Source organism: Streptomyces sp. NPDC015032 (genome assembly GCF_043080425.1).
In the GTDB taxonomy this organism is placed as follows: Bacteria; Actinomycetota; Actinomycetes; order Streptomycetales; family Streptomycetaceae; genus Streptomyces.
In genome coordinates this window covers 1-56196 of the sequence record NZ_JBIBVN010000026.1, presented here as the reverse complement: position 1 = coordinate 56196, position 56196 = coordinate 1, and the positions used below count along the sequence as shown (strand labels likewise).

Here is a 56196-nt window from a genome sequence, read left to right as displayed (position 1 = left end):
CCTGGCGTCAAATTCTGGAATCTGCCGACTGGATCGCGCATCGCCTATGTCCACGCCTCCGCCGCCGGTAAGGCCAGGCCGACGCCGGTGATCTTCCTGCACGGCGGGCCGGGCACGCCCGGCGAGGGCATCCCCACCGGCGGCCGTGAACTCGCGGCGGACGGCTTCGACGTCTACTCCTACGACCAGCTCGGCGGCGGCCGGTCCACCAGGCTGCGGGACATTACCGGGTACACCGTCGCCCGCCAGGTCGCCGATCTCGAAGCAATCCGGCGCACGCTCGACGCTGACCGGATCATCCTCGTCGGCCAGTCATGGGGAGGATCACTTGCCGCCCAGTACCTGGCGGCCCACAGCAAGCACGTGGCCAAAGCAGTGTTCACCTCACCAGGCGCACTGTGGGGCCGCGAATACCCCGGCTCCACAGCCGGGGAACCCTGGAACCGGCTCGCTCCGGCCCAAAAAGCACAGCTCGACCGGCTGAACAGCACACCCCGGCTGCTCGCGGCGAGCTTGCTGCTTCAGGTCAACCCCGGCGCAGCACACGCACTGGTCGGCGACCGCGAGGCCGACCACTGGCTGCACGAAGTCGCCCTGCAGGGAAAGGACAGCGCCTCGTGCAAGGGCGCGCTGCCCGCCAAGGAGCACAACAATCCCCAGGGCTTCTACAGCAACCAGATGACCCGCAAGGACTTTGAGCAGCTTTCCGACCCTCGGCCGAGTCTGCGCACCGCGCACGTCCCCTCTCTGATCACGCGAGGGGAATGCGACTTCATCAAACCCGTCGTGACCGCTGAGTACCAGCGCGCCCTCCCGGACTCCAAGCTCGTGACCGTCAAGCGAGCCGGTCACTCCATCTCACGCGGGCAGCCACGTCTCTACACTGCGTTGCTGCGATCCTTCCTTCTGGGCAAACCACTGCCGGTGGGCAGCGACGTGAGGACCTCGGAAAGGGGGTGAGCCTCCACTAGTTCGCTGATCTGGGCCTCCATGGCCCGCCGTTGTTCGTGGACGGCCGTGAGCGAGCGGGCCGGGGACAGGATGACCACATATCTTCCACGTTCCATCAGCTGACCAGCGGCGATGCCGTTGATAGACCGTCTCTCACGGCCCATGGAGCCATCCTGCCCCCAACACCCCGCCCACGTCCGGGGAGCCGAGAAACAGTGCCTGGGTGGCAGGGTTGGTGCGGGGCTGCGGCCGATGGCGCGCGACTGAGACTGCGGGCCCCGGAGCCGATGCTTCGGGGCCCGCAGTCCGACACCGTCGCTCTCAGCCGATTGGAGTGCTGTTTCTTCCTGCACCCACAGCAGCTCATATGCCATATTCCGCCTATACCCCCGAAGAAAGGCATGGCATGAGGTTCGCAGTCATCGGCGGCACCGGGCTGATCGGGTCACAGGTCGTCAAGAATCTGAACGCCGACGGGCACGAGGCGGTACCGCACTCGCAGTCCACCGGAGTCGACGTCATCAGCGGCCAAGGGCTGGACGATGCGGTGGCGGGAGCCGATACCGTCATCAACCTGACGAATTCCCCGACCTTCGACGAAGCCTCCCGGGCCTTCTTCCAGACCTCGATGGACAACCTTCTGGCCGCAGCCCACAAGGGCGGCGCCGGTCACTTCGTCATCCTCTCGATCGTCGGTGCGGACCAGGTGCCGGAGCTGGACTACTACCGCGCCAAGGTCCTCCAGGAAGACATCCTCGCGGCCGGGCCGATCCCCTACTCGATCGTCCGAGCGACACAGTTCATGGAGTTCATGGACGCCGTCCTGTCCTGGACCGCCGACGGCGACACCGTCCGGCTGCCCGCCACCCCGATCCAGCCGATCGCCTCCAAAGACGTGGCCAGCGCGGTTGCGAAGGTCGCCGCGGGCGCCCCGCTGAACGGCATTCACAACATCGCCGGACCCGAGATCTTCTCCCTGGACGAGCTGGGCCGGGCCACCCTGTCCCGCAAGGGTGACAACCGTGCCGTCGTCACCGACCCCACTGCCGGCATGTTCGCCGTTGTCAAGGGAGATGTCCTCACCGACAAGGACGCCCACCTCGCCCCCACCCGTTACACCGACTGGCTCTCCTGACTCGCTCACACCCTTTCCAACGCGCAGACCGCAAGGAGCGGGCGGCCGGCCCGTTGTGGGAGATGACAAGAACTCAGCAGGGCGGTCGACGCCTGCGCAGGACACCCGACCCGCGCTCTTCACTCAACCCGTCCGCACCATGGTCCGGGAAACGCCTGCGCCGGTTGCGGACCGAGTCCGGAACAGTCCCCGGACGGCTCGACTTTTCCGCGATTGCGTGCCCCTCGGCACGCTCTCACACGATCCGCGACCGCAAGGCCGGCGCCAGATCCGCACACCGCCGACGGGTCCACCCCTCAAGCAGTGAAGCGCTGCGGGATCGGTGGAGTGAAGAGGTCCTGGGCCCGGCCCACTCCCGAACACCAGCTGATCGCGTTCCTCCCCGACCCGGTGGACGACGCCCACAGAGGCGTTGCCGGCAATCGCCGACCTGCCGGAGAAGGCTCGGGAGAAGAGGGCCGCTCCTGCCGCTACTCATCGGTGCTGTCGGCAGAAGGTGAAACGGCCTTGGATGCGCCGCGGAACTGGTCGGTGGCATGCTCGTCCGGCTGTTTGTCAGGAGGTGTTGAGCCCGGTGGGCGCGGGAGACGGATGGGGCGCCCGTGCGTTGGTGATCCGGGGAGGCCCCTGGCCGGGCTCACCGGCCAGGGGCCTGCGGCATCATCCACACAGCACTCCGAATGCCTGCAGGGCACGTTGACACGCCCCGTCCTTCCTGTTCGTCAGCCGGTCAGTGGCTCGCCACGGCGAAAGGGCCGCCACCGAAGGCGAAGTGGGCGAACCGTTCGCCGATGCGCTGGTGGGTCGCGGAGTCCGGGTGCAGGCCGTCGGGCAGCGGCAGCTCGACGTGGTCGGCCTCGCCATAGAGGTCGAGACCATGGAGGTAGTGCAGGTTCGGATCGGTGGCGGCACGCTGCTGGACGATGCGGGCCAGCTCATCCCTGATCACGGTGAGGGTCAGTTTCCCGGCGGCGATCTGCGCGGGATCGCCTGCTGCCACGAACCGCAGCCGCCCCTCACTCATCGCGCTGAGGTCCGGAGCGCTGGGCCCGGGCGTGTTCTCGTGGATAGCGCAGTAGATGGGCGAGACGACCAGCAACGGGGTGGTGGGGTGGCCGTCGCGGATGGTGTCGAGGAAACCGTGGACGGCCGGACCGAACGCGCGCAGCCGCATCAGATCGGCGTTGACGACGTTGATGCCGATCTTGACGCTGATCATGTCGGCGGGGGTGTCGCGCATGGTGCGGGCGGTGAACGGGTCGAGCAGAGCGCTGCCGCCGAATCCCATGTTGACCAGCTCCACCTTGCCCAGAGCGGCGGCCAGGGCGGGCCAGATCCCGGTTGGGGTGGCAGCGTTGGAGCCGTGACTGATCGAACTTCCGTGGTGCAGCCAGACCTTGCGCCCGCTGGGCGGTGGTGTGTGGACAGGGGCGTTGGTGCGCAGGACGGCCAGCTGGGTGGTCTCGTCGTGCGGCAGCCAGATCTCGACGTCCTTCTCGTCGTCCGGAAGGTCGGTGAAACGCAGGGTCTCCACCGGCCCGGGAAGGGATTGCGCGGTTCCGGAGGCCATGTCGATGGTGAGCGTGTCACCCTCGGCCGCACTGGCCTGGCCCGCGATCCGCCCATCGACGAGGAGCTCGTACACCCCGTCGGGGCGTCGTGGTGCTCCGACGTAGACCCGTTTGGTGGCCACGACGTCCAGCTCGACGGCGGTGGCCCGGGTACGGAAGGCCAGCCGCACTCCGGAGGGCTGCGACTCCGCCATGGCCAGCTGGCCGTCGGGGATCTGCTGCCGGGCGCGCGCGGGCAACCGGTGGGGCAGTACACCGCGTTCGGTGCGCTCCACGTCGAGGGCGCCACGCAGGAGGCCGGCGGTGATGGGAGTGGTGGTCCAGTCGTGTTCGGTGTTCATCTCGTCGGTCTCTTCGATCAGGAGGGTCAGTTGGCAGAGGCAGCCGGAAGGGTTGGTCAGGAGGCGGTGGGCCAGGTGCGCAGCAGGGCGTCGAGCGAGTTGAGGATCTCGTTCCAACTCTCCTGCGAGTCAGGACTGCTGTGGTTGAAACCACCGGCGGCCTCCAGGCCGACGTAGCCGCTGAAGACACTGCCCAGCAGCCGCACCGCGTGCGTCTGGTGCGGTTCGGCCAGGTTGTATTCGCGCAGGATCGCCCTGGTCATCTGGGCGTGCCGAACACCGGCGCTGGCGGCCGCTGTCTGCGGGTCGAGCCGGAACTGGGCTGCGGCGAAGCGTCCTGGGTGCTTGAGCACGTAGTCACGGTAGACGTTCGCGAAAGCGGTCAGGGCGTCTCTACCGGCCCGTCCGGCCACCGCGGCGGAAACCTGGTCGGCGAGCTCCTCCAAGGCGAGCAGAGCGATCTTGGTCTTGAGGTCGTGGGCGTTCTTCACGTGCGAGTACAGGCTCGCGGTCTTGACACCGAACCGCCGGGCAAGTTCCGCGGGGGTCGCCTGCTCGAAGCCGACCTCGTCGGCCAGCTCCGCCCCTGCCCGGACCAGGCGCTCCGTAGTCAGTCCTACCCGTCCGACCCGTGCCATACCCATCCTCCGAATCGCTCCTCATTCTTGGCATCAATGATTGTGCACTTACCTAATCATGTTAGGCAAATTAGCGTGTCAGTCGTGAAGCCACTGACCGAGCAAGAGATTCGTACCGCGTTTGTGAACTGCACCAGGGGCGAGGCCGAGCGGCTGTCTGTTCCCCGTGACCTGACCGAGCACCCCTGGGACGACGTGGACTTCCTGGGCTGGCGAGATCCCCAGGCTCCCGACCGGGCCTACCTCATGACTGAGCTGGACGGCCGCCCGGTCGCCGTCCGGCTGCGCCCCTCCGGGGCGCCTCGTGGCAGATGCGGCGCAGCATGTAAGTCCTCAAGCACCCCGTTGTCGTCATGGTCGAGGCCGTGGGCACCCGGGTTGCGCAGCGGGCACAGGCCCTCGGGGGCGGAGACGATGACGGTGTGGCCGCCCAGGCCGGCGCCCAGGCCTCCTGCCGGGAGAGTGCCAGGGCGGCGGCCAGACCCAGGCCCCGATGCAGGTACAGGTACAGGACGGTGATGCCCGGCACCACAGCCAGTCGCTCCGCCATACCTGGCCGCACGCGATCGGCTGCGACGAGGACGCGGGCAGCGGCGCCGTGAAAGTCGTCTCGGCGCCCATATGGCACGGGAGCACGCCCATGAGCAGCCCGAGGACGAGGCGGCGTAGCCAGTGTCCGGACCGTCGCAGATATCCCGACTGGACAGACTCCGGGTCGCCCGGGAGTACCTCGCGTACCAGCTGCAGCGGATGGACCAGGCCGTCCGGAACCTGGAGGCCGAAGAAAAAACAGGAGCGGCACCGTGCCGAGCAGGCACGCATCGACAAGGGATGGAAGATCCAGCCCAACCGGGCCGCGGCACCACCGGTCCTCCACCATGGTGGCTGCGCCGCCTACCGGGCCAAGAAACTCGACAGGACCGACACCGTCCCCCGCCGGCCCAGGAAGACCACGAACACAAACCCCTGACCGCACTTTGCGACCGGTGGCAGGGCCAGGAGTCCAGGGCCGAGATCCCCGCGGGTTCGGGGAGACCGAAGGCCCTTCAGCGCGAACCCTCGAGTCCACCTGTGCACGTCGGACCTGAGTATCCGCGGGTTCGGGTGGCACACGAGGATGCTGGGCGATCCGACAGGCTTCGGCGGTGACGTCGGCCCGGGCAGCCTCGGATCACGACGGCCGTCCGCCGAACTGCCAGCTGTGCACCTCGATGTCGGCGTACCCGTCCGGGGTCAGGACAGCGCGTGCTGCGTCCTGGTTCGGCGCCCGGACCAACGCCGCCGTGCCCAGCCAGGCCGCGCCGTCATCGGACAGCAGCGGTCCATAGGCGATCAGCTCATCCCGGTCGGGCGGTACCGTGAGGTCGGCAGCCTGTCCCGTGCCGAGGCCAATCACCAGGTACCGGTTGCCGCCGGTCCGGCCGCCGGGGAATTCCCACATGGTGCGCCCCAGCAGGTTGTGCCACCGTCGCACCAGCACGTCCCGGTACACGCCGGCCTGGTAGCCGGGCTCGTCGAAGGCGAATGCGCGGGCGGCGACGGGATCGGGCAGGTCGACGATGTGACGCTGCCGGTGGGGGTACCGTCGGCGAGGGTCGGACCCCGGGCAATCATCTCCTTCGTGTACCGGTCCATGTAGGACCAATGCTCTTCCAGTAGCTCGTCGCGCAGCGCTACGGAGCCGGGCCGGTCGCGGTGATAGCAGAAAAACTCCATGCCCATCGGATCTCTTCAACGAAGTATCCAAGTCGACCGGGTTTACTGTGATGGCCGCTCGGCAGCCTCGCGCACACAAGCGTCCTCCCGTCCCGCATCGGCACACCGAACGCGTCGACCGACGCCGTCACAGCCCTGAAGCGGCGGTAGATCACCACATGGTTACGGCGCATTCCCGGAACCGGAGAGGAACACGCACTGACCTGCGCCCTCGCCGAGTCGGAGTTCGACGCCAGCGGTTCAGCCTCGGGCAGGTTCGAGGGCCACCCACCCGGGCCGGCCCAGGCCGCCGGCGTTCGGGCAGGCGCACCGACACCTTGAGCGGGTCCTGGTGGAGCGCCTCCTGTGTCTCAGCGACTCCCGACGGGAGCTCTACCGAACCGTGGCCGGGGCGGCTAGTCTCCTTCCGCCCATGCACCGAAGGACCAACAGGAGGGGACAGCATGTCCATTCGCTCTCGGGTCGCAGCCGTAACCACATCTGTCGCACTGGCCGGCGCGGGGATGCTCGGCCTCGCGTCGCCGGCCTCGGCCGGCACCACAGCGCTCATCTGCCCGAGCTATCCACAACTCATCGACGGCAGCGGTGGTCACAAAGGGGCGAGAATCTCCTGCACCGGCGGAACGTCGTTCTTCCTTGCCATCAGATGCGAGACACTGGACGCCAGGCAGTACAGGTATTGGCACTACGGCAACTGGGCTTCTTCCGGCGGCACTTCAACGGTGTGGTGCGACCGCGACGCAAAGATCATCAAAGTTGAGCCTCGCACGGCATGAGCCTTCCTCCGGAGCACCCACCGCAGCCGAGCCACGCGGCTGGTGCTTGCCTGCCCCTTCGTTCTGCCCATCGTCCGGGACGTCTCCGCTGTCGAACGACGTGGTGGAGCTGGTCACACGCCTGACGCGCACCGGGTGGCGCGCCCACGTGGCCAGGGCGTAGGGGCGGCGGTGCAGTGGTCGGCGCATTCCTCGATGGGCACCGCAACAGGCCATGGGTGCAACGCTGTACTACGGATCCGAGCAGCTGGCCCGTGCCGTGGTCGATGTCTTCACCGGCCGCCCACTCGTTCTGCCTCACCAGTGGGTGCAAGACCTGTGGGCCCCGCCCGCCCATGCCGGAATGGGTGCCGGCCCGTTGAACACCCGCCCCGCACAGTCGGTTTCGACGGGCCGCTCCTCGGACTCGTGCGAGCCGGGAACGCTCGGCCGCTCGATAGTGCCTCGGCGTGCCAGTCGGAGGCGTACGAGCACCAGGCGGAGGTTGCCGGCGGCAGCCACGGGGACGGAGCCTCATCGACCTCGCTCCTGTTCGTCTTCGGGGTGACGGCGACGAGGCTTCGCTCGCTGCCCGGGTCGTCGGCGTACCGTTCCGGCCGCCCGGCCGTCCACTTCGAGGACCCGCCGCCCCATGCCTCGGCCGACGAGGCCATATCGTCGGTGTCGGTCTTGCGAGCCTCGGTGACACCGGCCTCTTCGTAGTACAACGGTCCGGGAGCATCTACGCAGCCCAGGAGTGTGAGGTCACGCTCGCCTGACCGCAGTAGTCCGGCGCGCGCAGCGAACCTCCCGCCGCAAAGCTGTGGGCATACGCGCTCCCGACGCTGTGCCGGCGAAAGACGAAGAAGGTTTTCCCTGTGCGTTTGTTCCGATTAGCGCTGTGGGTCGCGGCCCCCGTGGCGGTGTCCCTCATCGCGGCTCCACCCGGGCTGGCGAAGGCCGGTGCCGTCGACGCGACGGCGCCGCCAAGTCCGCCATCCGTGTGGCCGGCCGAATCGGTTCCGGGGCCGGCTGCCGATTCCGCACGGCCGTTCCCGGCGCTGGGAGCAACCTCAGTGGCTATTCCCCGTGGAGCGCCTCGGCCCGCCATCGTGCCGCGTACGCAGTGGCGGGCCGACGAGACCAGGCGTGACCCTCATGCCCACTACGCGGAAAGGGTGACCGCGGTCTTCATTCATCACACCGACACCCCCAACGGCTACGACTGCACGAATGTCCCACGTACCCTGCGCAATCTCTATACGGGCCAGATTCGTGACCTCAAGTGGGGAGACCTCGGCTACAACTTCCTCGTCGACACATGCGGCACCATCTACGAGGGCCGCGCCGGCGGTGCCGACCGCCCCGTCATCGGTTCCCACACCCTCGGCTTCAACCGCAGCACCACCGGGATCGCAGCGATCGGCACCTTCGGACGAGGCACACCCGTACCGCCGGCCATGGAACACGCGATCGCGGCTCTCGCCGCCTGGAAGCTAGGCCTGAGCGGCATCGACCCTGTCGGCAAGGTGCGGCTCACCTCAACGAACGACAAGAGCCGCTACACCAAAGGGACTTCAGCCGAGTTCGACGCCATCTCCGGCCATCGCGACGGCTATACCACCACCTGCCCGGGCGAAGCACTCCTCTCACGGCTCCCCGCAATCCGGCGCCTGGCTGCCGGCCTCCAAGCCCAGTCCTCACAACCGCCCATAGGCATTCGCCTTCCCACCGGCCTGCAGAACCTGGGGTACACCAGCCATTGACCGCCCACCAGGACATGACGCTCCTGACGGTGTGCATACTCCGACGGCCCTGTGTTGAGAGCAGGCGTACGACTGCAGCAGGTTGATTCAAGCCCGCCCGGGTCGCTCGTGGACTTGATCCGCCGGGGTCCACTTCCTCGCACCACAGCCGCGCCCGCCGCCTGCAGACGGACCCGAAGCAGTGAGTTCTGCGGATCTCCCCGGCAGCAGCGTCCTTTCCCACGCCGGACGGTATGAGGATGGCCTCGGAAGCCAGATCTCGGAGAGCTGCGTGGCAGGCAGGGTCGGAGGAGTGGTCATCTGACTCAATGGCACCTTCGGTGCGGGCAGGACCACTACCGCGAAAGAACCGACCTCTCGCGACTCGTGCGGCTTGGGCTCATCCGGCCCGGGCATACGCACAAGCGAGAGAGCAGGGTTCATTGGGACCGCCGACGGACACACAGCGGGCAGCCCTTCGGCGCGTCATGAAAGAGCGGGACCACCCTCCCGGAGAGACTTTCATCATGACCAACACGACGAAAGCCGCCCTTGAGGGCGGCCCCGACGATCTCCCCGAGCGGATCGTCTCCGTCCCCGCACCTGGTGCCGACCTCAAGATCCCGTTCCGAGGCGGGTACGAGCACTTCAAGATCACCACGCGGCACCAGGAAACCCCCGAAGGCTCATTGCCTGTCTACGAATGGTGGGAACGCACGGAAATCCCGGGTTGAGCACCAGTCAGAGGATCAAGCCGATCGCTCCGTCCTGGGCGATGAGATGCGCCATCGTTCCACCCCATTCAGGCGTGACCTGACGGAAGGCCCCCGGATCGGCCGACGTGATCCAGGGGCTTCTGCCCAGTGGCTGACGCCGTACGGACGGAACGCAAGCAGCCGAGCCTCCGGCAGGAGAACACCCCGGGCGCTCCGTCCCGGCACAACCACCGGTCACACTGGAATACCCCGAACAGGCAGACAGCGTGCCGCGGAAGGGCCATCTGCAACGCCGGGCCATGCCGGTCCCGGCACAAGTGCCGAATCCGTCCTGCTGCCCTGCGTGACGGACACTCCGGATCGGGGTCCACGGCGGGGCCTGGCGGGGTTCAGCATGCAGCAGTGGCCAGGAGTTCGGGCAGTTCGCGCATGTCGTTGAACAGGGTGGTGTGCGGTCCTTCGAGGCGCGAGGCCGGCGTGAGACCGCCGCAGTAGCCAAAGGCCGGCATTCCGGCGGCACGGGCCGCCTGAACTCCGTACGCGCTGTCTTCAACCACTACGCACCGCCCCGGGTCCACGCCCATGGAGCGGGCAGCATGCAGGAAGAGGTCGGGGGCGGGCTTGCCTCGGGAGACATCGTCTGCGCTGAAGATGCGTCCCTGGAAGTGGTCGCTCAGCGCGACAATCTCCAGGTTTCGCCCAATGCCTGGGCGGTCGCCGTTCGATGCGACACAGACGGGGGTGGTGATGCCCTTCAGGGCTTCCGTGATGCCGTCGACCGCAGTCAGTTCCGCGTCGAAGGCCGCCCGGTACAGATGCTCGTACTGCTTTTGCCAGCCCTTCTCCAACCGCCGCCCAAGCCGTTCCTCCACAGCAGCCGTGTAGATCTCGGCGGACGAACCCACGAACCGCTCGATGATCTCCGCCTCGGTGAAGGGGCATCCCAAGTCGGCCGTGATCGCCGCGTCTACTTTGACACATATGCGCTCGCTGTCCACCAGCACGCCGTCGCAGTCGAAGATCACCAGTTCAATGGGGTTCGAAGTCATGATCCGCAGCGTAGAGGACCGGCCGGTCGACCCCATGCCACGTCCGGCATGAGCGGGCCGGTGACTGGCGCTCGGCATGAAGACCCCCCTGTTGCCCTATGGTTCGCCCCCACAAAGGTATGGGTGCGGGAGGTGTGGCGGTGCTCTGTCGAAAAACTGTTGGGGCACGGAACCCCGGCCCGATTCCGGCGGGCCGGGGTTCTGCGTCAGGCGGATGACTCGGTCACCGGCCCTCGCCGCCCTCGAAGTTGTGCTTGATCACCCGGAAGCTGCCCACCACTCCGTTCTTGACGAACACGCCGCCCCGGACGTGGCCGGGGAAGACGCCATCGCTGGAGCTGCGCGGGCCGACGGTGGCGATGGGGGCGCCGTTGTCGCAGGTGGCACCGCGGAAGACCTCCACGGTGCGGCGGCTGTCGTTGCGGATGTTGAGGCTCTTGGCGCCCAGGCCGCTGACGACGGTGATGCAGCCGCCCGGCCTGGCGGAGTAGGTCCGCTCGTTGATGTGGATACGGCCCTCCTCGCGGTGCCCGCGCTCCTTCTCGAAGCCCCTCTCGTTGCCCTCGCCCTCATTGCCCCCGCCCTCGTAACCCCCGCCCTCATTTCCCTTGCCCTCATTTCCCTTGCCCTCGTTGCCCTTGCCGGCGTCGCCGCCGTTGAGGGCCGAGTCGGCGGCGGGAGCCTGCTGGACGACGGGGGCGGGAGCCGGCTGGACGACGGGTGCGGGAGCCTGCTGGACGACGGGGGCGGCCTGGGGGGGCTCGGAGGTGGCGGCCGAGGCGTAGGTGATGCCGGTGGCGGCCAGGGCCGCGGCGGCCGCGACAGCGGCCGTAACAACGGTGGAACGGGTAGCCATGTCACTTCTCCTGTCTCAGAGAGGCCGGCCGAGCAGCCGACCCGTGATTGAACGTACTGACGGTCCCCATACCTGTCATATCGGACGCATTGGGTGCAGGTACCGGACCACCGATCGAGGTACAGAAGGTACGCCATATGCCATTTCCATATAATCGTAAGAAAAGTCAACTAGCCCTGAAAATGGGCATCTTGAAATCCGGTTAGCCTGTCCAGGCGACTTCCTGAAACCCGCTCACCCCGACGCCAGCGTGTCGTTCATTGACACACCCCGAGCCCCCATCCTGCTCATCGCACGGAGACGACGTCGGAGGTCACCGCACCGATGGACGCTGGCGAGCGGCCCAGTACTCGGCAGCGGTTATACCGAGCAGCACAACGTTGTGGTAGCTGCCGGCGAAGAATTCATGCTGCCGAAGCCGTCCTTCCTCTACAAAGCCCAGCTTGCGGTAGAGGGCGAGGGAGGCGTCGTTGAACGCGTAGACCTCTACTTCACATTTGTTGTAGCGCTGCTCGGCGAACATATAGGTGAGGACCAGTTCGGTGGCCTCGGCCGCATACCCTCTGCGGCGGTGATCGCGGGTGATCTCGATGCCCGTCTTGAATCGCCCGGCTCTGCCGTCGGTCTCTCCGACCGTCACAGCTCCTGCAAACGCGCGGTCGGCCAGCACCTCGATCACCAGACGGAATGCTTCACCTCCTGGCGAACGCCCAGCACGCTCAGCAGTCCAGGAACGAAAACTCTCGTCCGAGCGCGGAAGCTCGACCAGGTCCGCGTTGCGGACGTCGACGGTGTTCTGAGCCAGGTCTCGAAAGCCCTCCCAGTCCTCCGGCTCGACACCCCGCAGACGTATCTGCTCACCGGTCCACATGTCACTCATCGTGCCCACCCCTTCAGTCGGTTGCAGGCACTGTCGGCCATGCACGTCAAACACCACACGCTATCGGCACACGTTGCCGCACCGCGAAGATCCGGAACAACAGCTTGGCGCCCTTCTTGTCCAGGTTCAGGTAGCCGCACTCGTCCGGACGCAGAAGGTCGGCCTTGCTGTAGGGGACAATCGCACTGGACAGACGCTCGGCGGAATCTGCCGCCACCAACTCGTTCACCAAGGACGAAGCGCTCGCGCAACGACGGTCGGGCCCGCTTCGGCCATCACCGTACCGACGCCGACAAGCAGGTGGCCCTTACAGGTGTCGGAGTCGCCCTGCCTTCCTGTACTCAGGAGGGGTTCTTCAGTTCCCCGGCGGCATTCATGGATCGGCAGCCTGTTCCCCGACGTCACGATGACCGGATGCCTCGCGACGGGAGCGCGCATCGTCCCTTGTCCGGGCTGCGCGCCCATCCCGGCCGCCGCGTCCTGATCTGCCGCCAGCCTCCACAGCATGAGCCGTTGCGACGTCCACCTCGTCGCCTTCGGGTTCATCAAGGTCGAAGACGGCCCGCGCGGCATCGACTTCCACCGCCTCGGCCCCGGAGCGTTCCCTCGGGTCGGCGCACGCCGAGAACCGGCGCTCCGGGAAACGTGCCCCACGACTCGGGCCGGACGGCGAGGTGCCGACGGTGCTGTCCTCGGCGAGGTCGCCTCGGCCCATGTCATTCCGCACGCAGGGCGACCAGTACGCCGACTGCCGGCGCTTCCCATGGACGCATGTGGCGCACCTCGATGGCCCCGTCGGCACACCCGCCGCCCTCGGACCCGGCCCTCGAACCCCGTCCACCCGGACGGGCCTGTCGCACGAGAGCGGTGCAACCCTCGTCACAACAGGCCCTCCGCGTTGGACCCGGCCGGAGAGCCGGCCCGGCCGCCCGCGTACCGTCAAGCCGTGTGCAGGGTCAGTCCGTAGCGGTTCAGGATCTCGTTGATCGGCTGGTGCCAGGTTTCGCCGCCGCTGCTGCAATTGCCCCAGCCGCCCGACGTGACGCCCTGGGCCTGGTCGCCGCTGATGAAGGAGCCGCCCGAGTCACCGGGCTCGGCGCAGACACTCGTCTTGGTCATCTGGTGGACGGCGCCCTGGCTGTAGTTCACGGTCTCGTTCGTGGCCAGCACGTTGCCGCAATGCCAGTGGGACGTGGATCCCGAGCGGCAGACGGAGGCACCGACAGGCGCCTCCGCGGAGCCCCGGACCAACTGGTCGGAGACCGTGCCCCAGCCGAGGACCACGGGCACGGTCCACCAGCCGTTACCGACACTGACCCAGGCGTAGTCGTCACCCGGGAAGGACGATCCCTGGAAGTTGCCGATGGCCGAGCCGTCCCATCCGCTGACCGCCGCGCCCGCCTGACCACAGTGTCCTGCCGTGACGAAGCCACCATGGACGGAGAAGCCTATGGAGCATCGGACGTTGCCCGTGTAGTACGGGTCGCCGCCCACGGTCCCGGCGGAGAAAGTGCGGGGCGCCTCGGGTGTCTGCTTGACCACTACGGGGCCGGTCTTACGGGCTCGTTCCACGAACGTGCGGACATCGTTGTCATCTTCTGCCGAGGCGACGACGTTCACGACGACCCGATTGGCCTTCGGGTCGATGTGCCAGCTGCTGATGCCGTCCGGCGCCGGCAACCTGTCGATCCGTGCCTTGGTCGCGTCGAGCTGCCGCGCGCTGTGCTCCACCAGGCGGACGGTCGCACCGAACGCCTCTACGACGTCGGCCTTCTCGACATCGGTGACAGCCACAATGAGTCTGCCCGCGGCCGGGTCGAACCATGAGCCGGCATATGAAGTCCCGGCCGCCTGTCGCGCCTTGTCCTGCACGGACGCTGCCGACTTCTCCGCGGCCAGGCGGGCCCTGGCCTGGCCTTCCGTCAGGCCGAGATCTCTCCGCATGGCGGAGAGCAGACCGGACGAAGCCGGCGCTTCGGCGATATCGGCGCGGGACGCAGTGGACGGTGAGTCCACGGCGCGTACGGAGGCGGCGGCCGAGGCAAGACCTGCAGTCGCCCACGCTCCGACGACCAGAGCGGCTGCCAGGCTCGCATGTAAGGCTGTCATGCGTCTCAAGGGAATGGCCTTTCTATTGTTCCGACATCGCGGGGAGGAACAGCAGGCATCCGAGAGGTCCCATCTGAGAGCGCTCTCAGAATGTGCCGCAACGGACTGTAGCCCAGGGCGTCGATCAGGTCCATGCCAATGAACTCCGGAGCTCTGCCCAGGAGTAGGATCTCGGCCTACGTCCACCCCGAAACCGGCCCGCCGGCGCGTCGCGAACGGTCCGTGCGGCGGGCGTCTCACTCTGGGTGGCAGTGTGCTGATGGCCGCTCTGGTTCGGGGAAGCAGCTCGTGACCCGGACCATCTGGACTTCCTCGTCGCGCCCGAGGACTGGGCTGCGGGACGCCCTCACCCTCAGCGGTACCGAGGAACTGCGGCCCGCCCGTACCTGTGGCCCGACGAGTAGATCGTGGAGACCGGCGGAGTCACTTCTCGGCCGAACACCCTGGGTCTCGGCGAGCACTTCCATGGCGACCCGGTTCAGCCTGCCTGATCGATTGCGCTGCGGAGCATGGAGATCGTCGTAGCCGCGCGCTCAGCTCCGTCCTCCGTGGCACGCACCCGCTCTTCCAGGAGCACCGCGGCGGCCTGGAGAACTCCCACCCGGACCGGAACGCTCTGCATCGCCGCCTGTACGGCCGCCGCCTGTTCAGCCGGAGTCGCGGTGGCGGTCTGCGGAATGAGCGTGGTGATTCCGCACCCGAGCACGCGGTCACGAGGCGGCTGAGCCGCGGCTGCGGTCACCCCGGAAGCCTGCCGCACCGGACCCGGGGAGTTGCTCAGCAACCTGGCCTCGACTCTTCGAGCTCATCCTGGACGTGAGCATGGACACGCCTCAACAGCGCGGCCAGCTGCGCCCGCTCGGAGCGGGACAGGGGGGCGAGCAGCTGCTTCTGCACGGCCAGCGCCTCGCCCTGCAGCTCCATCAACATCGCGCGGCCCGCCTGGGTGGGCGTAACAGTCACCCGCCTGCGGTCCGCAATGTCGCGAGCGCGGTCCACGAGGCCGGCCACCGCGAGATCGTCCAGGATCTTGACCAGGTCGCTCCGGTCGATCCCGAGCCGTGAGGCCAGCTCCCGCTGCACATGGGGGCCGAAATCGATCAGCGCCGACAACACGGCCATATGCCAGAGCTTCAGATCGCGCTCGGCCAGGCGCGCTGCCAGTCGACTGCGGGCAGCCTTGCCGGTCTTGGACAGCAGATAGGTCGTGAGTCCCAGGAGGCTGGGCGGGGTCTCGCTCATCGACGATATCTTAGGGTGCCACCAACAATGGGCCTTCACCCACTAATTCGATCGGAGCACGTCATGGATGCCCTGCACCCCCGCCTGCTGGTCGGCAGGTTCGCCGAGTGCTTCCGCTTCTACGACGCGGTGCTGCCCGCCCTGATCGGGGCCACCCGGGCCAGTGGCAGCGAGACCGGCCCGTACGCCCACTGGGACGTGGACGGTCAAGCGGCGCTGGTGCTCTTCGACCGCGGCGCGATGTCAGCTGTCATCGGGACCATGGACCTGCCGACCGAGACGCCTCCCGGCCAGGATCGTGCGATGTTCGTCTGCCGGGTCCCCGATGTCGACTCCGCGCTTGCACGCTGCCTCCGGCACGGTGCTGCAGCTGCCGCCGCCGCGTGCGACCGGCCGGACTGGGGCCCCACGCTCCGCACTGCCCATGTACGCGATCCCGAGGGCCACCTCATCGAGCTGCAGTCATACTGAGCGATGGGTGCGGCACCGGACCGCGCCCGGCCGGGGTGGCGACTCGGCACGGCCAAGGCACCCGCAATCGACGACAGGCACCACGGCCCTCCGGAGCACGTGCCGTTCAGCGCATGTCGAAGACCAGGCGGCCCGGCACCTGGCCCTTCAGCGTCTCCCAGCCGGAGACGGAGTGGACGCAGTGTCCGCACGCCTCCCCGAGCCAGGGGATGGCCACCCGGTCCCCCAACGACAGGTGGGCGACCTGCACGCCGACCGCTTCGACGACGCCGATGCCCTCGCGCCCGGTACGAACGGAGGGCTGGGCCTGACCGGCCGGTCGCCCCGCGCGGCGTGGATATCGGTGCGGCACAGCCCGGAGGTCTTCATCCGTACGAGGACCTGGTGTCCGGCCGGCTCCGGAACCGGCCTGTCCTCGACCACCAGCTGCTCGGTGAAGCTGCGCACAACAGCGGCGTTCATGGGTCCTCCTCCGCTTCGATCGGGCACGTCCGGCTGGTCGGCCACCGTACGACAGCACAGGCGACATAAGCCTCGGAACAGACCATTTCGCTTGACCCGACTTCGCTTCTCCGTGGATGCGAAGCACTGTGCCCCGTACCCGAAGTCCTTGGGCGCCCCATGCCCAGCGTGCCCAGCGCCCCGGGCCCGATCGCCGGCCTCGCGGCCCGCCAGGGACTACGGGACAGCCTTTAGCCGCGTGCCCAGTCGCGCATGGCGGTCCGCGAGGAGAAGGCGGCGACGTCCTTGTCGAGCGGCTGGTCGGTGTACTGATGGATGCGCCAGGACGCCTTGATCCTGGGCTTTCCCGCGGTCACGTAGTCGGCTATCCACAGGCCGTCCCCGGCATACGACGTGGTGTCGTGATGCAGCCAGAAGTACCGGTTGCAGTACAGCAGAACTCTGTGATGGGGTCTCAGGCGCTTGACCTCACGGATGAAGCGGTCCTTTTCGGCATTGCTCGCCCGGGTGCCCTCGCCATTCTCCTCCCAGTCCACGGCGAGCAGATCGCCCGCCTTCTCCGGAGCCTTGCTCACGAAGTACTGTGCCTGGTCCGTGATGTCGCCCGGCCAGAGAAAGTGGTAGAAGCCGACAACGCACTCCGCGTCCCTGGCACGTTTGACCTGCGAGGTCAGATGCGGATTGACGTAGGAACGGCCTTCGGTGGCCTTGATGAGGACGAAGTCCAGTCCGTCCGTGTCAACGGACGGCTGATACGCGCTGACGTCGACGCCGTGCAGCATGAGCACCGCCTCCAAGTGGGCTGGGAAATTCCGGTTCTCTCCCTGCTCGTGCCCGCAGTCGCTCCGTCCCATCCTTCCGGTGAACGGGCGAATCGTTTTGCCATTTCCCGGAACAAGGAACAACAGCAGGTAGTTGGTGAAGCGGCGAGACCACATCACGTACCGCAGGCACCATCGGAGGGACGGATCCATGAAGATCGGCATCATCGGAGCGGGCAACATCGGCGGTAACCTCACCCGGCGGCTCACCGCGCTGGGTCATGATGTCTCCGTCGCCAACTCGCGCGGTCCGCAGACGCTCACCGCGCTCGCCGAGGAGACCGGAGCCACCCCGGTCGCGGCCTCCGAGGCCGCTCGGGAAGCCCACGTCGTTGTCGTCACCATCCCGCTCAAGGCAGTCCCCCGGCTGCCCTCCGGCTTCCTCGACGGTGCAGCGCAGGGGGCCGTGGTCATCGACACGGGCAATTACTACCCGCAGCAGCGCGACGGCCGCATCGCCGCGATCGAGGACGGCCTGCCGGAGAGCCGGTGGACCGAGCAGCAGATCGGCCACCCCGTGATCAAGGCGTTCAACGGGACGTACGCGCAGGACATTCTCGACAACGGCCGCCCGAAGGGCAGTCCCGGCCGCCAGGCGCTGCCGGTGGCCGGTGACGACCCGGCGGCCAAGCAGGTCGTACGCGGCCTCATCAACGAGTTGGGCTTCGACACCGTGGACGCCGGCGGCCTCGACGAATCCTGGCGCCAGCAGCCCGGCACGCCCGTCTACGGTCACCAGGGCGATGCCGAGGCCGTTGCCGAGGCGCTCGCCGAAGCGTCCCCGGAGCGCACTGCGGAATGGCGCGCCTGACCGGACGAGGCGCCGGGCAGGTTCGCTTCGTGGGGCCGCGGCGGCCCTGGCGGGCTCGCTGTCCCGCCTGCCTTCCGAACTGGGCAGGCACTCGCCCGGGCAGGGCCGGCCCTCTCCTCGCGCCCGGGGATCGCGGCGGTCCAGCGGGGAGCCCCGCCCCCGGCGAACCGGGCGGAGCGAACCTACGCCCGGCCCGGCCCCCACCACTCGTGGGCGCTGCTGACCGATGTGGAGCCGCTGCGCACCACGATCGCCGGGGTCTCCGGGCGGACCATGTCCCGGCGCGGAGTTTCGCCCGGATCCTGCGCGAACCCGCTGCCCGCCCGGGCGGTACCCAGAGACCGACTCGGTGTCACTGAACGTCGTCCGGACGGGCCGGAAGACTGTCCATGAACGAGCTGACGGAGAAGACGGCACGTCCCGGCCCGGGCGGGCCGTAGCCGGGGGGCGAGCTGAGCCCGTACTCCTCCATGGTCGCGCGGTAGGCGTCCAGCAGGCGGATGTGGTACTCGAGCGGCGCTCCGTCCGGGTTGGTCTTTCCGAGGGGAGTGGTGGGCTCCGGGCACCAGGTGGTGAAGCGCGGCGTGATCCCGTGCGACATGAAGAACCGCAGGCCTTCGGTGGTCGATTCGATGGCTTCCTTCACCGTGGTGAAGCCGAAGGGTTCGGCCATCTCGACGCCCGCCACGAAGTTGGGGATGACATTGCGGGGGCCGAAGACCTCGGCGGAGTCCAGAATGCGGCGGTGCCACTCGTCGCGGCCCACGTAGCGCTCCTTGCCAGGGCAGTAGAGCTCGAACAGCCGACGGTCCCACACCTCGTAGTTGGGGTGGTAGATCTGGACGCCGTAGTCGTGGAAGCGCTGCACATCGGCCTTGGGGAGGGCCTGAGCGACAACCTTGCCGATCCAGCGGCCGGGGAAGCGTTCCTCGATGGCCTTCGCGTACTGCCCGTAAAAGTCCGCCTCGTCGCGGCCGCCGATGTGGGACGTGATGGCGCCCCCGGTGAGTGTGTAGGCGGTGGACGTCTTCGCCGTGTCGTACTTGTCGATGATGGCCAGGGCCTCCAGGACCTCTTCGACCGGCTTCACACCGGTGTACGGACGTCCCGCCGCCTTGTGCTGGCGCCAGTTGTGGTTGATGTCGCAGTACTGGCACTCCTCCTTCGCCCCGAAGTACTGGCAGACCCGGAAGACCGTCAGATAGACGAGGTAGCCCCACTGGATGGTGGGCGCGACCTCCATCACGGACTTGCCGTTCTCAAGGGTGTGCCGGTAATAATCCGGCATCGGGGGCAGGCCCACGTCCGAGATCCGCCGGCCGTCGAGGTACAGCCCGAGCACGCCGCCCTCGTCGGCCGCGACGCGGTACGGGGACGCCGGGTTGACCCGTACCGACACCACCGTCCTGCGCAGGTCGTACGGGCCGCCGGTGAGCACGATCTCCTCCGGCGGGCGGCGGAGGGCGGCCGCGCCGAGCTCGGGGAGGGTTCCGTGGTCGAACGAGAAGATGAAGTACGACTTCGGTTTGACATCGCCGCCCTCGTTGTCGCTCAGGGCTGACTCGTCGAACGCCACGCCGCCACGCAGGAGGTCCTCCTTGATGACGGCTTCCCGGGGCACGTGGGGGAATTGCTCCATGAGCCGCTCAATCAAGCGGGTGCGGTTCCCGTCGGCACCACTTCGATCGGTGCGGCTGCGGTCGGTACTACTCGGCATGTGCGCGACTCCTCGGTCCGGTCGTCGGAGGCGTTCCGGGTACGCCACAGTGTGCAACGAACCACGGGCGTCCGCGGTGCCCGGCCACACCGGCCCATGCGTCGAGTGCGGCACAGATGTCTTTCGGGCCGTTGGCGCCGCGGCCCGAGCCGCGAATTCACCGGCCCCAGTGAGCGGGGCGGTCGAGCGAGGGCGGGAGTCTTGTCGCCGCGTCACCCCTGGCCGCGTTGAGCTGCGCCTGGGTGAGGAAGAGACTTCCGGTGAGGTCGGCGCCGGACAGTTGGGCGTCGCGGAAGTCGGCACCGATCAGATCGGCCAGCCGCAGATCGGCACCTGTCAGGTCCGCCGCGATGAGGTAGGCGCCTCGCAGGTCGGCACCTCGCAGGTCGGCGCCCTTGAGCCTGGCTCCGACGAGGTCGGCACCGCGGTGGTCGCGCTGCTTCCTGCGGGGCACCGTGGCGCGTACGAGTTCGCTGGTGCGGAGCAGGAGGGCGGCGACGTGGTCACGATGGGTGGCCACGTCCAGGTCCGTGAGCGTGTCCGCCGGGAGGTGGGTGAGGCGTTCCGTCGCGTCGAGGGCACCCCGGATCTCGCCCTGGAGAGAACACGCCGCTTGCAGGGACAGCGCTTCTGTGAGGTACCAGAGGAGTTCGTGGAGCTGCCGCATGACCGGGAACACCTGGAACATCTGCTGGGCCGTCTGCGGGGCCCGACGCCAGTCATGCCCGTCGAAGGTCTCGCGGGAGACCCTCTGGCCGGCCCCGAAGCAGTCGTAGACGGTGCATCCGGGGAAGCCCTGGGTCCGCAGTTCGGCGTGAATGCCGCAGCGGAAGTCCTCCTGCAGATTACGGCAGGGCTTCCCGGCATCCTTACTGATCGCGAAGTCCGCGGACCGGGTCAGGGTCAGGGCCACGCAGCACAGCCCGAAACAGTTGGCACAGTCGGCGCGCAGGGCGGCACGGCCGGCGCCGGGGCGTGGGATGTTGTCGGGCACAGTGCGTGGATCCTCTGGGATGCGGAGCTGTCGGACGGCCGACCCTATCGGGATCCGTCGCCCGTACACAGCGATTTCATGATCATCACCATGGAGACGATCACCAGGTGCCACTTTCGGTGCCCAGCACGCGCAGCGGACCAGGAAGCTCCGCTCCGGGCAGGAACCCGTGCGCGCCATCCATGTGGTGGTTATTACATCTTTGCCGGAGGTGACCGCAGACGTGGCGAACGCGTCGGCGGACATCATCCGGGCCCAGCGGGTACTCACGTTTCCGGCCGGCCTTGTCCGGTACCAGTACGTCGAGGCCGAATGGGCCCGTCACGGCACGCCCCTCGCTGTCAGTACGGCGTGCCACGCGACTGTGTGATCGCTCCGGAGGTGGTCAACGAGCTCGGTGCGCTCGTCCCGCTCGGCCGACGCACCCGACGTCCTCGACGATGCCATGACGTTCGGGGACCGTGACGGGCGAGCACGGTGCCGGTCTGCTGAAGATGCGCGGCATGAACAAAGGAGCTGGGTTCCGCGGTACTGAGCATGCATCACGCGGTGTAGGCCGCACCGGACCCGTACGGCATTCTCCCTGCGGGCCGGATGCTCGGCGGGGGCGGTACGTCGTCGTCCGGCGAGAAAAACACGCCGCCCGCGTAGCGGAGCCGGCGGCTGGGCTTGCCGACGGCGTCGGCAACCGGGATGGCCCGCGCCCCGCGCCGGAGCCGTTGTCAGTGGGGCGACGCACACTGGCAGTACGCCAAGGGCCAAAGGGGGACGCAGATGGGCATCGAGCGCGAAACCGGTTTCGAACCCGCAACCGGGGACGGCCCGCCGACTTCGGCACCGGACGGGAATCGGGCCTCTTCGGTGCGGGCGGCGTTCGAGGGCATGCTGCAGATCCGACGGCTGACGAACACCGGACACGCGGCCCCGGAGGGCGTACCCGCACAGTGGGAGACGCACCGGCCGATACGGGCCGTCGCCCTGGCTCTGGAGGCATCGGGGCTGGCCGCCTCGGCCGTCGACGGGTCGGGCGTGCGTACTGCAACCGGGTATCGCCTGGTGCACGGCGAGCCTCCGGGCAGCGTCAGGGTCGAGTGGCTGGGTCCGCCCGGCAGCGGAGCCGCACATGCCGAGGAGGCCGAGCTGGGGCGGTGCGCTGCCGTGCTGCGGGAGCTGGGCTGGACGGCGTTGCTGTACCGCGGGCCGCGGCGCCGAAGATTCCTGGAGGTCGAACCGCCCTCCGGTGTCCGACGGCCGAACGGCGGTTAGCAGACGGCCTCGGGCCGCCGCGGAAGGTCATTGTCAGACCCATGGGGGATGCTGGTGGGTCCGACACCTCTGACCGGGAGATGCTGAGATGCGCAATGACGAACTCGCCGCGGCCCAGGCGTATGTCCGACTGCTGGAGGCCGCTCGAGCCGCGCTCGCGGAGCCTGACGAAGGTCCTTTGTACGTGCCCTTGCTCGCCTCGCCGATCGCGGAGGCGGATGTCGCCCTGGAGCGCGCAGGACTCTGCGGCAATGAGTCCAGGTTCTTCGATCTCGTGCGCTCGCTTCAGCCGAGCATGTCCGGCGGCGCTCGCTGACCTGACTCGTCGAACGGCACCGTACGGCCGCTTGAGCAGGCCCGCCGGAGAACACCGTGCGGTCGCCGAACGGACCCGGCGAATGGCACTGCGGCCGCTGAACGGCCCCGCGCGTTCGCCGGGCACTGCGCCGTCGGCCGGGCGGGGGCGGGCCCGCCCGGCCGTGGACCCGCGGCGTCGACCCGCGGGCCGGCGGATCGACGGTCGTTGCTGCCCCTTTTGCGCCCTCGCTCTTCACCTCGCCGCCCCGATGCGCCACCATGCTCTCCATGAGCCGGCGGACCGGGCACTCTCGGGCCCGCCCCGCGGTCACTCGCCGACTGCCGGTCCGCACCGAATCGCCCGCGCCGCGGACCCTTCCTCTCCCACACGCGTCTCCCCTTGCCCACGATGAATTGATTCAGGCACCAAGAACAACAGCTCGTCACTTGACCGGAGGCTTGCGGCAAATCCAGCGTTCGGTTCAGATGAAACGATTCATGCACAGTTCAAACAACCACCGACCGCCGGATGATTCCTCTTGCGAGGTGTTCATGTCTGATGTGTCAGCCGTCAAGGCAGCTCTGAAGTCCCAGGTGATCGAGACACCGTCGTGGGGGTACGGGAACTCGGGGACCCGGTTCAAGGTGTTCGCGCAGCCCGGCGTTCCGCGCGACCCGTTCGAAAAGCTGGAGGACGCGGCGCAGGTGAACGCGTTTACGGGCGTGGCACCGAAGGTGTCATTGCACATCCCGTGGGACAAGGTCGAGGACTACTCCGCGCTCGCCCGGCATGCCACGGATCTCGGGCTGCGGATCGGCGCGGTCAACTCCAATGTCTTCCAGGACGACGACTTCAAGCTGGGTTCGGTCACCCACCCCGACCCGAAGGTCCGCCGCAAGGCGACCGACCATCTGCTGGAGTGCGTCGACATCATGGACCGGACGGAGTCCTGCGATCTCAAGCTCTGGTTCTCCGACGGCACGAACTACCCCGGGCAGGACGATGTCGTGGCCCGTCAGGACCGACTCGCCGAGGCACTGGCCGAGGTGTACGGGCGTCTGGGCGGCGACCAGCGGATGCTGCTGGAGTACAAGCTCTTCGAACCCGCCTTCTACACGACGGATGTGCCGGACTGGGGCACGGCCTACGCACACTGTCTCGGGCTCGGCCCGAAGGCCCAGGTGGTCGTGGACACCGGGCACCACGCGCCGGGCACCAACATCGAGTTCATCGTGGCGCTCCTGCTGCGTGCGGGAAGGCTCGGTGCGTTCGACTTCAACTCACGGTTCTACGCCGACGACGACCTGATGGTCGGTGCCGCCGACCCGTTCCAGTTGTTCCGGATCATGCACGAGGTGGTCAAGAACGGCGGTCTGAAGGCCGAGACGAACGTCAACTTCATGCTCGACCAGTGCCACAACATCGAGGCGAAGATCCCCGCGGTGATCCGGTCGGTCACCAATGTGCAGGAAGCGACCGCCAAGGCGTTGCTGATCGACATGGATGCGCTGGGCGCCGCGCAGCGGACTGGCGATGTACTCGCCGCGAACGGTGTCCTGATGGACGCGTACAACACCGACGTTCGTCCACTGCTCGCCGAGGTGCGTGAGGAACTCGGTCTGGCCGGGGATCCGTTCGCCGCATATCTGGCCTCGGGCAATCAGGAGCGGATCGCCGCCGTCCGGGTCGGCGGCGAGCAGGCCGGCTGGGGCGCCTGAGCCGCCTCCCCTCCCCCGCGCACCCGTGCACCTGTCCGACCGTTTCGGCCCGGCCCGACCCGAAGGAATCTCATGACGTCTGCGACGCACGCCGAAGTCGCTGCCCTCCTGGAGCGCGCCCACCGAATCGGCTCCGACACCCGCAACACCAACTACGCAGGTGGCAATGTGTCGGTGAAAGCCACAGCCACCGACCCGGTCACAGGTGCCGAGACCGAGCTGCTGTGGGTCAAGGGGTCCGGTGGTGATCTCGGCACCCTGACCGAGGCCGGACTCGCCGTACTGCGTCTGGACCGGGTACGTGCGCTCGGGAACGTGTATCCCGGGGTGGAACGTGAGAACGAGATGGTGCCGGCGTTCGACTTCTGCCTGCATGGCAGGGGCGGCGCCGCCCCCTCCATCGACACGGCGATGCACGCCCTGGTCGAGGCCGCGCACGTCGATCATCTGCACCCGGACTCGGGGATCGCGCTGGCGTGCTCCGTCGACGGGGAGAAGCTCACGGCGGAGTGTTTCGGCAACAAGGTGGCCTGGGTGGGCTGGCGCCGGCCCGGGTTCCAGCTGGGTCTGGACATCGCCGCGGTCAAGGAGGCCAATCCGCAGGCCGTCGGCGTGATCCTCGGCGGTCATGGCATCACGGCGTGGGGCGAGACGTCCGAGGAGTGCGAGCACAACGCTCTCTGGATGATCCGCACGGCCGAGGCCTTCCTCCAGGAGCGGGGGAAGGCAGAGCCGTTCGGGCCTGTGTGGGCGGGCCGAGAGCCCCTTGCCGAGGAGCGGCGGCTGGAACGCGCTGCCGCGCTCGCCCCCGTGATCCGCGGTCTGGTTTCCACCGGCCGTCCGCAGGTGGGTCACTTCACCGACGCAGAGCCCGTCCTGGACTTCCTCGCCCGTGCCGAACACCCGCGGCTCGCCTCGCTCGGCACCTCGTGCCCGGACCATTTCCTTCGTACGAAGGTCAGGCCGTTGGTCCTCGATCTGCCCGCGGACGCCCCGCTGGAGGAGGCCCAGGCCCGCCTGAAGGAGCTGCACGAGGAGTACCGGGAGGCGTATCGCACCTACTACGAGCGTCACGCCACGCCCGACTCCCCCCCGATGCGCGGCGCGGATCCTGCGATCGTGCTGGTACCCGGCGTCGGCATGTTCTCCTTCGGCAAGGACAAGCAGACCGCCCGGGTCGCCGGGGAGTTCTACCTCAATGCCGTCCATGTGATGCGTGGCGCCGAGGCGGTCTCCTCGTACGCTCCGATCGAGGAATCCGAGAAGTTCCGGATCGAGTACTGGGAGCTGGAGGAGGCCAAACTGCGCCGGATGCCGGAGCCCAGGCCGCTGGCCACCCGGGTGGCGCTGGTCACGGGTGCGGGGTCCGGTATCGGCAAGGCCATCGCGCAGCGACTGGTCGTGGAGGGGGCGTGCGTCGTCGTCGCGGACCTGGACGCGGAGAGCGCCGCCTTGGTGGCGCGGGATCTCGGGGGGCCCGACAAGGCTGTCGCGGTGACGGTCGATGTGACCAGTGAGGAACAGATCGCCGGGGCGTTCAAGGCCGCCGTGCTGGCGTTCGGCGGTGTGGATCTCGTCGTGAACAATGCGGGGATCTCGATCTCCAAGCCGCTTCTCGAAACCACGGCCCGGGACTGGGATCTCCAGCACGCCATCATGGCGCGCGGTTCGTTCCTCGTATCGAGAGAAGCCGCGCGGGTGATGCGGTCGCAGAACCTCGGTGGCGACATCGTCTACATCGCGTCGAAGAACGCGGTGTTCGCCGGCCCGGACAACATCGCCTACTCGGCGACCAAGGCCGATCAGGCTCACCAGGTGCGGCTGTTGGCAGCGGAACTGGGCGAGTACGGGATCCGGGTGAACGGGGTCAACCCCGACGGTGTGGTGCGGGGCTCGGGCATCTTCGCAGCCGGCTGGGGTGCTCAGCGCGCGGCGACCTACGGGATCGAGGAAGAGAAGCTCGGAGAGTTCTATGCCCAGCGGACCCTTCTGAAGCGCGAAGTGCTCCCGGAGCACGTCGCGAACGCCGTCTTCGCGCTGACCGGCGGGGATCTGACACACACGACTGGACTTCACATTCCCGTCGACGCCGGTGTGGCGGCGGCGTTCCTCCGATGACCCACGTCCCCGCGATGCCTCGCGTCCCGGCGATGGCCCGTGGTGCCGCGCCGCGCCACGCCCCAGCGGTGCCTCGCGGGCCCGCGATGAGCCGGATGAGATTTCCATGTCTGTGACGTCACGAAACGAGGCGGTCTTCGCGGCCGTGGACCTCGGTGCCACCAGCGGTCGGGTGATCACCGGCCGGGCCGGACCGGAGAAACTGGTGCTGACCGAGGTGCACCGCTTCCCCAACACCCCGGTCCGGCTGCCGGACGGGCTGCGATGGAACGTGCTCGCCCTCTACCAGGGGATGCTCGACGGCCTGCGGAAGGCCGCGCGCAGCGGCCCGATCGCCTCGATCGGCATCGATACGTGGGCGGTCGACTACGGCCTTCTCGATGCCGACGGAGCGTTGCTCGGATTGCCGTTCCACTACCGTGACGGCCGCAACGGCAGGGCAGTCGAGGGGGTATGGGCCGAATGCGGTGCCAAGGAGCTGTACGCGGTCGGCGGATTGCAGCATCTGCCGTTCAATACAATTTTCCAGCTCGCCGCACACCGCACGAGTGCCCAGTGGGGCACCGCGCGAACGATGTTGCTGATCCCTGATCTGCTGGTCCACTGGCTGACCGGCACGGTGGGGGCGGAGGTCACCAACGCTTCGACGACCGGTCTCTTCGACGCGTCCGCCGGCACCTGGTCCGACACGCTGATCGGCCGACTGGGTCTGGAGCGTTCCTGGTTCCCGCCGTTGCGTGAACCAGGCGATTCGGCGGGGACGCTGTTGCCGCATGTGGCCGAGCACACCGGCCTCCCGGCCGGTACACGGGTGACGACCGTCGCCTCGCACGACACGGCGTCGGCCGTCGCCGCGGTACCCGCGACCGTGCCCGGATTCGCGTATGTGTCCTGCGGTACCTGGTCGTTGGCAGGTCTGGAACTGGCGGCACCGGTACTGACGGAGGAGTCCCGGGCGGCGAACTTCACCAATGAGCGCGGGGTGGACGGGACCGTCCGCTTTCTGCGCAACACCATGGGCCTGTGGCTTCTGGAGGAGTGCCGCCGCGCCTGGGACCGCGAGGGTACGGCTCCGAGCCTGTCCGGGTTGCTCGCGGAGGCGGCCGGGGCCCGGCCGTTCGCTGCGGTGATCGACGCCGACGACGAGGCGTTCCTCGCACCGGGTGACATGCCCTCACGCATCGATGCCCACCTCGTACGGACCGGACAGGTACCGCCCGGAAGCCCCGGCGGATATGTGCGGTGTGTGCTGGAGAGTCTGGCGCTGGCGCATCGCAGAACGCTGCGGTGGGCCGCCCGGCTGGCGGGGCATGAGCCGACCCGGATCCATCTCGTCGGCGGGGGTTCGCGCAATGAGCTGTTGTGCCAGTGGACCGCGGATGCCACCGGGCTGCCCGTCACGGCCGGTCCCGCCGAGGCTACCGCGCTCGGCAACATCCTGTTGCAAGCACGCACCCATGGCCTGGTGGGCGATCTCCTGGACATGCGACGACTCGTCGCACGGACCCAGGAGTTGCGCCACTACACCCCGCAGGGAGATCAGCATGCCTGGGACCGGGCCGCCGCGAGGCTGGGGGCGGCCTGAGTTCTGGGCACCTCGGCACGGAGTCCGGCCCCGTCCGGGGCCGGACCCTCGATGGACGACGAAGGAAGGAAAGCTCATGTCCGATGTCTCTCCCACCGTGCTCGCCCGCACCGCACGTCGCCGTACCCGCGTCGGCCTGGTCTCCGGTGGACTCGGGGCGTACTGGCCGCAGTTCCCCGGTCTCCTCGACCAGCTGCAGGAATCGGCGCGTTTCGTGAGCCGGCGGCTCGAGGAGCTGGAGTGCGAGGTCGTCGACGTCGGCTTCGTCTCCGGTCCGCAGGAGGCCGCAACGGCGGCGGAACAGCTGCGCAAGGCCGACTGCGACATCGTCGTCACGTTCCTGACGACGTACCTCACTGCCTCGATGGTCCTGCCGATCGCCCAGCGCACCCACACCCCGGTGCTGGTTATCGACCTCCAGCCGACCGAGGCGATGGATCACCCGAACACCGGCACGGGCGAGTGGCTGGCGTACTGCGGACAGTGCCCGCTGCCGGAGGTCGCCAATGTCTTCCGGCGCAGCGGCATCCGCTTCCGCTCCGTAACCGGCCATCTGCGCGACGAGAACGCCTGGAACCGGATCCGCCGGTGGCTCTCCGCCGCGCGGGTGCGCGGCGCGCTGCGGCACGGCCGGCACGGACTGATGGGCCACCTCTACCCAGGGATGCTCGACGTCTCCACCGATATGACCCTGGTTTCCACCCAGTTCGGCGGACACGTCGAGGTCCTCGAATTCGACGACCTGCGGGTCCGGGTCGCCGCCGTGACGGACCGGGAGGCGGCCGAGCGCATCACGCTCGTGCACCAGGTCTTCACCCTCGACGACTCCGTGGACGAGCGCGATCTCCTGTGGGCCGCCCGGGTGTCGGTCGGTCTCGACCGGCTCGTGGAGGACTTCGCGCTCGACAGTCTCGCCTACTACCACCGCGGTCTGGAGGGCGAGATCCACGAGCGGCTCGGCGCGGGCATGATCCTCGGCGCATCGCTGCTGACCGCCCGGGGCATCCCGATGGCCGGGGAGTACGAGCTGCGCACCAGCCTCGCCATGCTGATCGCCGACACCATCGGCGCCGGCGGCTCCTTCACCGAGCTCCAGGCCCTCAACTTCCGCGACGAGGTCGTCGAGATGGGGCACGACGGTCCGGCCCACCTCGCGATCAGCGCCAAGGATCCGCTGCTCCGGGGGCTGGGCCTCTATCACGGCAAACGCGGTTGGGGCGTCAGCGTCGAGTTCGACGTCGAGCACGGTCCCGTCACCACGTTCGGCGTCGGTCAGGAGGCGGACGGCACCTTCACGTTCATCGCGTCCGAGGGCGAGGTCGTCCCGGGACCTCTGCTGGAGATCGGCAACACCACCTCACGCGTCCACTTCGGCTTCGACCCCGGTGAATGGACCGATGCGTGGTCCGCGACCGGCGTCGGCCACCACTGGACTCTCTGCACCGGCCACCGTGCCAAGGACTTCAGGGCCGCCGCCGACCTCCTCGGCATGCCGTTCCGTACCGTCACCGGCCCCAATGATCTGTGAACAGTTCCGCAGCCCCGGTCCGTCCCCGCGCCGTCCCGTTCCGGCTCGCAGCCTCCCGGTTCAGTCCGTCGCAACGGAAACGGCATCCGGGCCGGGATGCAGGCCCAGCTCGCGGTCGCCCAGCGGCGCGAAGAAGAGCGCCACGTCGGCCTCGGTGACCTCGGCCAGGTCCGCCGGGCTCCATCGTGGATCGCGATCCTTGTCGATGATCTGGGCACGCACGCCTTCCACCAGGTCGGACCTGGTGAGGGCGGTGCACGACGTCCTGTACTCCTGGTCGAGCACCGCTTCCAGACTGTCGAGCCTGCGGGCCCTGCGCAGTGCGGAGAGGGTTACCTTGAGCGCCGTGGGCGACTTGGCCAGGATCGTTTCGGCGGCCTGTTTGGCGGCGGGGACACCACAGGCGCCGAGCCGGTCGAGGATCTCCGCAACGGAGTCGGCCCCGTAGCAGGAATCGATCCACTCGCGGTGCTCCGCCAGCTCACCGCCCGGCGCGGGTGAGGCGTGCCGTCGTACCGTGTCCTCGACCTCGGCGGCCGTACCGGCAGCGGCGAGCGCCGTGACGAGCTGGGCAAGGCGGTGCGACGGCACGAAGTGGTCGGCGAGTCCGCACAGCAGTGCGTCAGCCGCGCCGACGGCGTCCGCGGTGAGTGCCAGGTGGGTGCCGAGCTCACCGGGCGCTGAGCTGAGCAGCCGCGTCCCGCCCACATCGGGGACGAAGCCGATGCCCGTCTCGGGCATGGCGACGCGCGAACGTTCGGTGACGATCCGGACGTCACCGTGGGCCGAGACGCCGACGCCGCCGCCCATCACGATGCCGTCCATGATCGCCACGTAGGGCTTGGGGAATCGGGCGATACGGGCGTTGAGCCGGTACTCGTCACGCCAGAAGTCCTTCGAGATGCCGCCGCCCGAGCGGGCGTCCTCGTAGATCGAACGGATGTCGCCGCCCGCGCAGAGGCCGCGGTCCCCGGCTCCGGTGATCAGGACCGCGGCGATGGCGTGGTCGAACTCGGCTTCTGACAGTGCTTCGTCGATGCGCAGCACCATGGCGTGATTCAGCGCATTGAGGGCGCGCGGACGGTTCAGGGTGATGTGCCGGATGCGTCCCTCGGTGTGCAGCAGAACGGGATCGTCGTGATTCATCAATGCGCTCCGGTCAGCCCCTGTGCCGTATCGTCCGCCGATCGCGGGCGATCTTCCGCTGCCATTCTGCGGGGCGGGTCCAGTGCTCGGGCAGGCAGGGGTACGGGGCACGGGGCCTGCCCTCGGCCCCGGGCTTCCCGATGGTCCGCTGCGGCAGCCCGCCGGAGCCGGTTCGACTGTTGGGACACGCCGTACGGCAGCCTCGCCGGACGATCTCCGGAGCAGGAATGACCGTCCGACGCCCGTACGATCGTGCGCAAGGCCCTGAACGGCTGGGACTTGTGCGAACTCGCCGACGACGCCGAGCTGGTGACCGGGGAGCTGCTGGAAAATGTGCTGCTGCACACGGAAGGTGGCACGGTACTCACTCTGGAGGTGCTGCCGGAACCCGTCCGGCGGGCGCGGCAGTCGGTGCAGGATCGTTCGAGCGTCTTGCCGAGACGCCGCTGTCCGGGCGAGACCGCCACATCAGGGCGGGGCCTACCGCTCCTGGCTGCCGTCGCCGTCCGTTGGGGCATCGAGGCCGGGTCGGGCGAGGTGGGGCTCGGGGAGGCGGAGAGCACCGTGCCGGTCGGGCCGACCACCGCTGCGGCCGCGAGTGTTCCCGCAGCGCGCATCGATCTCCTCACGGTTGTCGGGGACAGCAGGTGCGTCAGAGGCGGCGGTGCATGATGTGCAGTCCGACGAACCCCTGTTTCGGATGGTTGAACCCCTCGGGCAGGGTTCCGAGGATTTCGAAGCCGAGCGAGCGGTAGAGCCGGACGGCGTGGGTGTTCGTCTCCACCACCGCGTTGAACTGCATGGCCCGGAACCCCGACGATCGGGCCCAGTCCAGCGTGTACTCACAGAGGGCCCGGCCCACTCCCTGCCCTGAATACTCGGGGTCGACCATGTAGCTGGCGCTCGCGATGTGCGCGCCGTTGCCCATGTGGTTCTTGTTCATCTTCGCCGTGCCGAGGACCGTCCCCTCGTCGTCGACCGCGACGACCGTGCGGTTCGGTGAATCGAGGAGCCACCAGGAGCGGGCCTCGTTCTCGCCGAGGTCGAGCGGATAGGTGAACGTCTCGCCCGCTGCGACGATTTCATGGAAAAACGGCCAGATGTCGGCCCAGTCACCGGCTGTGGCTTCCCTGATCAGCATGCAGGACAGAATGCCGGTGCCGTTCGCTGCGCGCGAGGTATTTTCAGCAGGACCGCCGGGATGGGTGCCTCCGCAGCCCGAGCCGGGCGAGCAGCCCACGCGCGGGTTCCGGCAGGACTGTCGGTGGATGTCCAGGGCGGGTGTCCTGATCATCCGTTCGATCGGAATCGCGTTCGGGAACGAAAGCGGGTGCGGGCTCGGACATCGGACCGGGGCCGAAGTCCGGGGCGCATTCGGGCACCGAAGCAAGGTCCGGCTCGATACCGGGCCGCGCCTCACCACCGAGTTCGGGCCTGTCCCCGGGCCCCGGTTCAGCGGCGGGTCCGATCCCGGCGCCGGGATGGGGCTCGGGGCCGCGTCCGTGCACGCTCTCCGGCTCAGGTCCGGGATCGTGCCCGGGGCCGGGACGGGGACGCCACCCGTCGCCCGGCCGCGGAGCCTGACGGACTTCCCGGGCATGGTCCAGCTCCAGGATCAGACCGACCCGTCGCCACAGCATCTCGTCCGGTTCGTCGGCCTGCATCAGGCGCACCATCGTCTCCCGTGCGGCAGGCGACACCGTTGGCCCGTAGGCCGGTTCGGACCGGATCCTGGCGAGGTGGGCGCGCTCGTACGGATCCTCGACCACCTCCGCGAGCTGCACCGGATCCAGGGTGTCAGCGAGCACGGCCACGCGGGCCCAGGGTTCCTCCGTGAGGCTCAACAGCCGTTCGATCCGGCGTGAGCGCCACTCACGCGCACGGCAGTCGACGCCGTCCTCCAGCCGGCTACGCACCCAGGCAGGGCTCTTCCCGACCAGAAGCCGCGGTTCCCGGGCGGCGAACCCTGCGAGCTCCTCCGCGAGGTAGAGCCAGACCACCGCCCGGTACCGGTTGAGGTAGAAGGTGATCGGCGTGAGGCATCCCGCACGGGCCAGCCTGGTGAACCGGTCCGGACTGATCCCGAGCAGTCGGGCTCCCTCCGCCGTCCCCACCGTGCGCACCTGCTCCCGGAGCGTCTCCGGGAATCCGTTCTGCGCCCGCAGCCGGTCGACCTCCTCCTTGCGGACCCTCGCCCTCCCACCACCGCCTTGCTGCACCAGCACCCGGACCAGACCCACATGCACGGCAATGGCGAACTCGCCCCGCTTCAGCTGGAGTTCCTGCGCCGCTGTGCCCGCGGCCATGGTGCCCGCGGTCTTCGGGCACCCGGTTTCGATGACAGTCATGATGTTCTCCCCCGCGACTCTCGATCACTCTCTGTGAGCAGAGTAATCCGGGGGAGTCATCGTTCGCCCGGCCTGTGGAAAACTCCCGCGACGAGGTCAGGGCCGGCTGCCCTCTTCGCTCCCTTCCTGCCGCGCGGCGACACCGAGGTGCTCTCCGACCCTGTTCACGAGCAGGGTCATCTCGTACGCGACCTGGCCGACGTCGGCCTCGGCCTCGCTCAGCACGCACAGGCAGCTTCCCTCGCCCGCGGCCGTCACGAAGAGCAGCGCTTCGTCGAACTCCACCATGGTCTGCCGGGCCTTCCCGGCCCGGAAGTGGCGTCCCGATCCACGCGCAAGGCTGTGGAGCCCCGACGAGACCGCGGCGAGATGCTCGGCGTCCTCACGGGCCAGGCCCGTACTCGCCCCCGTCACCAGTCCGTCGTTCGACAGCACCAACGCGTGCCGTATGTGCTCGACCCTGCTGGTCAGATCGTCAAGGAGCCAGTCAAGTCCCCTGTCCAGCGCCATATCCCCGCTCCTCCCCGTTCACACGTTCCCCGTGCCCCACGTTTCACGTAAGCCTTGCGCACTGGTCACGTACGGGCAAGCACTCCTCCATCATGTGGCCGGGTCCGGGTCGCAGCGGAGGAATGCCGGGAGGGCGAGCTCACCGAGTCGAGGAGCCAGAACGTGTGCAGCCGCCCGGCACCTCGGCCATGCGGATCAGGACTTCCTTGCCGGAATCCCGATCGCGTCCATCGCGCAAAACGACGGGTGCACCGAGGTCGAGGGCGCGGAACACCTCGCGTGCACCGTACGTACGGGCGCCTGCAAACCGGTTGACCGCGACGGCGAGGGGAATGCTCCGGCACTCGAAATATGGCCGCATTGTTGCGGCGTGACCGTATTCCGCTCACCCGCTGCCCGGCTGAGCCCACAAAGCGACGCGCCTGTCCGAGCACGCCTGCCGCTCCCGGTCGTGAGTGCACGGGCCCGCGCACGAAGGCATGGGCCCGCTGACCGCACTCGTCCGGCGCCTACACTGGGTGTTTCAGGTACGAGAAGCAGCCCACGCGGACAGGGAGAGCAAGAGTGTCGACAGCTGCCGGCGGCGGTTTCGAGGATCCGCCTGCGGAGGTACTGGTGGAGGCGGCCGCCGCCTTCGGCCTGCTGGCGACGCCTGCGCGGCTGCACATCATGTGGGCCCTGTCCCAGGGCGAGAGTGATGTCACCGGCCTCGCCGACCGAGTGGGCGGCACCCTGCCGTCGGTGAGCCAGCATCTGACGAAGCTGAAACTGGCCGGTCTCGTACGGTCACGGCGCGAAGGCCGCCGGCAGGTGTACCTGGTCGACGACCCCGATGTGGTGACGGTCGTACGATTGATGGTCGGCCAGCTCGCCGAACGCGCAGGACACCCGTCCGAGCGGCCCGTGCGCCTCCGTGAGCTCGGTGCCTGAGAGCAGTGCCGCCGCGGGTCCCGGCAGCACCGACCCCGATCATTCGTCTGCCGTCGTCGTGCCGATGCCGGGCGCGGCGGCCGACTGGGGCGGTGTCCCCGAGGCCGCGCCGCCCACACCTCCGGCCGCCGCACCGACCTCTTTGCAGGTGCTCCGTTCGCTGGACAGCGGCCCGCGGGGGCTGCTGGAGGTGGAAGCGGAGGAACGGCTGGCGCGGTTCGGCGAGAACACTCTGCCGGCCTGGCGTCCGGTCTCCTGGCCCCGCCGTTTCCTGCGCAGCCTGCGGGATCCGTTCACCTCGGTGCTTCTCTGCCTGGGCCTGGTCTCGGCAGCGGTGGCCTCGTGGGGCACGGCGTCGGTGACGCTGGTGCTCGTGGTCGTCAGCTGTCTGCTGCGCTCCGCGGAGGAGCATCGGGCCGACCGCTCGACGGCCGCCCTGCGTGAACTGGTGGCGACCACCGCGACCGTACTGCGCCGTGCCGGCCCGGACGCCGCGCCGCAGGCACGTGAACTGCCGGTCGGGGAGCTGGTGCCGGGCGATGTGATCCGGCTCGGGCCCGGGGATCTCGTGCCCGCCGATATGCGGCTGCTGCGCGCGAGCGGCCTGACCGTGCATCAATCGGCCCTGACCGGTGAGTCTGCGCCGGTAGCGAAAAAACCCGTCGACGCACCGGACCGATACCTCACGGCCGACGCCGGGCCCGCCGTCGAGGCCGGGCTGTTCGGGCGGCCCGAGCTGTGTTTCCAGGGCAGCAGTGTGGCATCCGGCAGTGGTACTGCGGTGGTCACGGCCACGGGCGCGGACACCCGGTTCGCCGCCGCGTACGACGGTTCGGCGCGCCGCCGGGGCACGAGCGCCTTCGACCGTTCGGTGCAGGGGATCTCCTGGACGCTGATCCGGTTCATGCTCCTCACCCCGCCCCTGGTGCTGATGGCCAACGCGGCTCTGCGCGGCCGCGGACTGGAGACGCTTCCGTTCGCCGTCGCGGTGGCCGTCGGTCTGACCCCGGAAATGCTGCCGGTGATCGTCACGACGGCGCTGGCCCGGGGCGCTTCACTGCTCGCCCGGAACCGTGGGGTGATCGTCAAGCGGCTGCCCGCGCTGCACGACCTCGGCGCGATCGATGTGCTGTGTCTGGACAAGACCGGAACCCTCACCCAGGACCGGCCGGTCGTCGAACGGTCGCTGAACGGGTCGGACCGGTCCGACCCAGAGGTGCTGCACTGGGCCGGGGTGAACGCGCTGTGGACGCTGCAGCTCGCCGATCTGCCCGCACCCGACGCACTGGACGAGGCGGTACTGGACGCGGCCGAGGAACGGGAGGAGGCGCTGTCCGCGTACGACGGCGTGGCCGCGCTGCCGTTCGATCCGGTGCGTCGCCTCGCCACCGCGGTCGTCCGCAGCCCCGGGAAGCTCGGTACGCACACCCTCGTCACGAAGGGGGCGGTGGAAGCGGTGCTCGGCCGTTGCGTCCTGGAGGACGCCGAACGGGAGCGGCTGGGGGCCCTGGCCGCCCGTGAGGCCGCGAACGGCCTGCGGCTGCTCGCGGTGGCCCGTACCGAGCGGCCCGCCCGGCTCGGCGCGTACACGACGGCCGACGAACAGGGGCTGGCCTTCCTGGGCTTCGTCGCCCTGCGGGACGCACTCACACCGAGCGCCGCGGAAGCGCTGGACGTGCTGGGCCACCGGGGCATCGCAGTGAAGGTCCTCACCGGCGACGATCCGGGGACGGTAGCCCGGGCCTGCCGGGATCTGGGCCTCGACCCGGGCGAGGTCGTCTCCGCGGAACGGATCGACACACTGTCGGACGGCGAACTCGCGGAGGCCGCCGACCGGGCCACGGTCTTCGCCCGCTGCTCGCCCGAGCACAAGGCCCGGATCGTCTCCGCGCTGCGTGGCTCCGGGCACACCACCGGTTTCCTCGGCGACGGCGTCAACGATCTGCCCGCGATGCACGCGGCCGATGTCGGCATCTGCCCGCGCAACGCGGTCGACGTGGCCCGAGAGACCGCCGATGTGGTGCTCGCCGAGAAGGATCTCGCCGCCATCGATCACGCGGTCACGGCGGGCCGGCACTGCAGCGGGAACATCGCCACGTATCTGCGCATCACGCTCTCGTCGAATCTCGGCAATGTCATCGCCATGCTCGCCGCAGGGCTGATGCTGCCGTTCCTCCCCATGCTCCCGGCACAGGTCCTGGTGCAGAACCTGTGCTTCGACGTGGCGCAGCTCGCTTTCGCGTTCGACCGGCCCGCACCCGCGGTACTGCGGCGCCCCACGATCCTGCGTCCGCGCGACTTCCTCCGCTTCATCACGGGTTTCGGTCTGCTGAACGCCAGCGCCGACCTGGCCACTTTCGCCGTGCTGGCCTATGCGTTGCACGGTTCGGCGACATCAGTGGGCCAGGAGGCCTTCCACTCCGGATGGTTCACCGAGAACCTGCTCACCCAGGCTCTGGTGATGCTGCTGCTGCGTACCGGGCGTCGCACCGCCGAGAATCGTAGCGGCGGACCGCTGCGCGCGGCCGCGTCGGGTCTCGCGGTGGTCGGGCTGCTGCTGCCGCTCACCCCGCTCGGTTCATTGCTGGGCATGATTGCGCTGCCACCGCTCTATTACTTGTTGCTCGCAACGGTGCTGGCCCCGTACGCGTACGGGCTGTGGGCCGCCCGTGCCCGCTACGAGCGGAAGAGGAGAAGCTCATGACCCCGTCACGCGTCGGCCCCCCTGACTCCGGCTCCCGTACAGCCGCCGACGGTGCACACCTGCCGGGTGCTCGCCGCGCCACGCTCGGCGACGTACCCGCGCTGGTACGGCTGCGGGGGGTGATGCTGGACGAAATGGGGATGGACACCGGTGGCGCCGATGCCCCGTGGCGGACGGCCTCGGCACAGTGGTTCACCGAGCGGCTGCGTCACTCTGGCACGTTCGCCGCGTTCCTGGTCGACGATCCCGAACTCGGCACCGTCGCCAGTGCGGCGGGGACGTGCGACACGCATGCCCCCAGCCCGACGAATCCGAGCGGGCTGCACGGGCACGTCTTCAACGTCAGCACCGATCCCCGCCGGCGCCGCCGCGGGCATGCCCGCGTCTGCCTCGACGCCCTGCTCACGTGGTTTCGCGAGGAGGCCCGTGTCACCGTGGTCAATCTGAACGCCACAGCGGACGGTGCCGCTCTGTACGAGTCGTACGGCTTCGCGACGCCTCGTCACCCCGCACTCCAGCTTCGGACGGCCCGGGCACCGCACTGAACGCCGAATTCCCGGTTCCGGACGCGCGCTCAGCCGTACGAAAGGTCCGCGCACGGATCGTCGTCGGCCGATCGCATCCCGTCGGCGACGGTGGGTGCCCCGGCGGAGTGCGCCGGCGCCCCGGGGGCGACCGACTGGTTCCGGGCGAAGGAACTCCCGAGAATCACCTGGATAACAGCGGTGTCCGATGCCGTCGTCCGGGCTCCGTCGAAGAGACGTGCGGCGGTCTCCGCCCCGTCCCGCAAGCCGGGTGCGTACTCGATGACGGTTGAGGTGTTGTCCTGGCTGCTCGCCGTGGCCGTGCCGCCACCCAGTTCACTGTTGACGCCCGAGCGCGAGTCCGATCCAATGACCAGGACGTTCTGCCCCTTCGACGAGCCGGAGGGCCGGTCGCCGGAAATTCCGTCCGCGCTGAACGTGTCGATGCCGCCGTTCAGTTCGAGGTAGATCCACCCGACGCCCGCGACGAGAAGGACGAGGAGCGACAGCCAGGACGTCGCCGTCCGCCGCAGGCTGCCGGCATTTCGCCCGCCCGCTGCCGCCGTGCGGCTTCCTGGCATCGGCCATCCCGTCCGTCCGGCTCCCGCGGGGAGACATTCCCACCCACCCCACGGTTGTATAGTTGCGCAATGTAGCAAGTATTGTTGAATGGATCGTGGATCACCGGACCTGCCCACAGTCAGCCTGACGCACGGACCGCGGACGCCGCGCGAAAAACCGGCCGAGACACCGAAAGGAAGGGCGGGACGTACATGTTGCGCAATGGGCTCGAACCCTGGCACCTGCTGATCGTGGCGATTGTGGTGATCGCGCTGTTCGGCTCGAAAAAGCTGCCGGACACGGCCCGCGCCCTGGGCAGATCCATGCGGATCCTGAAGAGTGAGGCGAAGGCCATGAAGGAGGCCGACGCGAGTCCCGGCACCGGTCCACACGCATGAGACTCCGGTCCATCGACGTGGAAACATCCCTCACAACTCATTACTTCAGGGATTGCGCAAGCAAGGGAACCACGGGCGCGACGCCGTCGTTGACCCGGGTGACGGCGCAGGAACGCTGATCACCGAATCGCTGGACCACTTGACCAACAGATAAATGGAGGAAGTTCATGGGTGTGACCCTGGCCAAGGGCGGCAACGTCTCCTTGTCGAAGGAAGCGCCCGGCCTGACCGCAGTGACGGTCGGCCTGGGCTGGGACGTACGGACGACGACGGGCGCGGACCACGACCTGGACGCGAGTGCGCTGCTGTGCTCGGATACCGGAAAGGTCGTCTCCGACCTGCACTTCGTCTTCTACAACAACCTGACGAGCCCGGACGGTTCGGTCCAGCACACCGGTGACAATCTGACCGGTGAGGGCGAGGGCGACGACGAGTCCATCAACGTCGACCTGGCGGCTGTCCCGGCCGATGTCGCCAAGATAGTCTTTCCGGTCTCCATTCATGACGCGCAGAGCCGCGGGCAGAGCTTCGGCCAGGTCCGCAACGCGTTCATCCGCGTGGTGAACCGGGCGAACGGCGTCGAGCTGGCCCGCTACGACCTCAGCGAGGACGCGTCGACCGAGACGGCCATGGTCTTCGGCGAGCTGTACCGGCACGGGGCGGAGTGGAAGTTCCGTGCCGTCGGCCAGGGTTATGCCTCGGGCCTGGCCGGCATCGCGTCCGACTACGGCGTCAACGTCTGACCGGAGGGAACGGCACGGGCGTTGGCCACGGGCCGCTCTCCTCGCCCCTCCACCGGGGCGGGGAGAGCGGCCCGTCCGCCCGGTGTACCGCCCTCCGGCTGTCACGCAGTCGTGTGCCTCTGCGGGGCCCGCGGGCCGTTGATCGCCTCGCGGGAGTTCCGGTGGCGGCCGATGGTGTGGCCGTTGTGCAGGCGCAGCGCGGCCGGCGCGGTGCCCGCGTTCAATCGAGTGGATTGCCGACGTCCCGCGCCTGAAGCACCAGAGAACTCCACCGGACGCCGTCGCGACCGTGAAGATCGGGGCGCTCGCTGCGATGCACCGTCAACAGGCCATGCTCGGCACCCGGCTCCGATGTCTCGGCGAGGGACACATCGAACATGTGGCGGCCGGCGGGCACGGGACCGTGGCGGAGGTTGACGAAGAACCGACCGCCCGGCACCAGCAACGCGGCGATCCTCACCGTCGTCCGTTGCCGGTGCGTCCGGGCCGGCGGTTCGTTGTGTACAGGGACGAGGCCGAGCGGTTCCTCGCCCTCTCTGCCCGGACACGCTGACCGGCGAGCGACCGGCCGTCCCGCCCGGGCGGCCGCCGACTCGGCCGCCCAGCCGACTTCTCACCCGGCCGAAGCGCCGCGGCGCCTGTCGTACGGAACCGGACAGCCGGCGATGCCCGGGCTGGGGAACGTACCGAGCCCGGACACCTCGTAGCCGTCCGGGTAGCCCTTGATCTCGGGGTTCTGCCGGGCGTTGTGCGGGGTGGAGCGCGGCGGCAGCAGTCGCACCGCCCGTGCCCTCAGTCGCAGGGCGCCACGGGTGACGTTGCGGACGGCGGAGCCCGGGCGTTCGTACCGGAATGCCCGCAACAGCGAATCGTCGAGAAGTGCGAGGGCCGCCTTCCGTGCGGCGGGGGCGAAGGGACGCGGATACCAGGAGCTCATCAGGTCCAGCGTGGCGTCGGAGACGCGGCGTCCCCCTTCGTCCCAGCCGAAGTTCCCGGCCTCGTAGCTGTCGAGGGTGCGCTCGAAGTCCTGGTACGTCTCCGGCAGGTCCTTGATGCCCATATGGGCACCCAGAGCCCGGTAGTACACGGCGCACGCCCGTAGTTCGTGGTCGGACAGCCGACGCCAGCCGTAGTCGTCGAGCCACCGCTTCGGGGTGACGACGAAGGTGCACAGTACGTAGCGCATGTCGTCGTTGCTGATGTCGTAACTGCGGTGCATCTGATTGATCCGACGGATGGCCGTACGCCCCGCGGTGCTCTCGAAGCCGTGCTCGACGACCGAGTCAAGGAGGAGCGCGGTGTCGTCGTAGCGCTTCTGCGAACGGTCCGTCAGTTCGGCTGTCTCGGCGAGGAGTCGGCCGATGCTGGGGACGGCATACGTGCGGTAGAGGGCCAGTTCGAGGGCGCGGGCGATGTCCCAGGGGAATTCATAGGTGGCCGTGATCCGGTAGATCCGGAGGAAGTCCCGCTCCGGATCCAGGCGCTGAATCTCCTTCAGCCTGTCGTACCGCCTCATCGCGATGCCCCCATTGCCTCGGTCGGAGGTGCAATTCTACGTCGGCGGGGAACACCGTAGGTTGTACGGGCAAGTGCCGGACGCGCGGGTGCCGTTCGGGCCGATGCTGTTCGAGCACGTCATGTACGCACAGGTCCTCGGGAGGCGGTCTCCATGATCGACATAATCGGCAGTCTGCGGAAGGCGGTGTCCCCGGACCGGAAGGGCGAGCGGCCCGCGGCCCCTCTCGATGAGGGCCGACGCAAGCAGCACAACCTGTTCGAGGCGGCCGCCACCTACATCTCGGCATCCGTCGACGAGGATCAGGCGAGGATCGACGAGGCGAGCGGCTGGGTGTCGCCCGAGGCGCTCTCCTTCGGCATCAACGAGCTGGCCTGCCGGGCCGTCATCGCGCTGGCCCGCGAGCGAGACGAGTCACCGCAGACGGTGGCCCGCAGGCTGCTCGGTCTGCCCGTCGACTGAGGAGCCTCGTCCGCCGGGCAGCGGGCCCGGCGTCCTCCCTCGTCAGGGCCTCGACGCGTAGGTTACCGACTGGTTAAGGTGCGCCGACGGACAACGATGACGGACGAGGAGGGTGCCGTGGCCGGCACGAGCGACGCAGTCGCCGACGACGACGCACTGTATGTGCTGACCGCAGTGCTGCTGACACCGGCGCAGTTCCCGAGCGTGCTCGGTGACGACTACCCCGCCGCGTGCAGGGCGCTCGCCCTCGAACCGTACGCCGTAGGGTACGGGCTGGTTCTCGGCCAGGACGGCGACGGGGCACGGTGGACCGTCGTCGTCGATGACGTGTCGCTGGTCGCGGTCGCCATCGCTTCCTGGGACTGCGGAATGGAGTACGACCTCTCCCCCGACGACCGTTCGGTGGTCCGCGCTCTGCCCGGCTGGCCGCTCGCGGTGGGGGTCGCCGCTCCAGGTGTGCCCGCCCCGCACGATCCGGTGCCGGCCCCTGATGCCGAGGGCACCGATCCGGCACCGCTGGCACCGCCCGACACGGAGTCGTGGGGTCCGGCCCAGCGGCGTATGGGAGCGGACGAGATAGCGCACCAGTGGGCAGCCTGGCGCGAGCAGCTCGACGCGGAGACGGCCCTCTCAGCTCCGGGCAGGGGCGCGGGCACGGGCGGGGGCCGGGTCGACGACCGCACCGGGCCCTTCGTGGGACCCGCCGAGAACCACGATGCCGCCGCCGGCACGGGGGGCGAGGGCTCGGGCGCACGCCGGACGGAGCCTGACGGTGCGGGCGAGAACGGGGCCGAGGGGCATGCCGGGGCCGGGGCCGGAGTTTTCGGCAGGGGTGACACCGAAACCGGAGACGAACCAGGCGTCGGGATCGAGCCCGGAACCGACAGGGCCCGTGCCACCGCCCGGAACCCCGCGGAGGACCTGCCTTCCCATGTGCACCCCGGTGTGCGCCGGGCCCTCACGGAGGCGCATGCCTATGTGGACACGGCGCCGCCGCCGGGTCGTGTCCGGTCCTCCTTCGCCACGGGCGACGCCCGGATGCTGCGTGCCGACGGACCAGGCTGGTCACTGGTCGCCAGGACCGATGACATCGCGTTCATCCTGCTGGACGAGGAACCGGGCGAAGTGCTGCCGGTCGGGCGCGGTGCGGAGCTGCCCGGCTTACTGAAGGCCCTGGACACCATCGCGGTACGGCCGGCCTGAGGGGACTCCCGGTGTTCGGCGGAGGGCCGGATGCCGTTGTCTCCCCGGGGCCGGCGATTGTTGTCGGCGACTTGCTGTCAGTGACCTATTTCCTTGCGGGTGATCCTGCGGAGCCTGCGCCGCTGACTCGGATCCAGCAGCAGGTAGGCGACCGCCGGGACCCCGATCAGGACCAGCAGTGACAGCCAGAACCCGATGAACGGCATCAGGATGACTGCCGCGACGACTCCCCCTATGGCGATCTTCGCGCTGTTCGACATCGTCCACGCCTCCTTCGCGGCCCGGAGCCGCTCCTGCTGTGAGAACGCCTGTACGCGTCCATCGGTTCCAGCCGGCGACGGAGTCCTCATCGCAGGGGTTCGCCGACCTCGTGCATGTGCTGGAGTGCCTGCCGGTAGGACTCGATCAGCCCGGTCTCCGTGTACGGCATGCCGATCGCCTCGCAGTGGGCGCGGACCATGGGCTGTGCCAGGCGCAGATGCGGGCGGGGCATGCTCGGGAAGAGGTGGTGCTCGATCTGGTAGTTCAGCCCGCCGAGGAACCAGTCGGTGAGGCGGCCGCCGCGTACGTTGCGCGAGGTGAGGACCTGACGCCGGAGGTGGCCCCAGCGGTCGCCGTCGGGGTCGGGCATCTCCATGCCCTTGTGGTTCGGCGCGAAGGCCATGCCGAGGTGGAGCCCGAACAGCGCGTGGTGGACGAGTGCGAAGACGACGGCCTTCCCCGGGGACATGACAGTGAGCAGCAGTGTCGCGTAGAGACCGAGATGCGCCACCAGGAGCAGTGCCGAGAGGGCCCGTTCCCGGGCGGGCTGCTGCCGCAGGTACTGGAAGCCGGAGATCTTCAACGCGATGCCTTCGAGGAGCAGCATCGGGAAGAACAGCCTGGCCTGGTTGCGGGTGAGCCAGCGGGCGAAGCCTTCGCGCTGGGCCGCCTGCTTCTGGGTCCAGACCAGGGCACCGACGCCGACGTCCGGGTCCTTGTCGATGTGGTTGGGGTTGGCGTGATGACGTACGTGCTTGTCGTTCCACCATGCCTCGTTCATGCCGAGCAGCAGGTTGGCGTGCACGAGGCCGATGGCTCGGCCGACCTTGCGGTCGCCGGCTATCTGGGCGTGTCCGGCGTCGTGTCCGACGAACGCGGTGCGGGACCAGAAGATCGCCAGGGGCAGTGCGAGCAGCAGGTTCCACCAGGTGTTGCCGAGGAGGAACATGCCGGTGAGTACGGCACCCAGTGCGACCAGATTGGTGATGATTCCCGCGGTGTACCACCCGGTGCGCCGTTCCAGGAGGCCCTGCCCCTTCACCGCCCGCAGGAGGGGCGCGAAGTCGCTCCCCTGGCTCGGGGCGGTTTCGGCACCGTCGGCACGTTCGGCAGTTCCCGTGGCGTCGCGGGCACCTTCCACGACGGTGGTTACGGCCTGGGGCATGATGTCTCCGGTCTCTGAAAGGCTGCGCTGACCTGTAGAAACGTAGGGTCACCGAGGGTGTGTCAACCATGGCGCCACCACCCGGGAGCTCCGGGGGTAAGCCCCCTCCCCCCGGAGGGGGGCTGGCTACACCCCGACGCGTGAAACGGGGGCGTGCGGGACCGCCGTGCCGCCTGGAGGTGGGCTGGATCACAGTATTTCCGCTCGGCATGAGGCGCAGCGTTGGAGTACCCTCGGCGACTCGTACCGCAACTAGTCAAATTTGAGGAATTCGGCATCGCTGTGCACAGGCTCCCTGCGGCAACGCTCTCCGAGATCTCCGCACTCTCCGGCTGCTCCGTGGTCTTCCTGCCCGCGGACCCGTCCCGTACGGGCCGTATCGCCTTCTGGCATCCGGATGGCAGCAGTCCGCCCGATGCTCCCGGTTCCGTCGAGGAGCTCACCGTCGTCGGCGCCGACGCCCGGGTGTACGTCGTACCGGCGCTGCTGCTTCCGGTCCGCGACGTGCTGCCCGTACTCACGCGCGCACGAGCCTCGGCGCATGCCTCCGGCGCGGCCGCGTTCTGGGGTGCCGCCGCGCTCCTCGCTCTGCAACTCGCCGCCCGGGGCTTGTTGTTGCCCGGGCTGACCGGAACCGATCACGACGCCTGGCGGGCCGGTCCGCTGACCGCCGACGATCAGTCGCGGATCCGTACGCTCGCCGCCTCGATGCCGCCCCTGGCCCATGCGGTACCGCTCGACGCGACCGCACAGCCCGTACTGCTGCCCGAACCGGAGTGGCTGTTGCGCGCGTTCCTCGACGCGGTGGCGGACGGGCTGCCACGCACCCCCGCTGCGCCCTTCGCCGCCGGCGGCCCGGCGTTCGCCGTCGACGCACCGCAGCATCTGCCCGGTCAACGGGCCTGGGTCACCGATGTGGCAGCCGGGCACGACGCGGGCGTCCGGCTCTCGCTGCGGGTCGAGGTGTCGGGGCCGACCACGCCGGACAAGGACCTTGAGACGCCCGCCGGGCCGTCCTTCCGTGCTGTCCTGCAGATCCACAGCGTCAGCGATCCGGCGCTGGTCGCCGATGCCGCCGAGGTCTGGGCCGGCTCCGCTCCGGCCACCGCAGCCTTCGGCCCCCGGGTCCGGATGGACGCCCTGCTGGCGCTGCGCCGGGCCGCCCGCGCCTGGTCACCGCTGACTCCGCTGCTGTCGGCCACGGTGCCCGACTCCGTGGAACCCGCCGACGAGGAACTCACCGAACTCCTCGGCCCCGCCGGACGGGCACTCGCGGCAACGGGCGTCCAGGTGCACTGGCCGAAGGAAATGGTCCGCAAGCTCACCGCCCGCGCCGTCATCGGCCCGCCCGACGACGGAACGGACCAGGAGCACGCGGCATTCGCCCGCACCGGCTCGGACGCGCCGTCGCTGCTGTCGGCCGATGCGCTGCTGACGTTCAACTGGTGGTTCGCCCTGGGCGACCAGCAGCTCAGCCGTGCCGAGCTCGACCGTCTCGCCGAGGCGAACAGGCCGGTGGTACGGCTGCGCGACCAGTGGGTGCTGATCGACCCCGAAGAGGCACGCCGTGCCCGCGAGACCCAGGACCGCAAGGTCACTCCGATCGACGCGCTCGGAGCCGCACTCACCGGTTCCACCGAGGTCGACGGCCGCCGGGTCGATGTCCGGGCCACCGGATGGCTGGAACAGCTGCGCCGCCGGGTGGCCGAACCGGAGTCCGGCGGGCAGCAGGCGGTCGGCCGGCCCCCGGCGCTCGCCGCCACGCTGCGCGACTACCAACTGCGCGGCCTGAACTGGCTGCACACCATGACGTCGCTCGGTCTCGGCGGCTGTCTCGCCGACGACATGGGGCTCGGCAAGACCATCACGCTGATCGCTCTGCATCTGCACCGCCAGAGCATCGAATCGGCCGCCGGACCGACGCTGGTGGTCTGCCCGACCTCGCTCATGGGGAACTGGCAGCGGGAGATCGAGAAGTTCGCGCCCGGTACGCCGGTGCGCCGCTTCCACGGTGGATCGCGCAACCTCAAGGGTCTGACGGACGGCGAGTTCGTCCTCACCACGTACGGCACGATGCGGCTCGACGCGGCGAAGCTCGCCGACGTCCGCTGGGGCATGGTCGTTGCCGACGAGGCCCAGCACGTCAAGAACCCGTATTCGGCAACGGCCAGGCAGCTGCGGACGATCGGGGCAAAGGCACGGGTGGCGCTCACCGGCACCCCCGTGGAGAACAACCTGTCCGAGCTGTGGGCGATCCTCGACTGGACGACGCCCGGTCTGCTGGGCCGGCTCGGCACCTTCCGTACCCGCTACGCGCGGGCCGCGGAGGGCGGCGACCCGGCAGGGGCCGAGCGGCTGGCCGCGCTGGTGCGTCCGTTCCTGCTGCGCCGGCGCAAATCGGATCCCGGCATCGCGCCCGAGCTGCCGCCGAAGACCGAGACGGACCGGACGGTGTCGCTGACGGCGGAACAGGCGGGGCTGTACGAAGCAGTGGTACGGGAGACGCTGGCCGCGATCTCCGGCGCCGACGGCTTCGCCCGCCGTGGCCTCGTCGTGAAGCTGCTGACTGCTCTGAAGCAGATCTGCAACCACCCGGCGCAGTACCTCAAGGAGAAGGAGCCCCGGATCGAGGACCGTTCGGGAAAGGTCGAGCTCCTGGACGAACTGCTCGACACGATCCTGGCGGAGGACGCGAGTGTGCTCGTGTTCACCCAGTACGTGCAGATGGCCCGACTTCTCGAACAGCATCTGGCGGTGCGTGGGGTGCGCACGCAGTTCCTGCACGGCGGTACCCCGGTCGCGGAACGGGAGGCCATGGTGAACCGCTTCCAGGCGGGCGAGGCCCCGGTCTTCCTTCTGTCGCTGAAGGCGGCCGGCACCGGACTCAACCTCACCCGGGCGGGTCATGTCGTGCACTTCGACCGGTGGTGGAACCCGGCGGTGGAGGCGCAGGCCACCGACCGTGCGTACCGGATCGGGCAGACCCAGCCGGTGCAGGTGCACCGGCTTATCGCCGAGGGCACCATCGAGGACCGGATCGCCGCCATGCTGGCCCGAAAGCAGGGACTCGCCGACGCGGTGCTCGGCTCCGGAGAGGCGGCGCTGACCGAACTGACAGATGCGGAACTGGCCGATCTGGTGGAGCTGCGAGGAGGCACGCGATGAGCGACACATTCGACCGTGACGGGTATGAGTCCGTGACCGGCGACGGAAGCGACGTCCCGGTGCAGGAACGCACCTTCGCCGCACTGCCGCCGGCGCGCGGCCGCGGCTTCGCCGAGACGTGGTGGGGCCGGACGTGGCTGAAGGCCCTGGAGGACACCGCGCTGGACGGCGAACAGCTCAAGAGGGGGCGCAAGTTCGCCCGCGAGGGCCGGGTCGGTGCGGTTTCCGTACGGCCCGGCCGGATCACCGCGGTCGTCCGGGACCGGGACTCGTCGACGTACCGCAGTGATGTGCTCCTCCAGGAGCTGAGCGAGACGGACTGGGAACGGTTCCTGGACATGGCCGCCGCCCGGGCCGGGCACGTCGCTGCGCTCCTCGACCGCGAGATGCCGCCGCACCTGGTGGAGGATGCGGCGGCCGCCGGTGTGGAACTCCTCCCGGGGATCGGCGATCTGGGCCCGGAGTGCAGCTGCGGGACGTGGGACCACTGCCCGCACACCGCCGCCCTCTGCTACCAGGTGGCGCGGCTGCTGGACGAGGATCCGTTCGTCCTGCTGCTCATGCGGGGGCGCGGCGAGCGCCGGGTCCTGGACGAGTTCCAGGAACGCATCGCGGCGCGCGCCGAGGGGCGTGCGCCGTCCGAGCAGGCCGTCTCCTCCGACGCGTCCGGTGCCTCGGCCGGGAAGGCGAAGGACCGGGGCGTACGGGCGGACGAGGCGTTCGCCGCGCGGGACATCCTGCCTCCGCTGCCCGCTCCCCCGCCGCTGCCCGCGGAACCGGGCCCCGCGCCGTCGCTGGACACGGAGACCGAACCGGAACCCGGCATCGATCCGTCGGCCCTGGAGCTGCTGGCGCGGGACGGTGCGGCACGCGCCCACCGGATGCTGGCGGACGCCCTCTCCCCCGGCCATGAACAACAGCCGCCGCCGAACGGGTTGACGCCACAGCAGGACGCCGTACGGCTGGTCGCCGATGCCCGGCCCGAGCCGTGGATCGCGACACGACTGGCCGTCGGATCCGGGCGGTCGCGTGTCGGACTCGACGTGGCGGTGCGTGCCTGGCAGTACGGCGGGGCGGCCGCGCTCACCGTGCTCGACGAGGAGTGGACGCCGGATCCGCAGGCCCTGGCCAGGGCCGGGGCCGGGCTCATCGCCGCCTGGGAGGAGGGCGAGCAGCCCCGGCTCCGGTCGGCGGGCAACCGCTGGACCTCGGTGGACGGCGGCGCGCAGCTCAGGTATGGGCGGGACGGGCGTTGGTGGCCGTACCGCAAGGAGAACGGACGCTGGGTTCCGGCAGGTCCGGCGGACGACGATCCGGCGGCGGCGCTGGGAGGTGCGAGCGGTTCGGACGACTGACGTCGTCGTTCATGACGTCCGCTCAGTGGCGCTACGGGCGGGGCCGGGCAGGACGTCCCGAACGGCCCCGACACCGAAGGCATCGTCCATGCCGCCAACGGCACATTGTGGCTCGTGGACGAGTACGGCCCCTCGCTGATGCGCGTCTGCGCCCTTCGTGATCCGCGGCCCTCCCGCGTCCGCACGCTCGATTCGGGCTGCCGTCTTCCGCCGCCCGCGCGACGCCCGTACGGTAGGGCGCACACTACGCTCGGCCACACATCGGACAACGCCTTCCCGTCGTCGGGCAGAGGAGCCACGGGGTGTCGGGGGATTCGGGCAGCGGACTGTTACGTGACGCCGTAGGGCTGCGCGAAGTCCTCTTCCCGAACATCACGGCGATGACGCCCGCCGCCGCCATCGCCGCGCCCATCCCGTCCGGGGCCACGTTCGCCGGCGGAAGCCGGGCCGAGCCCGGCGGCACCGTCGCGGTGCATTTCGTGTCCGTCGAACCGGCCAGGGACTGGGCCGCTTCGACGGCCTTTCCTCTCTTCGGCGCGCTGACCTCCATACACACCACCGCGTCGTTGCAGGCTCCGCTGCCGGAGGTGGTGTGGACGTGGCAGCTCGACCGGGCACGCCGGACCTGTCTGTTCAGCGCCCGGGACAGTGACATCCGGGTGGAGCTGCCGATGGATCCCATGCACGGCACGGTCGGGGTGGCACCGGCCAATCTGGAGGTACGGTCCGCGCTGGTGCCCGACGCGCACGGCGGGAACATGGACACACCCGAGATGAGGGCGGGCGTCACCTGCTATCCGGGGGTCAACGTCGAGGGGGCGCTGCTGAGCCTCGGGGACGGTCATGCCCGTCAGGGCGAGGGCGAGACGTGCGGGGTCGCTGTGGAGTGCGCGATGAACACGGTGGTGCTGGTCGAGTTGCTGAAGGAGGTCACTACTCCGTGGCCGCGCATCGAGTCCGGCACCCACCTGATGTCGACCGGATCCGCCCGGCCGCTCGAAGATGCCTTCCGGATCTCACAGTTGGACCTGGTGCACTGGCTGACGCGTGACTACGGCCTGTCCGAACTCGATGCCTACCAGCTGGTCGGCCAGGCCGGCGAGGCCCCATTGGCCAATGTGTGCGACACCAACTCCACCTGTATGGCGAAAATCCGCAAGGAGTGGCTCCCCGCGGGGGATCCTCATCGCGGACTCCACCGCCATCTGCGGGAGACCGCAACGCCGTTTTCCACTCCCTGACCCCGCCCTCCAGCTCTGGCCCACTCTCCTCTCTCCCACACACAGGAGTGTCCATGCACCGCAGAAGAATTCTTCAGGGCGCCGCGGCGACGGCGGCCGCCGCCCTGCTCCCCGCGTCGGCCCGCGCCGCAGCCTCCACGACGGCGGGCGAGACGGACTATCCGCTCGCCCACTGGACACCGGCCTCGACGTCCAACTACACGGCGTCACAACGGCCTTCGGCCTATCCGATCCAGTATGTGATCATCCATGTCACCCAGGAGACGTTCCCGAGCACGATCGGGATCTTCCAGAATCCGGCGAAACAGGTATCCGCGCACTACGTGGTGCGCTCGGCGGACGGCTACGTGGCCCAGTGCGTCCGGGAGCAGAACATCGCCTGGCATGCCGGCAACTGGGACTACAACACCCGCAGCGTCGGTATCGAGCACGAGGGCTGGGTGGACCAGCCGGCGTACTTCACCAACGCCCTGTACGAGAAGTCGGCGCTGCTGACGGCCTCGGTCTGCGACCGCTACGGCATCCCCAAGGACCGTGCGCACATTCTCGGCCACGCCCAGGTCCCCGGCACCGATCACACCGATCCCGGACCGAACTGGGACTGGGTGCGCTACATCCGTCTCGTCAATCTCCACTCGGCCGGCTGACGCGTCTTCACCGCCACGGCTGCTCACTCTCCGCGTCCAGGTTGTCACAGGCGTCGGCGGCGGCCACGATGGGGATGTACGACGCCCCTGGACGGGAGGGTGAGTTGACGGACCCCTGGGTGGCCCTCGCGGCCGATACGGACCCCGGCGAACGGCTGGGCCAACTGCGGCATGCTCACGAGGTGTTCACCACGGCGGGCCGGCTGGAACGGCCGGTACGGCCGGTGGTCGGCGAGTCGTGGCGACGCTCGGCACGGGCCCGGGTCAGCCCGGACGGCGCCCCGCTGGTCGAGCTGGGTGCGGGCGACATCGGACCGTACCGGGACGGGCATCCCCTGGCTCCCGCCATGCCGGTGATCCGGGAGCTGATGAGCTCGTACGCGACGGACGGCGAACACCTTCTCGCGGTGTGCGACGCGCTCGGCAGGCTGCTCTGGGTCGAAGGACACGCGAGGACCCTCCGGGCCGCGTCCCGGATGAATTTCGTGGAGGGCGCCCGCTGGGCCGAGTCCGTGGCCGGCACGAATGCGCCGGGTACGGCCATCGCCGTGGACCGGCCCGTGCAGGTCTTCGCCGCCGAGCACTTCCTGCGGCCGGTCCAGCAGTGGACCTGCGCGGCGGCACCGCTCCACGACCCGCACACGGGCCGGGTCCTGGGCGCCGTGGACATCACCGGCGGGAACCGGCTCGCGCATCCGCACAGCCTGGCGTTCGTGCAGGCGGTGGCACGCGCCGCCGAATCACAGCTGGCACTGCTCGCGCCCACGCCGGCCGGGGAGACCGTGCGGCTCAGCGCGCTGGGCCGGGACGAGGCGCTGCTCGTCGCGGGAGGCGGCAAGATCCGGCTGAGCAGGCGGCACAGCGAGATCCTGGTGACGCTGGCCCGCCATCCCGAGGGCCTCTGCGGCGACGAGCTCCTCGTCGAACTGTACGAGGACGAGTCGGTGACCCCGGTGACACTGCGCGCCGAGCTCTCCCGGCTGCGACGTCTACTCGGGCCCGAGCTCCTCCTCTCGCGCCCGTATCGTCTCTCCGCGCCGGTCGACGCCGACTTCGACACGATGGCGCGGAGACTGGCGTCCGGCGCGGTGGCAGCGGCGCTCAGCGCCTACGCGGGTCCGCTGCTGCCGGGCTCGCAGGCGCCGTCCGTCGTCCGGCTGCGGCGACGGCTCGACGAGCAGCTGCGGGCTGCACTGATCGCGCGCGGTGACCCGGGCCTGCTGGCCGATTGGGCGTACAGCCCATGGGGCGAGGACGATCTCCCGGTCTGGCGGGCGCTCGCGGCGGCCGTACCCGCGGGACAGCGCCCCGCGCTGCTGGCCAGGGCGCGCTCGCTGGACATCGAGCAGGGACGGTCGCCTTCCCCTGCAACGGGGTCGCAACGTGGCACTGTTTACCTTCGCGCCGAGGGCCGTCCAACGGCGGGCGGCACCGGATCCGGAAGGCCACAGAGATGACCCGTTACGCTGCGCCGGGCACCGAGGGCGCCATCGTCTCGTACGAGTCCCGCTACGACCACTGGATCGGCGGCGCGTACGTCCCGCCCGCCCGTGGCCAGTACTTCGAAAACCCCAGCCCCATCAACGGCCGGCCGTTCACCGAGATCGCCCGCGGCACTGCCGAGGACGTCGAGCGTGCACTGGACGCGGCACACGCCGCGGCCCCCGCGTGGGGAGCGACCGCGGCGGGCGAGCGCGCCTCTGTACTCAACAGGATCGCCGACCGGATGGAGGCGCACCTGGAGGAGCTGGCGGTCGCGGAGAGCTGGGACAACGGCAAGCCGGTACGGGAGACCCTGGCCGCCGACATGCCCCTGGCCATCGATCACTTCCGCTACTTCGCCGGTGCGTTGCGCGCCCAGGAGGGGACGCTCAGCGAGCTCGACGACGATACGGTCGCGTACCACTTCCACGAGCCGCTGGGCGTCGTCGCACAGATCATCCCGTGGAACTTCCCCATCCTGATGGCGACGTGGAAGCTGGCTCCGGCGCTCGCGGCGGGCAACGCGGTCGTCCTCAAACCGGCCGAACAGACCCCGGCCTCCATCCACGTATGGCTGAAGCTGGTGGCCGACCTGCTTCCGCCCGGTGTCGTCAACATCATCAACGGCTTCGGCGCCGAGGCGGGCAAGCCCCTCGCCTCCAGTCCGCGCGTCGCAAAGATCGCCTTCACCGGTGAGACCACGACGGGGCGGCTGATCATGCAGTACGCCTCCGAGAACATCAAGCCGGTGACGCTGGAGCTGGGCGGCAAGTCGCCGAACATCTTCTTCAACGACGTATGGAACGCGGACGACGACTTCCGGGACAAGGCTCTCGAAGGATTCACCATGTTCGCCCTCAACCAGGGCGAGGTCTGCACCTGTCCCTCACGGGCGCTGATCCAGAGCGGGCACTACGGCGAGTTCCTTGAGGCGGGCATCGCCCGCACCGAGAAAATCGTGCCGGGGCACCCGCTGGACACGGACACGATGATCGGCGCCCAGGCCTCCAACGACCAGCTGCAGAAGATCCTTTCGTACTTGGACATCGGCCAGCAGGAGGGTGCGAAGGTCCTCACGGGTGGCCAGCGGATCGAATACGACGGGGAGCTGGCGGGCGGTTATTACGTCCAGCCGACCGTCTTCGAGGGCAACAACCGGATGCGGGTCTTCCAGGAGGAGATCTTCGGCCCGGTCGTGGCGGTCGCGTCCTTCGCGGACTTCGACGACGCGATCAAAACGGCCAACGACACGCTGTACGGCCTCGGCGCGGGCGTATGGACCCGTGACATCAACACCGCGTACCGGGCGGGCCGCGCCATCCAGGCAGGCCGGGTCTGGACGAACTGCTACCACGCGTACCCGGCTCACGCCGCCTTCGGCGGGTACAAGCAATCGGGGATCGGCCGTGAGAACCACAAGATGATGCTGGAGCACTACCAGCAGACGAAGAACCTCCTGGTGTCCTATTCGCCGAAGAAGCTCGGCTTCTTCTAGACGCAGAAAAAGGGCGCCTGACCAGGCAAGATACCCGTCAGGCGCCCTCCGCAGCGCACATCCAAGCGGCAAGGCGAAATGCACCCTTACTCCCGATATCACCCACCGGTATCCCAGCTCTGACCAGCTGTTCCGGGGCATTTCCGGGCCAAGGTACCGCTCAGTCGCCCCCCGCGTCGCCCGTCGGCGCCTCCCACCACTGCATGGACTCCTCGATCAGCCGGTTTACATGGTTCCGCGCTTCGGCCAAGAACTTGGCGTAGTAACGGAAGAGGACCTGGATGCTTTGTCCGGCTCGGCGCGCACACTCGGCGGGGTCGACTCCGGAGGCCAACCAGAACGAGATGCCAGCGTGGCGCAGGTCGTAGGGGCGCATCGCCAACTCAAGGACGTGCTCGTCCAGCGTGAGAGCGGCGTCACGCGCTCGCCCCCAGGTAATGCCGTACGCCGAGGCATCGATGTAGTTCCCCGCCGCGTTGCGGAAGAGACGTCCGTCGGGTGCCACTCCGAAGGTTCGTATGTGCTCACGCAACATACGGACGAGCACAGGGGGGACAGGAACCGGCCGCGTGGCCTTGGCTGCTCGCCGTTTCAGGGAGTGGATCTCATGAACAGCGCCGTGGTCCGTCCACTCCTTACCTACAGTCACCACTCCGCCCTTCAGGTTAAGAAGTCCCCAGCCGCTCGCTGGCAGGCGGCACTGAGTTTTCTGCAGGTGAATGACCTCCGCCGGACGCATGGCGGCGTAGTACATGCAGCCGAAGAAGGCGTACAGGTGAGGGCCCCGACCCGGTAGGGCCTTGACGGCGGCAAGCAGTCGGGCGACCTGAGCCGGGTTCGGCACGCAGTCGGGATCGACTTCGTCAGCGACTGCCGGTCCCGTCCAGCGAAGGCCGTTCAGCGGGTTCTGAGCGAAGTATCCGCGTTCGACGGCTACTCCGAATACCTCGTTGACCGCGGCCTTCTTTCGGTTCACGGTCTTCGCGGCAGCGGTCGTCCCGTCGACCTTCCGGCACAAGACGTCGAGCCCTCGCCTCAGTACATCCGGCTCCTCCAATTCGCTGACAGGCAGCGAGTGGCGCTGCAGCCAGCCCAGTGCGGCCTGCCACTCCTCCCGGGCATCGGCGTTCCAGGCATTCTTGTTGAAAGCCCACGAGTACAGCGCGCGCCTCAGTACGCGAGGCGCCTGGTAGAGGGCCCCTGGCTCAACGAAGGCCGGAGTGATAGTCGCCAAGGCATCTGCAAGGGTGCGGCGCGTATTTCCTGGGGTGCGGTCCCACCGTTGCTCGATGTACTCCCGCGCCAGAACGTACCAGGTGACCCGCTGCTTCAAGGCCCGGATTTCGGAGGCCGGCAGACCTGACTGAGTATCGAAGGGTTCGCCGTCACGGGCGGCGGTCATCAGCTTGGCACGCCGACTCTCCGCGAGCCCTTTAGTGAGAAAGGACTCGGACTTCTCACGTCCACTAACCGTCCAGCGGACCTCAAATCCCTTGCGTCGATCTGGACGCTCGCGGATCTCCCAGAACCGGACCTTGTAACTCATTGCCATACAGGCGTATCCCTTTCACACGCCTTCCACCACGCGTCCAGGTCAGCGCGGCGGCAGCGCAATTCACCATTGGGCAGCTTGATCATTCGGGGTGCCTGACCGCGAGCGCGTAGGCGGTAGAAGACCGATGGGCTCATCCGGATTTCCACTAGGACCTCGGTGAGCTTGAGCGCAGGTGGACGAGCCATTGATATTTCCTCAGGGGATTCCGGATTTGTCGGCCCCGAAGCGGCAGCGCACAACTTGCACCCACTCCGTCACGGCTGATGGGCAGGCGCTGTCAATTGCGGGGCGGCTAGACGTCGACATGAAGGGCCATAATTTTCGAACAGCTCCACCGCCAAGCAAAGCCGCGGCGAACACCCTCAATGGTCGTCACGATCACCGGTTTGGCCAACCGGCGATCGTGGTCTATGTTGTGCGCCCCCACAGGGAAATTCACGGACGATTACTGGCGGGCAAAACTCAGGGGCCAGCCGGTACGACGGGAGGACGGGGTCGCGCCGCCCCTCACGGGCACTCCGAGCCCATCGTCAATGAGCCGGTCCAGATCGCGTGCAACAACGCGCTCGGTAGCAGTGACGGCTCGGGCTACCTGTCGGGGTGGGGCTCCGGCTGTGTCGCGATGTACGAGAGGACCACTCGGTCCCGGCGGTAGCTACGTTGCAGCGCGTCCTCACCGGCCAACACGGCCGCACAGGCACAGAGGCACGGAGCCCCGGAGGAGCGCCGTAGTTCTCTCGCTCCGATGTGGTCCATGCGTTCAGGGCGCCAAGTGCCAAGCGGATGACGTCGGTGATCAGGCGGATCGGAGAGCGGCGTTCGACAGGGGGTGCTCCTTGGATCGAGGTCTCTGCGATGCGGTCGAGCTGCATGAGGCACCGGCCGCCGTCATGGCCGACTTTGTTCGCAGGTCGGCTCGGAAGCCCGGATACCCTCACTGACCTGGATTCTTTCCGGGACGTTGTACGTTGACATGCTCCCGGCAGAGGTTTCCAGTCCTTTGGATTTCTTTCTTGTCTGCCGTGGGCGAATGCCCGCCGACAGCTGCGTGGAGGGCACTGCCACGTTCGCCAGCGTTGTCACGTTGGTGGGGTGTTGATCGGTTGAGGGCGCGTCAGGGCGTGTGGGGGTTGGGCGGGGGCCTGGGTCACGCTGCGGTGGGCGGGGCGGTGGTGCCGGTGATCTGGTCCCAGATCACGAAGCGGACGGTCATCTCGGCTCGGTGGTCGGAGGCTGTCATCAGGTGGCGGCGTGGCCGGAAGTGGGGTGAGATGCCGCTGAACGCGGACAGG

Annotated in this window: 48 protein-coding genes and 8 pseudogenes (1 of these 56 only partly in view); 28 read left to right on the top strand and 28 right to left on the bottom strand. The window is 68.8% G+C overall.

Annotated elements, in window-relative coordinates:
* Nucleotides 1–960, top strand: the 3' portion of a protein-coding gene (locus ACF08M_RS29190; RefSeq protein ID WP_392188244.1) for an alpha/beta fold hydrolase. The gene continues 327 nt to the left of window position 1, outside the view; only the last 960 of its 1287 coding nucleotides appear in the window; its start codon lies off the left edge, out of view; it ends in the stop codon at nt 958–960.
* Here ACF08M_RS29190 and ACF08M_RS29185 read toward each other — a convergent pair.
* Nucleotides 927–1049, bottom strand: a pseudogene (locus ACF08M_RS29185) (IS110 family transposase); the annotation flags it as partial. The gene ACF08M_RS29190 and the pseudogene ACF08M_RS29185 sit on opposite strands and share 34 nt — an antisense overlap.
* A gap of 308 nt (nt 1050–1357) precedes the next feature.
* Here ACF08M_RS29185 and ACF08M_RS29180 point away from each other — a divergent pair.
* The gene (locus ACF08M_RS29180) at nt 1358–2086 is read left to right on the top strand and encodes an SDR family oxidoreductase (RefSeq protein ID WP_392188243.1); all 729 of its coding nucleotides are present in this window, start codon (nt 1358–1360) and stop codon (nt 2084–2086) included.
* 730 nt (nt 2087–2816) lie between these two features.
* Here ACF08M_RS29180 and ACF08M_RS29175 read toward each other — a convergent pair.
* Complete coding sequence (locus ACF08M_RS29175) at nt 2817–3998, bottom strand: SGNH/GDSL hydrolase family protein (RefSeq protein ID WP_392188242.1); 1182 nt, start codon at nt 3996–3998, stop codon at nt 2817–2819.
* A 56-nt stretch (nt 3999–4054) separates the two neighbouring features.
* Complete coding sequence (locus ACF08M_RS29170) at nt 4055–4636, bottom strand: TetR/AcrR family transcriptional regulator (RefSeq protein ID WP_392188289.1); 582 nt, start codon at nt 4634–4636, stop codon at nt 4055–4057.
* 84 nt (nt 4637–4720) lie between these two features.
* Here ACF08M_RS29170 and ACF08M_RS29165 point away from each other — a divergent pair.
* Nucleotides 4721–4962 (top strand): annotated as a pseudogene (locus ACF08M_RS29165) (FBP domain-containing protein); the annotation flags it as partial.
* An 845-nt stretch (nt 4963–5807) separates the two neighbouring features.
* Here the strand turns inward: ACF08M_RS29165 and ACF08M_RS29160 are convergent.
* Nucleotides 5808–6352 (bottom strand): annotated as a pseudogene (locus tag ACF08M_RS29160) (YciI family protein).
* 443 nt (nt 6353–6795) lie between these two features.
* Between ACF08M_RS29160 and ACF08M_RS29155 the strand changes: the two are divergent.
* From ACF08M_RS29155 to ACF08M_RS29145, 3 genes are all read left to right on the top strand, one after another.
* Nucleotides 6796–7128 carry a hypothetical protein gene (locus ACF08M_RS29155; protein ID WP_392188241.1) on the top strand — a complete coding sequence of 111 codons (333 nt, stop codon included), beginning with the start codon at nt 6796–6798 and terminating at the stop codon, nt 7126–7128.
* Nucleotides 7129–8285: 1157 nt separating this feature from the next.
* Entirely contained in the window at nt 8286–8873 is a 588-nt protein-coding gene (locus ACF08M_RS29150; protein WP_392188240.1) for an N-acetylmuramoyl-L-alanine amidase, read from the top strand.
* 506 nt (nt 8874–9379) lie between these two features.
* Complete coding sequence (locus ACF08M_RS29145; RefSeq protein WP_392188239.1) at nt 9380–9586, top strand: DUF5988 family protein; 207 nt, start codon at nt 9380–9382, stop codon at nt 9584–9586.
* Nucleotides 9587–9957: 371 nt separating this feature from the next.
* Here ACF08M_RS29145 and ACF08M_RS29140 read toward each other — a convergent pair whose 3' ends face one another.
* From ACF08M_RS29140 to ACF08M_RS29110, 7 genes and pseudogenes are all read right to left on the bottom strand, one after another.
* A complete protein-coding gene (locus ACF08M_RS29140; protein ID WP_392188238.1) occupies nt 9958–10617 on the bottom strand; it encodes an HAD family hydrolase in 660 nt (219 codons plus the stop codon).
* Nucleotides 10618–10840: 223 nt separating this feature from the next.
* Nucleotides 10841–11473, bottom strand: coding sequence for a hypothetical protein (locus ACF08M_RS29135; protein WP_392188237.1), 633 nt, complete (start codon nt 11471–11473; stop codon nt 10841–10843).
* 313 nt (nt 11474–11786) lie between these two features.
* Entirely contained in the window at nt 11787–12353 is a 567-nt protein-coding gene (locus ACF08M_RS29130) for a GNAT family N-acetyltransferase (RefSeq protein WP_392188236.1), read from the bottom strand.
* A 46-nt stretch (nt 12354–12399) separates the two neighbouring features.
* Nucleotides 12400–12609: pseudogene (locus ACF08M_RS29125) on the bottom strand (ATP-binding protein); the annotation flags it as partial.
* Nucleotides 12610–13292: 683 nt separating this feature from the next.
* Nucleotides 13293–14462, bottom strand: a complete 1170-nt coding sequence (locus ACF08M_RS29120; RefSeq protein ID WP_392188235.1) for a S1 family peptidase — start codon at nt 14460–14462, stop codon at nt 13293–13295.
* A 478-nt stretch (nt 14463–14940) separates the two neighbouring features.
* On the bottom strand, nt 14941–15204 hold the full coding sequence (locus ACF08M_RS29115) for a hypothetical protein (RefSeq protein ID WP_392188234.1): 264 nt from the start codon (nt 15202–15204) through the stop codon (nt 14941–14943).
* A gap of 35 nt (nt 15205–15239) precedes the next feature.
* Nucleotides 15240–15704 carry a MarR family winged helix-turn-helix transcriptional regulator gene (locus ACF08M_RS29110; RefSeq protein WP_392188233.1) on the bottom strand — a complete coding sequence of 155 codons (465 nt, stop codon included), beginning with the start codon at nt 15702–15704 and terminating at the stop codon, nt 15240–15242.
* 63 nt (nt 15705–15767) lie between these two features.
* Here ACF08M_RS29110 and ACF08M_RS29105 point away from each other — a divergent pair, with 63 nt between their 5' ends.
* On the top strand, nt 15768–16175 hold the full coding sequence (locus ACF08M_RS29105) for a VOC family protein (protein ID WP_392188232.1): 408 nt from the start codon (nt 15768–15770) through the stop codon (nt 16173–16175).
* Between the two features lie 148 nt (nt 16176–16323).
* Here ACF08M_RS29105 and ACF08M_RS29100 read toward each other — a convergent pair.
* A pseudogene (locus tag ACF08M_RS29100) lies at nt 16324–16637 on the bottom strand (alcohol dehydrogenase catalytic domain-containing protein); the annotation flags it as partial.
* Nucleotides 16638–16867: 230 nt separating this feature from the next.
* Nucleotides 16868–17419, bottom strand: coding sequence for a GH25 family lysozyme (locus ACF08M_RS29095; protein ID WP_392188231.1), 552 nt, complete (start codon nt 17417–17419; stop codon nt 16868–16870).
* 190 nt (nt 17420–17609) lie between these two features.
* Between ACF08M_RS29095 and ACF08M_RS29090 the strand changes: the two genes are divergently transcribed.
* Nucleotides 17610–18269 carry an NADPH-dependent F420 reductase gene (locus ACF08M_RS29090; protein ID WP_392188230.1) on the top strand — a complete coding sequence of 220 codons (660 nt, stop codon included), beginning with the start codon at nt 17610–17612 and terminating at the stop codon, nt 18267–18269.
* A 352-nt stretch (nt 18270–18621) separates the two neighbouring features.
* Here the strand turns inward: ACF08M_RS29090 and ACF08M_RS29085 are convergent, their stop codons facing one another.
* On the bottom strand, nt 18622–19986 hold the full coding sequence (locus ACF08M_RS29085; protein WP_392188229.1) for a radical SAM protein: 1365 nt from the start codon (nt 19984–19986) through the stop codon (nt 18622–18624).
* A gap of 157 nt (nt 19987–20143) precedes the next feature.
* Complete coding sequence (locus ACF08M_RS29080; protein ID WP_392188228.1) at nt 20144–20980, bottom strand: pentapeptide repeat-containing protein; 837 nt, start codon at nt 20978–20980, stop codon at nt 20144–20146.
* 774 nt (nt 20981–21754) lie between these two features.
* On the opposite strand from ACF08M_RS29080, the gene ACF08M_RS29075 reads away from it, so the two are divergent.
* The 6 genes from ACF08M_RS29075 (at nt 21755) to ACF08M_RS29050 (ending at nt 29493) form a co-directional block, all read left to right on the top strand.
* On the top strand, nt 21755–22246 hold the full coding sequence (locus tag ACF08M_RS29075) for a hypothetical protein (RefSeq protein ID WP_392188227.1): 492 nt from the start codon (nt 21755–21757) through the stop codon (nt 22244–22246).
* A gap of 88 nt (nt 22247–22334) precedes the next feature.
* On the top strand, nt 22335–22562 hold the full coding sequence (locus ACF08M_RS29070) for a hypothetical protein (RefSeq protein WP_392188226.1): 228 nt from the start codon (nt 22335–22337) through the stop codon (nt 22560–22562).
* A 533-nt stretch (nt 22563–23095) separates the two neighbouring features.
* On the top strand, nt 23096–24262 hold the full coding sequence (gene rhaI / locus ACF08M_RS29065) for an L-rhamnose isomerase (protein ID WP_392188225.1): 1167 nt from the start codon (nt 23096–23098) through the stop codon (nt 24260–24262).
* A gap of 72 nt (nt 24263–24334) precedes the next feature.
* Nucleotides 24335–26380, top strand: coding sequence for a bifunctional aldolase/short-chain dehydrogenase (locus ACF08M_RS29060; protein ID WP_392188224.1), 2046 nt, complete (start codon nt 24335–24337; stop codon nt 26378–26380).
* 106 nt (nt 26381–26486) lie between these two features.
* The gene (locus tag ACF08M_RS29055) at nt 26487–27965 is read left to right on the top strand and encodes a rhamnulokinase family protein (protein ID WP_392188223.1); all 1479 of its coding nucleotides are present in this window, start codon (nt 26487–26489) and stop codon (nt 27963–27965) included.
* Between the two features lie 76 nt (nt 27966–28041).
* Entirely contained in the window at nt 28042–29493 is a 1452-nt protein-coding gene (locus ACF08M_RS29050; RefSeq protein ID WP_392188222.1) for an arabinose isomerase, read from the top strand.
* A 60-nt stretch (nt 29494–29553) separates the two neighbouring features.
* On the opposite strand, the gene ACF08M_RS29045 is transcribed toward ACF08M_RS29050, so the two are convergent.
* Nucleotides 29554–30639 (bottom strand): enoyl-CoA hydratase/isomerase family protein, encoded by a 1086-nt coding sequence (locus ACF08M_RS29045; RefSeq protein ID WP_392188221.1) that lies wholly within the window; start codon nt 30637–30639, stop codon nt 29554–29556.
* A gap of 234 nt (nt 30640–30873) precedes the next feature.
* Here ACF08M_RS29045 and ACF08M_RS29040 point away from each other — a divergent pair.
* Nucleotides 30874–31311, top strand: a pseudogene (locus ACF08M_RS29040) (hypothetical protein); the annotation flags it as partial.
* Here the strand turns inward: ACF08M_RS29040 and ACF08M_RS29035 are convergent.
* The 4 genes and pseudogenes from ACF08M_RS29035 to ACF08M_RS29020 form a co-directional block, all read right to left on the bottom strand.
* Nucleotides 31292–31780, bottom strand: coding sequence for a GNAT family N-acetyltransferase (locus tag ACF08M_RS29035; protein WP_392188220.1), 489 nt, complete (start codon nt 31778–31780; stop codon nt 31292–31294). The pseudogene ACF08M_RS29040 and the gene ACF08M_RS29035 overlap by 20 nt on opposite strands.
* A 43-nt stretch (nt 31781–31823) precedes the next feature.
* Entirely contained in the window at nt 31824–32987 is a 1164-nt protein-coding gene (locus ACF08M_RS29030; protein ID WP_392188219.1) for a DUF6397 family protein, read from the bottom strand.
* Nucleotides 32988–33083: 96 nt separating this feature from the next.
* Nucleotides 33084–33497: a roadblock/LC7 domain-containing protein gene (locus ACF08M_RS29025; RefSeq protein ID WP_392188218.1), complete on the bottom strand. Its 414-nt coding sequence runs from the start codon at nt 33495–33497 to the stop codon at nt 33084–33086.
* A gap of 140 nt (nt 33498–33637) precedes the next feature.
* A pseudogene (locus tag ACF08M_RS29020) lies at nt 33638–33849 on the bottom strand (ATP-binding protein); the annotation flags it as partial.
* 212 nt (nt 33850–34061) lie between these two features.
* Between ACF08M_RS29020 and ACF08M_RS29015 the strand changes: the two are divergent.
* From ACF08M_RS29015 to ACF08M_RS29005, 3 genes are read left to right on the top strand one after another with little or no spacing between them, the layout of a single operon-like run.
* Nucleotides 34062–34427, top strand: coding sequence for an ArsR/SmtB family transcription factor (locus ACF08M_RS29015; protein ID WP_392188217.1), 366 nt, complete (start codon nt 34062–34064; stop codon nt 34425–34427).
* Nucleotides 34420–37131 (top strand): magnesium-translocating P-type ATPase, encoded by a 2712-nt coding sequence (mgtA, locus tag ACF08M_RS29010; protein WP_392188216.1) that lies wholly within the window; start codon nt 34420–34422, stop codon nt 37129–37131. Before ACF08M_RS29015 ends, mgtA begins: the two co-directional genes overlap by 8 nt.
* On the top strand, nt 37128–37676 hold the full coding sequence (locus ACF08M_RS29005; protein WP_392188215.1) for a GNAT family N-acetyltransferase: 549 nt from the start codon (nt 37128–37130) through the stop codon (nt 37674–37676). The genes mgtA and ACF08M_RS29005 overlap by 4 nt, the downstream gene beginning before the upstream one ends.
* Before the next feature lie 29 nt (nt 37677–37705).
* Here ACF08M_RS29005 and ACF08M_RS29000 read toward each other — a convergent pair whose 3' ends face one another.
* Nucleotides 37706–38236 (bottom strand): hypothetical protein, encoded by a 531-nt coding sequence (locus tag ACF08M_RS29000; protein ID WP_392188214.1) that lies wholly within the window; start codon nt 38234–38236, stop codon nt 37706–37708.
* 192 nt (nt 38237–38428) lie between these two features.
* Here ACF08M_RS29000 and tatA point away from each other — a divergent pair, with 192 nt between their 5' ends.
* Nucleotides 38429–38614 (top strand): Sec-independent protein translocase subunit TatA, encoded by a 186-nt coding sequence (gene tatA / locus ACF08M_RS28995; protein ID WP_392188213.1) that lies wholly within the window; start codon nt 38429–38431, stop codon nt 38612–38614.
* Nucleotides 38615–38781: 167 nt separating this feature from the next.
* Entirely contained in the window at nt 38782–39357 is a 576-nt protein-coding gene (locus ACF08M_RS28990; protein WP_392188212.1) for a TerD family protein, read from the top strand.
* 220 nt (nt 39358–39577) lie between these two features.
* Here ACF08M_RS28990 and ACF08M_RS28985 read toward each other — a convergent pair whose 3' ends face one another.
* The gene (locus tag ACF08M_RS28985) at nt 39578–39817 is read right to left on the bottom strand and encodes a hypothetical protein (protein ID WP_392188211.1); all 240 of its coding nucleotides are present in this window, start codon (nt 39815–39817) and stop codon (nt 39578–39580) included.
* A 153-nt stretch (nt 39818–39970) separates the two neighbouring features.
* Nucleotides 39971–40873 carry an oxygenase MpaB family protein gene (locus tag ACF08M_RS28980; RefSeq protein WP_392188210.1) on the bottom strand — a complete coding sequence of 301 codons (903 nt, stop codon included), beginning with the start codon at nt 40871–40873 and terminating at the stop codon, nt 39971–39973.
* A 153-nt stretch (nt 40874–41026) separates the two neighbouring features.
* On the opposite strand from ACF08M_RS28980, the gene ACF08M_RS28975 reads away from it, so the two are divergent.
* Together ACF08M_RS28975 and ACF08M_RS28970 are read left to right on the top strand one after the other, a co-directional pair.
* Nucleotides 41027–41335, top strand: coding sequence for a hypothetical protein (locus ACF08M_RS28975; protein ID WP_392188209.1), 309 nt, complete (start codon nt 41027–41029; stop codon nt 41333–41335).
* Between the two features lie 117 nt (nt 41336–41452).
* Nucleotides 41453–42538 carry a hypothetical protein gene (locus ACF08M_RS28970; RefSeq protein WP_392188208.1) on the top strand — a complete coding sequence of 362 codons (1086 nt, stop codon included), beginning with the start codon at nt 41453–41455 and terminating at the stop codon, nt 42536–42538.
* Between the two features lie 77 nt (nt 42539–42615).
* On the opposite strand, the gene ACF08M_RS28965 is transcribed toward ACF08M_RS28970, so the two are convergent.
* Nucleotides 42616–42798, bottom strand: a complete 183-nt coding sequence (locus tag ACF08M_RS28965; protein WP_362207109.1) for a hypothetical protein — start codon at nt 42796–42798, stop codon at nt 42616–42618.
* 86 nt (nt 42799–42884) lie between these two features.
* On the bottom strand, nt 42885–43964 hold the full coding sequence (locus tag ACF08M_RS28960; protein ID WP_392188207.1) for a fatty acid desaturase family protein: 1080 nt from the start codon (nt 43962–43964) through the stop codon (nt 42885–42887).
* A gap of 282 nt (nt 43965–44246) precedes the next feature.
* On the opposite strand from ACF08M_RS28960, the gene ACF08M_RS28955 reads away from it, so the two are divergent.
* The 6 genes from ACF08M_RS28955 (at nt 44247) to ACF08M_RS28930 (ending at nt 53349) form a co-directional block, all read left to right on the top strand.
* On the top strand, nt 44247–47129 hold the full coding sequence (locus tag ACF08M_RS28955; RefSeq protein ID WP_392188206.1) for a DEAD/DEAH box helicase: 2883 nt from the start codon (nt 44247–44249) through the stop codon (nt 47127–47129).
* Nucleotides 47126–48484 carry an SWF or SNF family helicase gene (locus ACF08M_RS28950; protein ID WP_392188205.1) on the top strand — a complete coding sequence of 453 codons (1359 nt, stop codon included), beginning with the start codon at nt 47126–47128 and terminating at the stop codon, nt 48482–48484. The genes ACF08M_RS28955 and ACF08M_RS28950 overlap by 4 nt, the downstream gene beginning before the upstream one ends.
* Nucleotides 48485–48786: 302 nt before the next feature.
* Nucleotides 48787–49725, top strand: coding sequence for an acetamidase/formamidase family protein (locus ACF08M_RS28945; RefSeq protein WP_392188204.1), 939 nt, complete (start codon nt 48787–48789; stop codon nt 49723–49725).
* A 53-nt stretch (nt 49726–49778) separates the two neighbouring features.
* Complete coding sequence (locus tag ACF08M_RS28940) at nt 49779–50372, top strand: N-acetylmuramoyl-L-alanine amidase (RefSeq protein ID WP_392188203.1); 594 nt, start codon at nt 49779–49781, stop codon at nt 50370–50372.
* A 104-nt stretch (nt 50373–50476) separates the two neighbouring features.
* Nucleotides 50477–51829, top strand: coding sequence for a GAF domain-containing protein (locus ACF08M_RS28935; protein WP_392188202.1), 1353 nt, complete (start codon nt 50477–50479; stop codon nt 51827–51829).
* Nucleotides 51826–53349, top strand: a complete 1524-nt coding sequence (locus tag ACF08M_RS28930; RefSeq protein ID WP_392188201.1) for an aldehyde dehydrogenase family protein — start codon at nt 51826–51828, stop codon at nt 53347–53349. The genes ACF08M_RS28935 and ACF08M_RS28930 overlap by 4 nt, the downstream gene beginning before the upstream one ends.
* Nucleotides 53350–53509: 160 nt before the next feature.
* Here ACF08M_RS28930 and ACF08M_RS28925 read toward each other — a convergent pair whose 3' ends face one another.
* From ACF08M_RS28925 to ACF08M_RS28915, 3 genes and pseudogenes are all read right to left on the bottom strand, one after another.
* Complete coding sequence (locus tag ACF08M_RS28925; protein WP_392188200.1) at nt 53510–54895, bottom strand: tyrosine-type recombinase/integrase; 1386 nt, start codon at nt 54893–54895, stop codon at nt 53510–53512.
* Nucleotides 54892–55089: a helix-turn-helix transcriptional regulator gene (locus ACF08M_RS28920; RefSeq protein ID WP_392188199.1), complete on the bottom strand. Its 198-nt coding sequence runs from the start codon at nt 55087–55089 to the stop codon at nt 54892–54894. The genes ACF08M_RS28925 and ACF08M_RS28920 overlap by 4 nt, the downstream gene beginning before the upstream one ends.
* Nucleotides 55090–56051: 962 nt before the next feature.
* Nucleotides 56052–56196 (bottom strand): annotated as a pseudogene (locus ACF08M_RS28915) (IS6 family transposase); the annotation flags it as partial.

What these genes read in the sequence shown, in the direction of transcription:
- ACF08M_RS29180 (WP_392188243.1), top strand. Translation starts at nt 1,358, where the DNA reads ATGAGGTTCGCAGTCATCGGCGGCACCGGGCTGATCGGGTCACAGGTC.
- ACF08M_RS29175 (WP_392188242.1), bottom strand. Translation starts at nt 3,998, where the DNA reads ATGAACACCGAACACGACTGGACCACCACTCCCATCACCGCCGGCCTC.
- ACF08M_RS29170 (WP_392188289.1), bottom strand. Translation starts at nt 4,636, where the DNA reads ATGGCACGGGTCGGACGGGTAGGACTGACTACGGAGCGCCTGGTCCGG.
- ACF08M_RS29155 (WP_392188241.1), top strand. Translation starts at nt 6,796, where the DNA reads ATGTCCATTCGCTCTCGGGTCGCAGCCGTAACCACATCTGTCGCACTG.
- ACF08M_RS29145 (WP_392188239.1), top strand. Translation starts at nt 9,380, where the DNA reads ATGACCAACACGACGAAAGCCGCCCTTGAGGGCGGCCCCGACGATCTC.
- ACF08M_RS29140 (WP_392188238.1), bottom strand. Translation starts at nt 10,617, where the DNA reads ATGACTTCGAACCCCATTGAACTGGTGATCTTCGACTGCGACGGCGTG.
- ACF08M_RS29135 (WP_392188237.1), bottom strand. Translation starts at nt 11,473, where the DNA reads ATGGCTACCCGTTCCACCGTTGTTACGGCCGCTGTCGCGGCCGCCGCG.
- ACF08M_RS29130 (WP_392188236.1), bottom strand. Translation starts at nt 12,353, where the DNA reads ATGAGTGACATGTGGACCGGTGAGCAGATACGTCTGCGGGGTGTCGAG.
- ACF08M_RS29120 (WP_392188235.1), bottom strand. Translation starts at nt 14,462, where the DNA reads ATGACAGCCTTACATGCGAGCCTGGCAGCCGCTCTGGTCGTCGGAGCG.
- ACF08M_RS29110 (WP_392188233.1), bottom strand. Translation starts at nt 15,704, where the DNA reads ATGAGCGAGACCCCGCCCAGCCTCCTGGGACTCACGACCTATCTGCTG.
- ACF08M_RS29105 (WP_392188232.1), top strand. Translation starts at nt 15,768, where the DNA reads ATGGATGCCCTGCACCCCCGCCTGCTGGTCGGCAGGTTCGCCGAGTGC.
- ACF08M_RS29095 (WP_392188231.1), bottom strand. Translation starts at nt 17,419, where the DNA reads ATGCTGCACGGCGTCGACGTCAGCGCGTATCAGCCGTCCGTTGACACG.
- ACF08M_RS29090 (WP_392188230.1), top strand. Translation starts at nt 17,610, where the DNA reads ATGAAGATCGGCATCATCGGAGCGGGCAACATCGGCGGTAACCTCACC.
- ACF08M_RS29085 (WP_392188229.1), bottom strand. Translation starts at nt 19,986, where the DNA reads ATGCCGAGTAGTACCGACCGCAGCCGCACCGATCGAAGTGGTGCCGAC.
- ACF08M_RS29075 (WP_392188227.1), top strand. Translation starts at nt 21,755, where the DNA reads ATGGGCATCGAGCGCGAAACCGGTTTCGAACCCGCAACCGGGGACGGC.
- ACF08M_RS29070 (WP_392188226.1), top strand. Translation starts at nt 22,335, where the DNA reads ATGCGCAATGACGAACTCGCCGCGGCCCAGGCGTATGTCCGACTGCTG.
- rhaI (WP_392188225.1), top strand. Translation starts at nt 23,096, where the DNA reads ATGTCTGATGTGTCAGCCGTCAAGGCAGCTCTGAAGTCCCAGGTGATC.
- ACF08M_RS29060 (WP_392188224.1), top strand. Translation starts at nt 24,335, where the DNA reads ATGACGTCTGCGACGCACGCCGAAGTCGCTGCCCTCCTGGAGCGCGCC.
- ACF08M_RS29055 (WP_392188223.1), top strand. Translation starts at nt 26,487, where the DNA reads ATGTCTGTGACGTCACGAAACGAGGCGGTCTTCGCGGCCGTGGACCTC.
- ACF08M_RS29050 (WP_392188222.1), top strand. Translation starts at nt 28,042, where the DNA reads ATGTCCGATGTCTCTCCCACCGTGCTCGCCCGCACCGCACGTCGCCGT.
- ACF08M_RS29045 (WP_392188221.1), bottom strand. Translation starts at nt 30,639, where the DNA reads ATGAATCACGACGATCCCGTTCTGCTGCACACCGAGGGACGCATCCGG.
- ACF08M_RS29035 (WP_392188220.1), bottom strand. Translation starts at nt 31,780, where the DNA reads ATGCTGATCAGGGAAGCCACAGCCGGTGACTGGGCCGACATCTGGCCG.
- ACF08M_RS29030 (WP_392188219.1), bottom strand. Translation starts at nt 32,987, where the DNA reads ATGACTGTCATCGAAACCGGGTGCCCGAAGACCGCGGGCACCATGGCC.
- ACF08M_RS29025 (WP_392188218.1), bottom strand. Translation starts at nt 33,497, where the DNA reads ATGGCGCTGGACAGGGGACTTGACTGGCTCCTTGACGATCTGACCAGC.
- ACF08M_RS29005 (WP_392188215.1), top strand. Translation starts at nt 37,128, where the DNA reads ATGACCCCGTCACGCGTCGGCCCCCCTGACTCCGGCTCCCGTACAGCC.
- ACF08M_RS29000 (WP_392188214.1), bottom strand. Translation starts at nt 38,236, where the DNA reads ATGCCAGGAAGCCGCACGGCGGCAGCGGGCGGGCGAAATGCCGGCAGC.
- tatA (WP_392188213.1), top strand. Translation starts at nt 38,429, where the DNA reads ATGTTGCGCAATGGGCTCGAACCCTGGCACCTGCTGATCGTGGCGATT.
- ACF08M_RS28990 (WP_392188212.1), top strand. Translation starts at nt 38,782, where the DNA reads ATGGGTGTGACCCTGGCCAAGGGCGGCAACGTCTCCTTGTCGAAGGAA.
- ACF08M_RS28980 (WP_392188210.1), bottom strand. Translation starts at nt 40,873, where the DNA reads ATGAGGCGGTACGACAGGCTGAAGGAGATTCAGCGCCTGGATCCGGAG.
- ACF08M_RS28975 (WP_392188209.1), top strand. Translation starts at nt 41,027, where the DNA reads ATGATCGACATAATCGGCAGTCTGCGGAAGGCGGTGTCCCCGGACCGG.
- ACF08M_RS28965 (WP_362207109.1), bottom strand. Translation starts at nt 42,798, where the DNA reads ATGTCGAACAGCGCGAAGATCGCCATAGGGGGAGTCGTCGCGGCAGTC.
- ACF08M_RS28960 (WP_392188207.1), bottom strand. Translation starts at nt 43,964, where the DNA reads ATGCCCCAGGCCGTAACCACCGTCGTGGAAGGTGCCCGCGACGCCACG.
- ACF08M_RS28950 (WP_392188205.1), top strand. Translation starts at nt 47,126, where the DNA reads ATGAGCGACACATTCGACCGTGACGGGTATGAGTCCGTGACCGGCGAC.
- ACF08M_RS28940 (WP_392188203.1), top strand. Translation starts at nt 49,779, where the DNA reads ATGCACCGCAGAAGAATTCTTCAGGGCGCCGCGGCGACGGCGGCCGCC.
- ACF08M_RS28930 (WP_392188201.1), top strand. Translation starts at nt 51,826, where the DNA reads ATGACCCGTTACGCTGCGCCGGGCACCGAGGGCGCCATCGTCTCGTAC.
- ACF08M_RS28925 (WP_392188200.1), bottom strand. Translation starts at nt 54,895, where the DNA reads ATGAGTTACAAGGTCCGGTTCTGGGAGATCCGCGAGCGTCCAGATCGA.
- ACF08M_RS28920 (WP_392188199.1), bottom strand. Translation starts at nt 55,089, where the DNA reads ATGGCTCGTCCACCTGCGCTCAAGCTCACCGAGGTCCTAGTGGAAATC.